The organism is Rhizobium sp. BR 362 (genome assembly GCF_036528765.1).
Taxonomy (GTDB): Bacteria; Pseudomonadota; Alphaproteobacteria; order Rhizobiales; family Rhizobiaceae; genus Rhizobium.
In genome coordinates this window covers 112,925-164,679 of sequence record NZ_JARWGH010000009.1, presented here as the reverse complement: position 1 = coordinate 164,679, position 51,755 = coordinate 112,925, and the positions used below count along the sequence as shown (strand labels likewise).

Below are 51,755 nucleotides of genomic sequence, written 5' to 3'. Positions count from 1 at the left end.
CGCTATGATACCACTCGGCCGCCGCCAGCCCGGTTTCGACGGCCTGCCGGCCGCTCGGCCCGAGCAGGCTGTAGTCGCGTTTGATGGTCTCGGTCATTCCTGCCTCCCGCGATGCGCAAGGGCGCGCCGCCTCTGATGAGCAAGAGGATAGGTCGAGTTTTCGCTTGCCTCAATGCGGCAATGATGGAATCTATCATATTCCATCAATCCTCCATCTCATTGATGATGAAATACCTCAGGACCCACCATGCGCCGCCCCACCATCTCCGACCTCGCCAAAGCCTCCGGCGTCAGCGTCGCCACTATTGATCGCGTATTGAACGGACGCCATCGCGTGCGGGAAGAAACGGCAAAGCGTGTCTATGAGGCAGCGCAATCGATCGGCTACCATGCGGTGGGTTTGCTGCGGCAGCGTGTTTTCGAGGATCTGCCGCAATACCGATTGGGGTTCCTGCTGCAGAAGCCGTCGCAACCCTTTTATCAGTCGTTTGCCAAGGAGATTGGCGCGGCTGCACAGACGGTCGCGACCGCGCGCGTCCATGCCCATATCGATTTCGTCGCCGCGTCGACACCGACCGCGATCGTCGAGAAGCTGAAAGCGATGGCCGCGCGGAGCCAAGCAATCGCCTTGGTGGCGCCCGATTATCCCGCGGTGACGACCGCAGTGGAGGAGCTGAAGGAAAAAGGCATACCGGTCTTTTCGCTCTTGTCAGACTTCGCGACGAGCGTGCGGGAAACCTATGTCGGCGTCGACAACCGCAAGGTCGGGCGAACCGCTGCGTGGACGATCGCCAGATCCGCCCACCGCAAAGGCAAGGTCGCCTGCTTCGTCGGAAGCCATCGCTTTCATGGCCATGAACTGCGCGAGATCGGCTTTCGCTCCTATTTTCGCGAGAACGCCCCTGATTTCGAGGTGCTGGACACGCTGATCAATCTGGACACGGCTGAGATCACTCACGAGGCGACGCTCAACCTTTTACAGAAACATCCCGATCTCATCGGCTTCTATGTCTGTGGCGGCGGCATGGAAGGCGCAATTTCCGCCATTCGCGAGGAAGGGCTTGCCGGCAAGCTGATCGTCGTCGTCAACGAACTGACACCGGAATCGAAGGCCGCACTTGCCGACGATGTCGTCACCATGGTCATCGGCACCCCTCTCTGTTCACTTTGCAAGGAGCTGCTTGGTTTGATGATCGGCGCTATCGAACGCGGCGAGGCGGCAATGCCGGGGCAATCCTTCCTGCCCTTCGACATTTTCGTCTCGGAGAACATCTAGCGGTGAGGGAATCCCATCATTTTGCGGGATATTTCTATCAAGGATGATGGAGGAAGCCGGCGCTTGCCTGTGGATCGGCTTCATGATTCTCGCTAGTCATTCGCACGGCCGACCGACGTCCTGTTGGGTCGGCCGCTAAGAGGAGGAATGCCCGCCATGAGTTCCATTCGTTTCGCGCTCAATCATATGTGCACCCCGGCCCTGAGCCTGGAATCGTTCTTCGCCGCCGCTAAAAGCCTTGGCATCGATAGCGTCGAAATCCGCAATGATTTGGCCGGCAATGCGATTCTGGACGGCACCCCGGCAGCAGCGGTCAAGGAGCTCGCGGCGCGCTATGGGCTGACGATCATCTCGATCAACGCGCTGCAGCGTTTCAATGAGTGGAGCGAGGCGCGCGCCAAGGAGGCGGCAGAACTCATCGGCTATGCGCGGGATTGCGGTGCAAAAGCGCTGGTGCTCGTTCCCGTCAATGATGGCAGCGGCCGAGAGCTGGAAGTGCGCAAGCAGAACCTCATAACGGCGTTGACGGCGCTGAAGCCGATGCTGGATGCTGCCGGGATCATCGGTCTCGTGGAACCGCTTGGCTTTGAGATCTGCTCCTTGCGCTCGAAGACCGAAGCCGCTGAGGCGATCGAAAAACTCGGCGCGCGATCGACCTTCCGTCTTGTTCACGACACCTTTCATCATCATCTCGCCGGCGAGGCAGCGATTTTCCCTGATCTCACCGGGTTGGTCCACATCTCTGGCGTCAGCGATCCCGCTGTTTCGGTCTCCGATATGCGTGATCCGCATCGCGTCCTAATCGATGCCAGCGACCGTCTCGACAATGCCGGTCAGATGCGGGCGCTGTTGTCAGCCGGCTATGCCGGCCCATTCTCCTTCGAGCCCTTTGCGCCGGAGGTGCACGAACTGAAGGAGCCCGTTGAGGCATTGAAGGAAAGCATGAACTTCCTGAGAAGCGAGGTTTGAGAATTGAAAGAGAGAGCCATATCCGGTAGAAATCCTGTGATCAGAGGCATAGGTATCCGCAATGGCTCTCAGCATCAAAGACCCCGTAACGGAAAAGCTCGCACATGAGCTCGCTGAAAAGACTGGCGAGAATGTTGCGACGGCAATGCGCCATGCGCTGGAGGAACGTCTGCTGCGTATTGGTAGTCGCAGGCGAAAAGATGACTTGCTGCGGAATATCGAGGCGATTCAGGCCCGTATTCAGTCTCTCCCCGTTTTAGACAATCGCAGCGCCGATGAAATTCTCGGCTATGATGAGAACGGGCTGCCGAATTAATGGTGATCGATACGTCTGCGATCCTTGCCATTTTGCTGAAGGAGGCGGAGGGAGATGAGTTCATCAATCGAATTGCTGCCGATTCAGTAAGACTGGTATCGGCCGCTAACGTATTTGAGGCTTCAATGGTCATCGAAGCGCGGTATGGCGATGCAGCCGGCGGCGAACTGGATATGTTTCTCCTTCAGATAGATGCCGATATTATACCGATCGATGCGGAACTCGCCGATATCGCAAGACGTGCTTGGCGCCGCTACGGCAAAGGACGCCACCCGGCCGCTTTAAATTTCGGCGATTGCCGTTCCTATGCGCTTGCCGTCGTCCGCAATGAGCCCTTGCTGTTTAAGGGCAACGATTTCTCTCAGACGGACATTCTTGCTGCCTAAACTATTCCCTGCCTCGAAAGCGCCGTTGATAGACGGGATCGTAGAGCGAGCTTTCGCGGAAATCGCTGGCGGCCAGCGACGGGCCGACGAAGATCAGCGCCGTGCGCTCGATTGGTTCGGCCGCCACTTTTGCCTCGATCGTGCCGAGCGTAGCCTGGAGAATGCGCTCATCCGGCCACGAGGCTTTGACGACGATCGCGACCGGGCAATCCTCACCATAAAGCGGCGTCAGTTCCTCGACCACTTGCCCGAGCGCGTGGATAGCGAGGTGAATTGCCAGCGTCGCGCCGGTAGCGCCAAATTTTTCCAGGCTTTCATTGTTCGGCATCGGCGAGGCGCGGCCGGAAACGCGGGTCAGCACAAGGCTTTGCGCGACGGCGGGGATGGTCAGCTCACGCCCAAGTGCAGACGCCGCCGCTGCAAAGGAAGGAACGCCGGGGGTCAGCGTATAGGCGATGCCGTGTTTTTCCAGGCGGCGGATCTGCTCGGCGACAGCGCTCCAGACGGAGAGGTCGCCGGAATGCAAGCGGGCGACATCCTCGCCGGATGCGGCGGCCTTTAAATATTCGGCCTCGATCTCATCAAGCGACATCGGCGCAGTATCGATGATTCGGGCGCCGGGTGGGCAATATTGCAGGAGTTCCGGCGAGACGATCGAGCCAGCATAGAGGCAGACCGTACATTTGCCGATCAGGTCCCTGCCACGCACGGTAATCAGGTCCGCAGCCCCCGGCCCCGCTCCGATGAAATGCACCGTCATTCCGCTACCTCGTTTTTCATTCTGATGGTTTGACCCAGGACCATTGCGTCACCGGCATCGCCGGCCGCCAGCCGGTCATGGTGCCGACGGGCGCTGCGCGGGTGATATCGATGCGGATCAGCGAACCGCCACGACGGGCATGTTCGGCAAGCAGGATCGCTTCCATTTCGGTCGTCACAGCATTGGCGACCAACCGCCCGCCTTTTTTCAACCCGGCAATGGCCGTCTCCATGACGCGGGCATCGCTGCCGCCGCCGCCGATGAAGATCGCGTCCGGTGCCGGCAGGCCGGCAAAAGCATGCGGCGCCAGCCCCTCAACGACGGCGAGGCCTGGGACACCGAAATTTGCGGCGTTACGACGGATGCGGGCAACGCGTTCGCTGGAGGATTCGATAGCGACGGCGCGCATCGAAGCGTCCGCCAGCATCCACTCGATGCCAATGGAGCCGGAGCCGGCCCCGATGTCCCAGAGCAACTCGCCGTGACGCGGCGCCAGCGCCGACAAGGTCAAGGCGCGGATTTCCCGTTTGGTGATCTGGCCGTCGTGCTCGAACAGACTGTCGTCCAAACCGGCGCTGCGCGGCAGAATACGTGCATCCGTTGCGGCCACCACGTCGACGCCACAAACATTCAAATCATTGATGCCGGAAAGCGTGAAATCGGCGGCTCGCTGCGTCGAAACGCGTTCAAACGGCCCGCCCAAGGCTTCGAGAACGGTCAGCGTCGATCGACCGAATCCCGTCTCCTGCAACAGACGCGCCAGATCGGCCGGACCCTGGGCATCCGAAGTCAGGGCCAAAATTTTCCGGCCCGGATGAAGATGCGGGCGGATCAGATCCAGCGGTCGGCCATGCAGGGAAAGAACGGTCACGTCCTGCAGCGGCCAGCCGAGCCGCGATGCGGCAAGGCTGAAGGACGATGGAGCCGGAATGACAGTCATTTCGGCCGCAGGAACATGCCGCGAAAGCGTTGCGCCGACCCCGTAGTAGAAGGGATCGCCGGAGGCCAGGACGACGGTCGGCATTCCGCGCCGCGTCAATACGGCTTCGATGGATTTCTCGAAGGGGCTCAGCCAGCTATGCGCCTCGCCTTTGATCAGAGTCTGCATCAGTTCGATATGCCGGGCGCCGCCGAAGACGACGGGCCCCGCAGCGATCAACCTTTTGGCATCGTCGCCAAGCCCGGCTGGACCGTCTTCGCCGATGCCGATAAGAATGAGCCAGCGTTGAGGGGAAGGCATTTCAGGCATGGGCAGGACCCGCATTCTGATCTTGGGCGGCACGGCGGAATCCCGTCGATTGGGGGAAGCGCTGGCGCCGCGCACCGATCTCGATATCGTGCTGTCGCTGGCGGGCAGAACCATCGATCCGGCGCCGCAGCCGGTTCCCATGCGGAGCGGTGGTTTCGGCGGTGCCGAAGGCCTTGCGCGCTATTTGAGGGACGAGGCGATCGATCTGCTGATCGACGCCACCCATCCCTTCGCCGCCCGCATTTCCGCCAACGCCGCGGAAGCGGCTGCCTTGAGCGGCATCGCCGCCTTCGCACTTCGCCGGCCATATTGGGTGCCCGCCGAGGGCGATCGTTGGCGCTCGGTGCAAAGTGTTTCGAAGGCGATCGCGGCGCTCGGTCCCTCGCCTCTTCAGGTCTTCCTGGCGATCGGCCGACAGGAGGCATATCAGGCCAATGCGGCGCCCATCCACCACTATTGGGTGCGCAGCGTCGATCCGGTCGAGCCGCCGCTGACCGTGCCAAACGTTACCTATATCCATGCCAAAGGTCCGTTCCGGCTGGAAGACGAACTCGCCATGCTGCGGCAACATAGTATCGACGTTATCGTCACGAAGAACAGCGGCGGCAGTGCGACCTACGCGAAGATCGAGGCGGCGCGGCAACTCGGCGTCGAAGTTATCATGATCGAGCGCGCAGCCGCCGACGATATGGCGGCGGTCGAGACTGTCGAGGATGCGCTGCGTCGCATCGATCATCTTGCCGCGTCCTTGATGAAGCGGGGCGTATAGACCAAATCGGGCTTTGTTTGCCGGCTAATGACGCGCGTCTCGGCGGAGCCGATGATGACGCAGGTCGCCATATCGGCGCTCGAAGCTTCCGCATCGGCCAGCCTTGCAACTGTCATGCGCTCATCCGGCCGGCCCGCCGCACGGCCGAAAATAACGGGAACCTCGGCCGGCAGGACGTCGCGCAGGATTTCGAAGGCTTTGCCGAGCTGCCAGGGGCGAGCCTTGCTAATAGGATTGTAGAGGGCGATCACAAGCCCAGCCTGCGCGACCAAACGCAGCCTGTTTCCTATGATATCCCAGGGCTTTAGATTGTCCGATAGCGAGATGGCACAGAAATCGTGCCCCAGGGGGGCGCCGATGCGAGCTGCGACGGCAAGCATGGCGGTGATACCCGGCGCGACGACGAGATCGACATCCCGCCACTCGCTCGGCCCATTGTCGATCGCCTCGCACACGGCTGCTGCCATCGCAAAAACGCCGGGATCGCCGCCTGAGACCACGCACACGTTGACGCCGGCGATCGCGCGCTCCAGCGCCGCCTTGGCGCGATCCAGCTCCTCGCGGTTGTCGGAGGCCTGGCGGATCTGATCCGGCCGCAGCGACAGGCGATCGAGATATGGGCCATAACCGAAAAATTCCGTCGCGTCGGCCACCGCCGCCAGCGCTTCCGGGGTCATCTGCGCCGGATTGCCGGGACCGGTGCCGATGACATAGAGACGGCCGCTCATGGCTTGTCTTTCCAGCCGGGAACGAGGATCAGCGAGAAGTAGGGCGCTTCGGCGTCCCCCCTCTCCTTGAGTGGCGTCATCGCGCCGTTCGCCATCGTGCCACGCTCGACATAGATCGCTTCGTCGAGGCGGCCAGCAGCTTCCAGCGCGCGGCGGATTTTCGGCAAGTTGCGACCGACCTTCATGATCACAGCCGCCTGTGTATCGCCAAGCCGGCGGGCGAGTTCGGCTTCCGCCATGGTGCCCGGGAGTACGGAAAGAACGTCGTCTCCCTGCACCATCGGCACACCGGCCAGCGACCAGCATCCGGACATCGCGGTCACGCCCGGAATGACTTCCGTCTGGTAGCGGTCGGCAAGCCGCACATGCAGATGCATATAGGAACCGTATAACAGCGGATCGCCTTCACTGAGCACGGCGACTGTCTTGCCGTCCTTGAGATAGGCGGCGACCATCTCGGCGGAGGCGTCATAGAAATTGGCAATCTGGCGCTTGTAATCGGCCTCGTTCTTGTCGATCTCCGTCGTCACAGGATAGTAGAGCGGCAACAGCGTCACATCGGTTCTGAGCACATCCCCGACGACGCCACGGCCATTGCCATTTTTCCCCTGCTTGGCGAAATAGGCGACGACTTCAGCCTTCTCCAGGGCTTTGACGGCCTTGATGGTCAGCAGTTCCGGATCGCCGGGGCCGGTGCCGACGCCGATCAGCCGGCCGGTAGACTGCGCGCTCATAGGCCAGACCTCGCCAGTGCGTTGATTGCCGCGGCGGTGATGGCGCTGCCGCCAAGACGGCCGCGAACGATGGCATAGGGCACGCCATAGGAATGCTCCGCCAGAGCGTCCTTGGATTCGGCGGCGCCCACGAAACCGACGGGCATGCCGATGATGGCAGCAGGCTTCGGAGCGCCGTCGCGCAGCATTTCGAGAAGATGGAACAATGCCGTCGGCGCATTGCCGATGGCGACGACAGCGCCCGCCAAACGATCGCCCCAGAGATGCATTGCTGCTGCCGAGCGGGTGTTGCCGGTCGTTTTCGCCAGTTCCGCCGTGCGCGGATCATGCAACGTGCAAATCACCTCGTTGCCGGCAGGCAGGCGTGTGCGCGTAACGCCATGGGCGACCATCTCGGCATCGCAGAAGATCGCCGCGCCGTTGGTAAGCGCGGTCCGGGCAGCCAAAACGAAATCGGGAGAGAAGACGAAATGCTCGGAGGCTTCGACGAGGCCGCAGGCATGGATCATGCGGACGGCAACGTCCGCCTCGGCATCCGAAAAGCGCGACAGATCGGCCTCGTTGCGGATGATTGCGAAGGAGCGCTCGTAGATCGCATTCCCCTCACGGATATAATCATAGTCAGGCATTCCTACCCCTGTCGTAGCGCTGTCACGATCGCGTCGGTGCCGAGCCGTGTAAGACACTCCTTCGTCGATTCGCCAGCAACTTTGTTATTCCGCACCAGCCTGTTCATTTCTGCCAATGCGGATTTTAGCTCTTCTTTTCCGATGTAGGCCACAGGCTCGCTCGATGCGGACCCATTTACGACAACCCCATAGCCCATTGGCGCACCGACGATGGTGAGGGCACTATTGCCCGGATGGGCGCAGCCCTTGCGGCAGCCGGAGAGGTGGATCGTGAGCGAGCCGTCGAGCAGCTCGGGAACCAGCTCGAGAAGATCAGCCGCTGCGGCTTTCGTTGGGTAGAAGGCGGAGGCGCAGGCCCCTGCCCCGGCGCAGACTTCCAAATGATTTGACGGATCATCGGGTCGCGTTCGAAAGCCGTAGTTGGCCGCGGCCAACTGGACGGCTTTTGCTGCCTTGGCATCCAGGCCGAGCACCAATATGGCGTGCTCCGGCGCGGCGCGGATTTCGCTTGCTCCGGCATCTTCCGCGACGGCGAGGAAACGGAGAAGGTCTCTCGCATGGATTTGCCCGAAAGATGGGCGGAGGCCGAGCGCGAGACGATCGCTGCCGAGAGGATGGATGCCGGTCGGCGAAACATACTGATCGGCCATGCTGAGGGCGCTGACATCCGGCGACTGATATTGCTTTCGCAGGCTGGCCACATCGAGATCACGGCCGCGTGCGCGTGGCCCGAGAAGAGCCAGCGCTTTCAGCAGCTCGATGATCGCCGGTATGGATTGTCCGGTAGATAAAGATGCGAGAGCCTTCGCCGTTTGTGCCGTGCCGCCAATGGCGAGAACCCACATCGTCGAATTCTCGGCGATTCTTGCCGCCCTCAACCGAATATCCGCTGTGATCGCATCGAGGTTCAGCCGCCCGCCGGCATCGATGATGATGGCGAGCTTGGGTGCCAGCTCCGGCTGAGGATCGAGCGCGGCGATCTGCTCGCGTAACAGAGCGGCTAACTCGCGGGCATCGGCGATCTCCAGCGGGTCCAATCCGCTAAGCGGCGGGACCTCGATCGTGACGCCCGTTTCAGGGATTATATCGGCATGAGCGATATCCTCTGCGAGACCGGCCATGTTTTCCGCCGTCATGCCGCGCAGTTGAAGATTGCCGCGTGCCGTGATTTCGATCAGTCCGTTGCCGTGCCTCTCAGCCGCCTGGGCGAGCGCTCGGAATTGCCCGATTGTCAGTCCCGGCGTCGTCGGACGCAGGCGCACGAGCAGGCCGTCACCGGTGATCATCGGGGCGCTAAGGGACGGGCAGGCGCCGCGTGTCATCGATGGCACGTTCGAAACGCAGGCAACCGCAGCGACATCCCCGCGCAAGGAAATATCGTGCTCTTCCATTATCTGCCTGTCGGCCATCGCCATAAGACCATCCTTCCCGAAGGACATGTCCTTACATAATCCTCACCGGCGGGCAAACAATTTGGCGGCGAAACATTGCCTCATGCCTGATCGTCGAAATCTGATCCTTTGCGCAGCAGATAGATATCCATGATCCAGCCATGTCTTGCCCGCGCCTCCGCCCGGGTTTCGACGATACGGTCGGACACATCGGCAAGCCGGCCGGCGATGGTGATCTCATCCTCGGTGCCGAGATAGGCGCCCCAATAAATATAGGCATCGGGATCATCGATCTTGCTGAAAGCCTGCTCGCCATCAAGCATGACGACAGCCGTCTCGACCACACCTGGAAAGCTCTCGGCCAGTCGGCGGCCCGTCGTGATCTGCACCGGCTTTCCGACAAGATTGAGTGGGATGCCGTGGCTCGCCGTCAAGGCCTGGATGCTGGTGATCCCCGGTATGACGCTGTAGCCGAGCGCAATGCGGTCCCCTGCCTTGACCCGCTCGATGATGCGGATCGTGCTGTCGTAGAGGCTGGGATCGCCCCAGACGAGAAAGGCAGCGCTTCCGTCTTCGCTCATATGATCCTGGAACAGCCGTTCGTAGGTCGACGAAATCTGGGCGTGCCAGTCATCGACGCTTTGGACGTAGCTGCGGTCTGCCGTCTGGCGCACCGGCACGGCATAGTCGACAAAGCGGATGGCATGGTTCGTAACGTAGCGCTGGCAGATGTCTTTCCGCACATCGGCAAGCTCGGCCTTGGCCGCGCCTTTGCTGGGAATGAAAATGACATCCACCTTGTTCAGCGCATTGATCGCCTGCACGGTCAGGTGCTCGGGATTGCCTGTTCCGATGCCGACAAGATAGATGTGTCTCATTTCCTCGCCCTCGTTCTTCCGGCTGTTTGCCGGAAGCGGAAGGGCATTTCAAGTGTGGTGCGCAATTCAGTTGGCCGCAGGAGGCCGCAACCAACGCATCTCTAGCTTAGCTTCTGCCGCCCATAGAGCAGGAGCATGCAGATGATGACGACGCCGTAGATGAGCTGCCGTCCGGCTTCTTCGATCTGCATGACGGATAGGATGGATTGCAGAAGCGTAATCAGGATGACGCCGGCGACGGTTCCGAGATATGATCCTTTGCCGCCGAGCACATGTGTACCCCCGAGGACGACAGCCGCAATCGAGGGCAAGAGATAGGCGTCTCCCATCGATTGCGACGCCTTGGAGGCATAGCCAGCCAGAAGTACGCCGCCCAGAGCACCGAGCCCGCCGGAAATGACGAATGCCAGCAGGGTGATGCGGCGTGTGTCGATCCCCGACATGTAGGCGGCTCTCTCCCGGTTTCCGATCGCATATAGCGAACGGCCGAATGTTGTCCTTACCAATAGGAAAACAGCGAGAACGCCGACAACCAGCCAGACGAGCACACCATTCGGGATCGGAGGTATGACATAGCCGGTCGCGAGAAAGCGCATCGCCGGCGATGCCGCATCCTGGGGCGCGAAACCGCCGGTATAGACGACCATAAGCCCCTGCACGACTGCATTCGTCGCAAGCGTGATGATCATCGACGGAATGCGCAGATAGGCAACCGCAAGGCCATTGACCGCCCCGATCACTGCACCGCACAGGATCCCGAACGGGATGGCAAAAAAAGATCCGACGGGGCCGTAGGCGGTTGCCGCGCAGGCCATCATCGCTCCGGCGGCGACCACCCAGGGGACCGAGAGGTCGATCTGACCGATGAGAATGACCATCATCATGCCGGTCGCAATGACGCCGAGAAACGATGCGACTTTCAATTGCTGCAGCAGATAATCCGGCGACAGGAAATTCGACGAGTAGATGGAGCCGCCGAGCAGCAGCAGCAGGATGCAACCGAAGGCGATCGCCACCGCCGGGTCGACGCGGCGCAGGCGCGCGGGTATCCCGGATCGTTGTATGAGGGATGCATCCTCGCTCATTGAAACCACTCCAGACGGTTGCGAACCCGCGCAAGACCCATACAGCCGATGCTGATGGCCAGCATCAGGACGACACCCTGGAACAGGGGCTGCCAAAGGGGGTCGAGGTCGAAGACGAACAGCAGATCGCCGATCGTCCGGAAAGCCAATGCCCCGAAGACGGCCCCGACCGCGCCACCTTTTCCACCTGCCAGCGAAACGCCGCCCAGCACGACCGCCGCGATCGAATAGAGCGTATAGGCATTGCCGCTCGCGAAGGCAGCTTCGCCGGTATAGGAAAAGAAGGTCAGGTAGAGCCCGCCGATAGCCGACATCAATCCCGCGAGCGCATAGGCGGCGAATTTCGCACGTTTGATCGGCATGCCCGACATATAGGCGGCGTTTTCGGCGGATCCCGCTGCGTAGGCGGCACGCCCGAGAATCGAACGGCTGAACGGGATCCAGAAGATCAGGAGGGTGGCGGCAAGTACGACCAGGCTTGCGGGGATGACCCCGAAAAGTTTGGAGGTAAAGGCATCCGCCAGCGTCTCGTTCACCGCACCGCCGGGCGTCGGACGCAGCACCAGGGCCAATCCGAAGAAGATCGCGCTCGTCGCGATCGTGGTCACGATCGGCTGCAGCCGTCCGAAGATGATGACCAGCCCGTTCAGCATGCCGCAGGCGAGCCCCGCCAGAAGAACGGCGACAACGCCCAAAGCGGTCTCAAACGGCGTTCCGACGACAAGCCAGGAGGCGAGACAATTGCAGAGAATGAGGATCATGCCGACCGAAAGATCGATGCCGGCCGTGATGACCACAAAACATTGCGCCATCGCGACGAAGGCGAGCAACGCTGCCTTGTTCGATGCGGTCTGCACGACATTGGGGGTAAATCCTGCCGGATGGTTCGAGACATAGATCACGAACATGATGATAAAGAGCGCCGCGGCGAGCAGCGTTCCCTTGTGTTGCGCATACCAGAAGCGCCATTCGCCGTGCGGTATCTCTTTCATTGGCCGACCTTCTGTTCCGTCAGGTGTGCACCGATGTTGAGCGCACTGCCAATCAGTTCCCGTTCATTGATATCAGAGCCTTCCAGCACCCGAACGATGCTGCCGTCGTACATCACCAGCACCCGATCGCAGCAGCCGATCAGCTCGTCATAGTCGGTCGAATAGAAGATGAGCGCGACGCCGGCTTCCGCGAGCTTGCGGAGCAAGACGTAGATCTCCTGTTTCGTACCGACATCGATCCCTCGCGTCGGATCATTCAACAAAACGATCTTCGGCCGGTTCATCAGCCACTTGGCAATAACGACCTTCTGCTGATTGCCGCCGGAGAGCGCTCCGACCGGCATATCGATTGTCGCGGCCTTGATCGCCAGCAGCTTGAGCAGTTCGTCAATCCGGTCGGCCTCGGCGGCGCGGTCGATCACGCCTCTGCTCGACACGCTGTCGAGTGCCGCAATCGACAGATTTTCGCGCACGGTCATGGGCAGCATCAGCCCTTCGGTCTTGCGGTCTTCCGGGATAAGCGCGATCGATGTCTCGGCGGATTTTGCCTGTTTCGGACTTTTCATCGTCACGCTTCGCCCTGCAATCTGCACATCGCCTCTGACGTCGCGCAGCACGCCGAACAGCGCCAGCAGCAGCTCCCGCTGCCCCTGCCCGTCCAGTCCACCGAGACCGACGATTTCGCCGGGCCGGACCTCGAAGCTTATGGCGGAGAGCCGATCGCCCCAGGAAAGATTTCGGCACGAAAGGATCGGCTCAAGTCCGTTCTCGGCTGCGTGTTTCGGCGGAAATACGCTGGTATATTCCCGCCCGATCATCAGCTCGATCACCTGTTGGTCGCTCTTCGTCCCGGCCGGATAGGATTCAATGCTGCGCCCGTTGCGAAAGACGGTGCACTCGTCCGCCAATTGGGCAATCTCGTGCATGCGATGCGAAATGTAGATGAGCGCCATGCCCTCGAAGCGCAGCCGCTTCAGCACGCTGAATACCTTTTCGACGTCGGGTTGGGTCAGCGCCGAGGTTGCTTCGTCGAGGATCATGATCCGCGGTTTGCGGGCAAGCGCCTTGGCGATCTCGACCATCTGCCGACGGGAGAGCGGAAGATCCTTGACGAGAGAGGACGGGTGGATATCGGAAGCGCCAGCTCGCGCCAGGGCTTCTTCAGCGATCCGCCTCTGCCTGCGACGGTCGATCATGCCGAAGCGTAACGGCGGATTGCTGATGACGACATTGTCAGCCACGGACAGATCCGGAACGAGCGACAGTTCCTGGAAGACGCAGACGATACCCGCATTATTGGCCGCGGCAGGCGTGGCAAAGGACACTTCTTTACCGTCGAACACCATGCGACCTTCGTCTGCGGCGACGACGCCTGCCATGATCTTGATGAGGGTCGATTTGCCTGCGCCATTCTCACCGAGAACGGCGTGTATGGTTCCCGGTCGAATGGCGATGTTGGCCTCTTTCAGCGCGACGACACCGCCATAGCGCTTGGATATGCCTTCCATCCGGAAAAACGGTTCGGATAAACTCACGCCCCAACCTCCCATCGGGTGCCGCAAGAACGAGGCTGCGGACACGATGGTCCGCAGCCAAGCGTCGGGATCAAAGGAAACTATTGATTTTCCTTTGTCTGCCCCATGATCTCCTGAGCGGTGAAATTGATGCCGCAGGTCGGGAAGGAATTGCCGACAAAGAAGTTATCGGACTGTTTGGGATAATAATCCTGGCCTTCCTTGAAATTCGGATCTTCGACGAGAGCTGTCGGGAGCTTTACGGCCTGGGGTATGACCTGACCTTCCAGAGCGGCGATCGCTGTCTTGATGGCAACGGCAACCTGAGCCGGTCCGGTACCCGCCGACGCACATTTCAGGCCATCGGCCGAATGCGCGGCACAAAGCTTGCGGAAGCCGTTTTCCGTCTCGCCGCCGAAGACCACGAATGGATGCTTGGCATCCATCATTGCCTGCACGACGCCGGTATCGCCACCCTGCGCGGTGATACCGTCGAAGGGACCGTTGGTCGCGATCGCGTCGGCAGTCGCCTTCTGCGCAACGGCGTCGTCCCATTTACCGACAACTTCCGTCACATTGAACTTCTTGCCGGACGCATCCAGCGTCTCCTTGATGCCATTGTGCCGATCGGTATCGACGGAGGTACCGGCTACCCCTCGCACCTCGAGGACCTTGCCGCCATTGGGCATGTGCTTCACAAGCCAATCGGCCCAGATGACACCAAGACCCTTTTGGTCGACATTGACGTTGATGGCATCCTTGGTATCGAGCGTATTATCGAAGGCGACCAGAATGACGCCGGCCTGCTTGGCGCGTTTGATGACGGGGCCGAATGCGGTCGGGTTCTGTGCATCCACGACGACCGCATCGTAGCCTGCATCAATGAAATTGTTGATTGCCGATATCTGAGCGGGAACATCTTCCCCCGTCGATACGACCTTGAATTCCTTCAGCTTGGCTGCAACATCGGGTTGCGCGGCATAGGCCTTGGCCGTCTGCACCATCTGAATGCGCCAGGTATTGGCGATATAGCCGTTGGCAAGTGCGATCCGGTAGGGACCTTCTTTTTTCGGGAATTGCAGAAACTGCGTATCGGCTGCCCAGGGAGTCATGCATTGCGGATCGCCGGCGGGGCCGGCTACGATTTTTGGTTCTGCATGGGCGGCGCCACTCAGCAGCGCAATGAACGGTACGGAAAACACGGCGATCCGAGCGGATCTTACTTTGGTAGCTTTCAGCATAGAAGTCCTCCTCCTCGGGCGAATTGCATCGCCCCTTCTTTTTTGATCGGCATGATTGAATCCGGAAAAGGCTCCATCCCATCCCTTCCGAATTTCTGGGAGCGTAACATGGTTGACAGCGCTGTCAAATTCTAATTGCTAGCGCTGTCAACTATGAAGTATTTATAGATATTCTTATTCTGCGGAATTCGAATTCAACAACATGTGAACGATACTTGATGCGCCGAATAACCTTAGATGATGTGGCAAACCTGGCTGGCGTCAGCCCCATCACCGTATCCCGCGTTCTGAGGAAGCCTGGGGCGGTGTCGGAGGGATTGCGCCTGCGCGTCCATGCTGCGGTAAACGAACTCGGTTATGTACCGAATGTCGCAGCGAGCAGGCTTGCCTCGTCGCGCACCCACACGATCGGCGTGATCGTTCCGACCCTCTATAACGTGATCTTCGCCGAATATCTTTTTGCCCTGCACGAAGTTCTGATCGATGCCGGTTTCCAGGTACTGGTCGTCAACAGCCGCTATTCCGAAATCGAGGAAGAAAACGCGATCAAAGCGCTGCTCGGACAAAGGGTCGAAGCGATCATCATCGCCGGTATTCACCACACGGCGCTTTCCAGACAGCTTCTTATTCAAGCAAACCTGCCGGTCGTCGAAACCTTCGAACTTTCCGACGACCCGATAAATCTCAACATCGGCATGTCCCAGGAACATGCCGGTTACACGGCAACCCGCCATCTCATCGCCCGCGGCTTTCGTCGGATTGCGTTCCTCACCGGCAATCTCGATCATCGCGCTCAGTCGCGCTTTGACGGCTATCACAAAGCCATGCGAGAAGCCGACATGCCAAACTTGGAAATCATTGCTCAGAAGCCGCGGCACAGTTCGGTGGCGTTGGGATCGGAACTCTTTGCCGCGGCGCATGAATGCGGCAATGTTCCCGAAGCCATATTCTGCACCGATGACAATTTGGCTCTCGGCGCGATGCAGGAATGCCGAAAGCGGGGCCTGCGGGTGCCGGATGACATATCGATCATCGGTTTTCACGATCTCGAATTCGCCGCTTGCGTTTCCCCGTCGCTCTCTTCCATCGCAACGCGCCGCTATGAAACCGGAAGGCTGGCCGCGGAGAAGGTTCTTGCGGCACTGGAAGCCGCCGCCAAGCCTAATACTGAGCAGACGGATCTTGGATTTGAACTTTTGGCCCGCGAGAGCACCAGCGCCTGAAGATCATTTTGCGCCATGGACAGCGCAGCAGTCATCGATCCGGAAATCCAGCGGCATAGCAGGAGACTATCGCCTCCGCCGAAGGACGCGGTCCACCGGGTTATCGGCGCCCCTTTATTGTGATCGTCAGACCCAAGAAGAACTCGCCCCAGGGCGTTGATCAGGTTCTCACCGTGAACAATCGGTCCGTTCATTTGACAGATATCCTACAAGTGGATATGTTGGGTTTATCTTGATCGCCATGGAAGACGCCGGAGATGGCCTTGAAATCGATGAAGCCCCTGACCCGCGCTCCCCTGCTGCACGTTTCGGTTCAGGAGAGTTTGCGCGCCTATATCGATGAAAACGGTTTGGCGCCGGGCACGCTTCTGCCCGCGGAAGGAGAGCTGGCGACGCAGCTCGGCGTCAGCCGGAATTCGCTGCGCGAGGGGATAAAGGCGCTGGAATCGCTTGGCGTGCTGGAAACGCGGCGCGGAGTCGGCATCTTCGTGAAGGCTTTTTCCTTCGAACCGCTGCTCGACAATCTCGCCTATGGACTCGGCGGCGCGCTGCGGCAGATCGAAGAGGTCCTTGAAATCCGCCGGACGCTGGAAGTCGGATTGATCGGCAAGACGATCGAGATGATCGGCGAGGATGACATCGCCGAACTGCGCAGCACGGTCAACAGGATGCGTGTCCACGCCGAGCGCGGAGAAACCTTCGCCGAAGACGATCAGCTCTTTCATCGGCTGCTCTTTCGCTGCCAGCACAATGAAACGCTGGTGCGGCTGATCGATGTCTTCTGGCTCGCTTTCTACAAGGCGTCCGATTTCGTCAACTTGGAGAACCTCGACCCGATGGCGACCTGGCGCGATCACGCCGCGATCGTGGATGCTGTGGAAACAAAAGATCTGGAGGAGGCGCGCAGGCGTCTGGATCGCCACTACGAGGGCATTGCCCGGGTGATTGCCAACAACAAAACAAGTTCAAATGTGGGAGGAACACATGAGAGGACCGTTTAGCTTATCCGTCATCGCGCTTGCCGCCATGCTGTCGACGACCGCAATTCCGGCCTTTGTCGGCCAGACGCAGGCGGCGACCCTCTCCGGCGGTTTCGATGTTGGCCCGGGCGGCTTCCAGGGCAATTTCAATCCGCTTGCCGCAACCGCCGGATTCACCTGGCTCAGCATCTATTACGAACCACTCGTCACCTATGACGAGAAGCTGCAGAAAGTCGTCGGCGAACTCGCGAGTTCCTACGAGGTGAGCACGGATCAGAAGACCTACACGTTCAAACTCACCGACGCCAAATGGCATGACGGCCAGGCATTCACGGCTAAGGACGCCAAGTTCACCATCGGCCTTGCAATGAACGTCAAGACCGGTTCGGTGCTCGCCGCCCGGCTGCAGAGCATCGCATCCGTCGAGACACCGGACGAGCACACGGTCGTCATTAAGCTCAGCGCGCCGACCGGCAGCTTTCTCGACACGATGACCAAGGTCATGATGTTGCCAGAGCATGCCCTGTCCTCGATACCGGCCGATCAGTTGGCGAAGAGCACATGGTGGTCGACCACGCCGATCGGCACCGGACCGTTCAAGTTCACGAAATACGTGTCAGATCAATATGTCGAGCTCGCCGCCAACACCGAATATCGCGGCGGCAAGCCTGCGCTCGAACGCGTCATCAACCGCTATTTTGCCAATCCGGCTGCGGCAATCGCGGCTCTAAGATCCGGTGAAATCCAGTTCACCTATGTCGATTCCAACGACGTGCCGACTTTCAAGGACGACAAGAACTTCAAGGTTATCGAAGGCGATTCCTTCGTCGTCAACTATCTCGGCTTCAACCACGAGTCTCCGATCTGGAAGGATGTGCGCGTCCGCAAGGCGGTGATGTACGCGATCAATCGCGATGCCATCATCAAGAGCCTCTATGGCGGCGCGGCCAAGTCTGCCAATTGCGCCTACGTGGCCGAGCAATTGGTACCGAAAGACGTTGATGACTACGCCTACGACCCCGCAAAGGCCAAGCAGTTGCTGACGGAGGCGGGATGGGATCAGATCAACGGCAGCAAGCCGATCACGCTGCTGACCTATTATACGACGCCGCTCGCCACCAATGTTCTGGCTGCCGTCCAAGCCATGCTCGCCCAGGTCGGCATCAACATCGTCCCCCGCGCAGTCGATGCGCCGACCTACAACAGCATCGTCCTCAATTCGAAACCGGACATCGCCCAATTCCAGATGGTCTATGCTGGACTTCAGAACGGACCCGATGCCGGAAGCATCAATGTCGGGCTGAACGAAAGCCAGATCCCGCCGGCCGGAGCGAACGTCGTTCGGGCGCGCATGCCGGATCTGAGCGCGGCACTCAACGCGGCACTTGCCGAGACAGACAGCTCCAAGCGCGACGGCCGCTATCAGGACGTCTGCAAGGTCATGAACACCAATCTGCCCTGGGCAACGCTCTGGGTGGCAAAGCGCTACGGCATCGTTTCGTCCAAGGTGAAGGACTTCGTCTGGACGCCGGCGCCGGGCGGCGGGCCTTATCAGGCCAATCCGCAGAAATGGTCGATCGCCGAATAAGGCGGTCCTTTCCAAGCTTGAGGGTGGCCCCGGCCGCCCTGACAAGACGGATTTACAATGCTTCGATACAGCCTTCGACGCCTGGTGATAGGGGTAGGCATGCTCATCGCCCTGAGCATGCTGATCTTCCTGCTCTTGCGTCTGGCGCCCGGCGATCCGATCGACGCCTATATCGATCCGAACGTCCCGATGTCGCCAGGCGACCTTGCCAATCTGCGCAGGAACCTGGGCCTCGACCAGCCCTTGCCGCTGCAATATCTCGGATGGCTGCAGAACGCGCTGACGGGGAATCTCGGTTATTCGATCAAGCGTCTCGACCAGCCGGTTCTCGGTCTCGTGCTGTCGCGGATCGGACCGACCGTGCTTCTGATGGGTTCGGCGCTGGTGATTGCCATTATTGCCGGCATTGCCGTGGGCGTTTTCAGCGCCGTTCGCCGCAATTCGCTCGCCGATCTGTCCTTCTCAGTCTTCGCGCTTGCCGGAATTTCCAGCCCCGCATTCCTCAGCGCCCTTATCGGACTCTATATCTTTTCCGTTCGCCTGCATTGGATGCCCTCCGGGGGCATGCTGACGCCGGGCGAGGAATTTTCGATCGGCGATCTCATTCATCACCTGATCCTGCCGGCCGCGCTGCTGTCCATCGCGCAGGCGGCATTGATCACGCGCTATATGCGCGCTTCGCTGCTCGAGGTTCTCAATCAGGATTATGTCCGCACAGCCCGCGCCAAAGGAGTGAAGGAGTTCTGGGTCATCACCAAGCATGCGCTCCGCAATGCCCTCCTCCCCATTGTCACCCTCATCGGTTCGACCATCGGGCTTGCGATCGGCGGCGCCATCTTCATCGAGAGCGTCTTCAACTGGCCGGGCATGGGTCTGCTTCTCGTCAATGCCGTGGAGACGCGCGATTATCCGGTCATCATGGGGGCGACGCTCATCATCGGCATCTGCGTCATCGTCGTCAATCTGCTGACCGACATCACCTATGCGGTCGTCGATCCGCGCATCAAGGTGGGCTGACGATGTTTGCTCGCTCGACGTCCCACCGCAGCCCTGGGCCACTTGCCCGCGCATTCGAGCGCTTTCTGCTCAACCGCGCCGCCGTCGCCGGCATTTGCATCGCCATTCCGATGCTGTTTCTGATCCTCTCCTATCCGCTGTGGTGGCGGTTCCAGCCGAACGATATCGATCTTCTGGCCATGAACAGCGAGCCGACGGCTACGCACTGGTTCGGAACTGACGGCGTCGGCCGCGACGTCTTCGCACGCGTTCTGGAAGGCGGACGGATTTCGCTCCTTGTCGCCGCTGCATCAACTGCCCTTTCAGCGATCATCGGCTTCCTCTTCGGCGCCATTTCCGCGCTGGCCGGCCGGTGGGCCGATGCCGTTTCGATGCGCTTCGTCGATCTGGTGATGACCCTGCCGCCCGTCATTTTCTTGCTTGTGCTCGCCTCGATCGCTGGCACAGGCATCTGGCCGACGGTGCTCGTCATTTCGCTGCTCTCCTGGCCGCTCCTTGCGCGCATGGTCCGCTCGCGGCTTCTTGAGCTGCGCGAGCGTGACTTCGTCACGGCATCGCGCGGCATGGGGGCCGGTATCGGGCACCTGCTGCTTGGCCACGGCCTGCCGAACGCGATCGACATCCTGGTCGTCTACGCAACGCTGCAGATCGCCAATGCCATCCTGCTGGAGGCCGGTCTGTCCTTCCTCGGTCTCGGCATTGCCCCGCCTGCCGCAAGCTGGGGCAACATGCTCAATGCCGCCCGCTCGACCGCCGTTCTCGAACAATATCCCTGGCAATGGCTCTTCCCCGGCGGAGCGTTGATCCTTGCCGTGCTTGCAATCAATTTCATCGGCGATGGCCTCAGAGATGCCTTCGACCCTCGTGCCGAACTGAACTGACAATCGAAAGAAAGCAAAATGACCAAATTCAAGGGCGTCGTTCCCCCCGTCGTAACCCCGCTCAATGCGGATTTCACTGTCGACTATCCGTCCTACACGCGTGTTCTCGAACATCTGATCGATGCCGGCTGCCATGGCGTGTTCGTGCTCGGCTCGACGAGCGAGGTGGTCTTCCACGACGAAAAGACGCGGCGCGAGATCATCGAACATTCGGCCAAGGTGGTGAACGGCCGCGTACCGCTCATCGTCGGCGCCATCGATCCGACGACCGATCGCGTCATCGCTCATTCGAAGGTCGCGAAAGCCGCGGGCGCCGATGCGGTGGTGGTTACGGCACCCTTTTACACGGTCACCAGCCAATCCGAGATCCTCGATCATTTCCGCTATATCAGGGATGCGGTGGACGTTCCGGTGGTCGCCTACGACATTCCCGTCTGCGTTCATGTGAAGCTGCAGCGGCAGACCGTCGTGACGCTGGCGAAGGAAGGCACCATCATCGGCCTCAAGGATTCAAGCGGCGATGACGGCAATTTCCGCTATGTGCTGCTCGATCTCGCCGAACATAAGGACGTCTTCCTGATGACCGGCTCCGAGATTGTCGTCGACAATGCACTATTGATGGGCGCGCACGGCGTCGTGCCGGGCATCGCCAATGTCGATCCGCACGGCTACGTGCGCCTTTGGGATGCGGCCCAGCGCGGCGATTGGTCGGCAGCGAAAAAGGAGCAGGAGCGCCTTTGCCGGCTCTTCGAAATCGTTTGGGTCGCCCAGGGCCGCGTCAGTGGCGGTGCATCGGGCATCGGCGCGTTCAAGGCGGCCATGCGCAGCCTCGGAATTATAGATACCGCCGTCATGCCGCGGCCGCGCTCGGCGCTGAACGAGGCCGAAACGGCGCGGATCGATGACATCCTGCGCGCAACCGGCCTGCTGAACTGAGGCACGCCATGGAGCCCGCCGCCGATCCCGTTCTCGATATAAAGGGGCTGCGAACGATCTTCCGCGTTCGCGGCAGCGAGATCACGGCCGTCAATGATATCGATCTGACCGTTGCCGGCGGCGAGACCCTGGCGCTCGTCGGCGAATCCGGGTCCGGCAAGTCGGTGACCAGCCTTTCCGTCATGCGTTTGCTCACCCGCAATATTGGAAAGATTGCGGCGGGCAGCATCCGTCTGAAGAGCAAGAACGGCGCCGTCCGTGATCTTGTCTCTCTCGATGATGAGGATATGCGCTGCATCAGGGGCGATGATATCGGCATGGTCTTTCAGGAGCCGATGTCGAGCCTCAATCCCGTCTTCACGATCGGCGACCAGATATCGGAACCGATCCGCATCCATCGCGAAGCGGATCGGAAAGCGGCTATGAATGCGGCGGTCCAGCTACTCGAAAGCGTCGGCATCCCGGATGCCAAGCGGCGCGCCGGTCAATATCCGCATGAGCTGTCGGGCGGCATGCGGCAGAGGGCAACGATCGCCATGGCTCTCGCCTGCAATCCGACGTTGCTGATTGCCGATGAGCCGACAACGGCGCTGGACGTGACAATCCAGGCACAGATTCTGGATCTGCTCCTCCGGCTGCAGTGCGAGCGCGGCATGGCGATGCTGTTTATCACGCACAATCTCGGCGTCGTCGCGGAGATCGCCCATCGTGTTGCGGTCATGTATGCCGGGCGGATCGTCGAAGAGGGGCCGGTCGGCGAGGTCTTCAGCAATCCGCGCCATCCCTATACGATCGGCTTGCTGGCCTCCATGCCGCGTCTCGGCGATGCGGCGCGCATGAAACAGGCCGGCGAGAAGCTCGCCGCCATTCCGGGCGTGGTCCCGAGCCTGATGAACATGCCGGCCGGTTGCGCATTTTCCCCGCGCTGCAAATTCGCGATCGATGCCTGCCGCGCAGCCGTTCCGGCGCTCGAAGAGGTCAATCCGCAGCACCGCAGCCGCTGCATAAGATGGCGGGAGATATAGATGAGTGCGCCATTGCTCTCCGTTCGCGATCTTGGGAAACACTATACGTCTCGAGGTACCAAGCTGAACGTTCTTCAGGGCATCTCCTTCGATATAGGCAGGGGTGAGGTCGTCGGGCTTGTCGGGGAATCCGGCAGCGGAAAAACCACGATCGGACGCTCGGTCCTTCGCCTTGTGGAGCCGTCGGCGGGCAGCGTGCGTTTCGATGGCGTGGAACTAACCGCGCTTTCCGCCTCTGCCCTGAGACGCACGCGACCGCGCATGCAGTATATTTTTCAGGATCCCTTCGCCAGCCTCTCGCCTCGCATGACGATCGGCGAGATCTTGACGGAGGGACTGAAGATCCAGCACATTGGAACCGGCAAGGAGAGGCTGGAGCGGGCACGTTCCGCCCTCGCCCAGGTTGATCTGCCTGCCGACGCGATCAATCGCTATGCGCACGAATTTTCAGGCGGCCAGCGCCAGCGCATCGGCATCGCCCGCGCCTTGACGTTGTCGCCCGAATTCATCGTGGCCGACGAGCCGGTCTCCGCACTTGACGTCTCGATCCAGGCGCAGATCATCAATCTGCTGCGCGAGTTGCAGCTACGCCTTGGCTTGACCATGCTCTTCATTTCCCATGATCTGGCTGTCGTCGAATATATCTGCGATCGGGTGATCGTGCTCTATCTCGGCCGCATCATGGAAATCGCGCCGAGTGCCGATCTCTACGCCAGGCCGCAGCACCCCTATACGCGTGCGCTGCTGTCGGCGATCCCGTCGACCGATCCCCATGTTCGGCGCAACCGCCAAATCCTCAAAGGCGACATACCGAGCCCGGCCAATCCGCCGAGCGGCTGCGTCTTCCGAACGCGCTGTCCGCATGCATTGGACGCCTGCGGGAAGGCGGTTCCGGAGCTGAGAGAGATCGAACCGGGCCGCTTCAAAGCCTGCATTCGCGATGATCTGAACTGAGAGACGTAAAGTGACAGCAAATAAGCGGCATGCCATCGCCGGCAATTGGGCAACTCTTCTCCTGCCGATCGGGGTGGACGACGATATCGAATTCGCAAAGCTTGGCGAGGAGATCGACATCCTGATCGCGGCTGATGTCGACGGCATCTATTCCAACGGCACGGCCGGTGAATTTCATAGCCAGACGGAAGCCGAGTTCGACCGTATTCAATCAATGTTGGCCGAACGGTGCATCGAAGCCGGCATGAACTTCGTCATCGGCGCATGCCAACCGGATGCCCGCATCATGCTGGAGCGGGTTCGCCGCTCGGCGCTCTTAGAACCGCTGGCGATCCAGGTCATCCTCCCCGACTGGTGGCCCGTGACGGACCAGGAAGTAATCGATTTTTTGAAACGCGCCACCGATGCCGCAAACGGCATCCCGCTGATCCTCTACAATCCGCCGCATGCCAAACGTGCCCTGACGCCGGAAGAACTGGGCAGAATCTGCACTGCGGCGCCAGGCGTCATCGGTGCGAAGGTGGCTGACGGCGACAAGCAATGGTATGCGGAAGCTCGCCAGCACCTTTCGGCGCTCTCAATCTTTGTCCCCGGTCATCACCTTGCAACCGGCATTGTCGAGGGCGTTGCAGCGGGTTCCTTTTCCAACGTTTGCTGTCTGAGCCCCCGAGGCGCGCAGATGTGGACCGCATCGATGCAGGAAGACATTCATGCCGCACTCGGTTTGGAGCGCCGCATTTGCAAATTCATGGAAACGCACATCGTTCCCTATCGCCAGCGGTTCGGATACTCGAACGCCGCGCTCGACAAACTCCTCTGCGCCATCGGCAACTGGGGACCTGTCGGCCCCCGCCTGCGCTGGCCGTACCGCTCGATCGACATGAGTGAGGCGGTCCGGCTCCGAGACATCGCGCGAGCGGAACTCAGCGAACTTTTTGCCTAATCGCGGCCATGCTCGGTCAAGCGCCCGCTGCCGCGAACCGACGGATTTCCCGGTCCGCGGACTGCAGCAGCTCGAAAGCGCGATAACGTCTCTCATGCAGCGACGCGACAGCTCCACCTGCGGGAGAGAATATCCTCGAGAGGCTCGACATAGCCTTCATTGCTTCCAGCAGCGAAGCATAGCGCCCGGCCGAAACAGCTCCCAGCATTGCCGCGCCCAACAATACCGGCTCCTCGGTATTGGCGATCGCGACCGGCGCATTCGTCGCGTCGGCCAGAAGCTGCCGCACGAGATTGCTTTGCGCGGCGCCACCGCTCGCAACGATCGTACCAATCTCGATGCCATCCTTTGACAGCGTCTCCAGAAGCTGTCTCAAGCCATAGCCGATACCGCAGAGACCGGCGATATAAAGCGAAATCAGATCAGCGATCTCCGCCTCAAGTCCGATGCCGGCGATGACCGCGCGGGCATCAGGATCGGCATGGGGTGACCGGTTTCCGAGAAATTCCGGAACGACATGAACCGACTTTGCAAGCTCGACGCCACGCGTCAAGTCGGGGCTCAATTCGATAGCCTGCCGGTCAAGCCATGCGACGAGGGAAAGACCTTCCATCTCCGCCTTCGCGCGGGCTTCGGCAGATGCGGGATGCATCGTGACCAGATGATCGATGGCGGCTCCAGCAGCCGACTGGCCGCCTTCCGTCAGCCAGAGCCCCGGTATCATCGCCGAGTAATATGGTCCCCATACGCCGCCGACAAAAATGGGATTGTCGCTCGAGGCCATCGAACAGGCCGATGTGCCGAAGACATAGGCGAGCCGGTTTTGCACTTTCGATCCGCCATCACCTCCAAGCGTACCGACGCCCCCCGCATGGGCATCGATCAGGGCCGCTCCGACTGCGGTTCCGATCGGCAACCCCAGATCGACGGCGGCCGCCTCGGTCAGCCCATTCGCCAGCGCCGTACCGGGTTCGACAATGTCCGTACCGATTCTCGAAAAGCCTTCCGCCGCCAGCTCTTCCAGGCCGACAGCCTTGAAATAGGCCGCATCCCAGCGTTTCTCATGGGCAAGATATGTCCACTTGCAGGTCACCGTACAAATCGATCGGCTCAAAGAGCCGGTCGCGCGCCAGGTCAGATAATCCGCGAGGTCGAAGAAGTGATCGGCAGCGGCAAAGGATTGCGGCAGGTTGCGCTTCAGCCACAGAAGCTTCGGCGTTTCCATCTCGGGCGAAATACTGCCTCCGACGTAACGCAGAACTCCGTGATTGCCGCTGTTGATTTCAGCCGCCTCGCCGGCAGCGCGATGATCCATCCAGACGATGATATTGCGATCCGGATCACCGGACGGACCCACGGCCACCGGCGCGCCGTCAGCTTTGACGGCAACGAGAGAACAGGTCGCGTCGAAACCCAGTCCGGCAATGGCCGTAGCCGGGATTCCAGCCGACGCCACAGCTTCCTTGACGCTGCCGCAAACCGCTTTCCAAATCTGTTCGCCGGATTGCTCGACGATGCTGCCGGCCTCGTGCCAGATCGTAATCGGGCGCTTTGCCGAAGCCAGCAGATTGCCATTCTCCATGAAGACACCCGCCCGGGCGCTGCCTGTCCCGACGTCGACACCGATAAAATATTGCATCATCTTCAGAGGTCCGTGCTGTTCGGCAGAATGACGAGATCGCGGATCGTGACATTGCGCGGTCTGGACAGCATGAACAACACCGCCTCCGCCACCTCCGTCGCCTCCATCAATCCGCCCGCCGCGATCGTTTCGTCAAGCTTTGCTTTCGGCCAGTCGCTGATTAGCGCCGTCACCACCGGGCCTGGCGCAACCGCGCCAACGCGAATGCCATGTTTTGAGACCTGCCGTCGCACCGTGTGGACGAAAGCCTGCACCGCATGCTTGGAGGCCGTGTAGATCGGCTCCCATACGACCGGAACTAGGCCGGCGATGGAACTGGTGACGATGATATCGCCGGTCTTCCTCTCCACCATGTGGGGCAACACCGCCCGGACCGATCTGAACGCCGCATTGATGTTCAGGTTCAGCATCCGGTCCCAGGCGTCTGGATCCCCGTCGACGACCTCACCGCCGATGTAAGAGCCGGCGTTGGCATGAAAGATGTCGAGCTTTCCGAACCTTTCCAATATCTGCGGCATCATTGTCGCGACGCTGGCGGGATCGGTCAAATCGATAACCAGCGGAAATGCCTCGGGACCAAGCTCGGAACACAGTTTCCTCAGGGAGTCCTCGGCTCTGTCGACGAGAGCGACGCTCACGCCCTCCTGCAATAGCGATTTGGCGCATTCAAGACCGATCCCCGAGGCGGCCCCGGTAATGGCTGCGACCTTTCCAGAAAGTTCCTGTCTCATATCATTCCTTACCTTGGTCGTTATATTAGGCCCGGCCGTGCGAAACTCGCGACCGGCGTGCCAGGGAGTCGACGATGACGGCAATGGCGAGAACTGCGCCGGTGATCATGTAACGAAGGGCCGAGGACAGATCGAGCATTGTCAGCCCGCTCGCGATCGACTGGATGACGATGATGCCGAGCAGCGCCGAATATGCGCTGCCGCGGCCACCGAAGAGGCTCGTTCCGCCGATGACGGCGGCGGCGATCGCATTCAGATTGACATCGCCCGTGCCAGCCTGTTGGCTCGCCGATGCGAGACGCGCCGCTGCGAGCACGCCGCCGAGTGCTGCAAACATTGCACAGAGAACAAAGGCGCTCGTGTAGATGCGCCGAACGTTGATGCCCGCACGGCGCGCCGCTTCACGGTTGCCGCCGACCGCTGCCATCGACCGGCCCCATTGGGTCCGCGTCAGCGCATAGTTCATCACGATGGCCAGTGCGACGAAGAGCGCGAACATCCACGGGATGCCGCGATCCTGGTTGAGATAAAAGGCGACGAATTCGAGCGCGACGGTGATCGCAACGGCGCGCGCCACGAGGCCGCCGATAGACCGCGAGGAGAGATTGGCCTCGCGGCGGCGGAGAGCCGCGCGATAGCCCGAAACCAGCATGACGATGCCGGGAAGCAGTGCAAAGACATAGGCGAGCGGCCGCGGAATGACCATGAGCTGGCCGAAATTCACGATGGCCGACCCATAGGGCAGATTGATCGAGCCCGTCGCGCCAAGCAGATAAAGCTGCATGCCGAGCACCGCCAGCAGGCCCGCCAGTGTCGAAACGAAGCTCGGCATTCCCAGCCGGTTGAAAAGCAATGCGTAAAGCGATCCGATCAATCCACCGACGAGGAGTGCGGCGATAACGGCAACGGCAACCGGCCAGCCCTCGTTGACCCAGAGCATCCCGACCATGGCAGAGGCAAAGCCGCTGATCGAGCCAACGGAAAGATCGATTTCGCCGACCATCAGCACGCAGACGATTCCGAGCGAGATGACGCCGACCGTCGATGCGTCGAACAGGAGGTTTGCAAGGTTGTTGCTCGAAAGGAACGTCGGGTTGAGGGTGCCGAAGACGGTCCAGATGATGATCAGGCCAACGACCACCGGCAGCGAACCAAGATCGCCGGAGCGTACCTTGTCGATCGACGAACGGATCGTGCCGCCGAGACCGGCATCGTGCTTGACGCGAATATCGCTGCGGTCAAGGAGCGTTCCCGCTTGTTTGATGTCGCTGGTCATATCTGACCCTCCTGCCCTATTTGCTGCTGCGCCTGACGGCGCCCGGCGCGGCGCGAAACTGCATTTTCGCTGGCACCGGTAATGGCGCTGACCAAGTCCTGATTGGACGCATCGGGATAAAAAATTCCGTTATTCCGGCCGAGCCGCAACACGACGATGCGATCCGCCACGGCCCGGACGTCTTCCATGTTGTGGCTGATCATGACGACCCCGAGCCCGCGGTCGCGGACGCGCTCGATGAGGTTCAGAACTTCGGCCGTCTGGGCGACACCAAGGGCTGCCGTGGGCTCATCGAGCAGGATGAGTTTCGGCTCAAGAAGCAGCGACCGCGCGATCGCCACCGTCTGTCGCTGCCCGCCGGAGAGCGATGCAATGGGAATGCGGACACTTGGAATGCGGGCCGAAAGCTCGTTCAGCAGCGTCCAGGCGCGGACCTCCATCGCTGTCTCGTCGAGTTTCAGCGGGCTGAGTTCCCGTCCAAGGAAGATATTGGCGACGACATCCAGGTTTTCACACAGCGCCAGATCCTGGAAAACCGTGGCGATGCCCAGATGCAGGGCGGTGCTCGGATCGCTCAGCGTCACCTTGGAGCCGCGAAAGGTGATCGTGCCTGCGCTCGGCTGGTGAACGCCGGCAAGGATCTTGACGAGCGTCGACTTGCCGGCGCCGTTGTCGCCCACGAGGGCAACGACCTCGCCCGCATGCACGTCGAGATCGATGTCGGTCAGCGCCGACACCGCGCCGAAATGTTTGGAGATGCCGCGAAGGCTGAGCACCAACTCGCCTGTCGCGGCTGTTTGGTCGGAAGCATCAGTCATATGTCGCGAGCCTTTCTAAATGAATGGGGAGGATAAGTTCCCGGCTCCCCGGCCGCCCTCGAGCGGCCGGGGCAATTGGCGGGAGGAGGTAGTCACTTCGTGATGCCGAGCTTCTTGCAGCCTTCCGCATAGCGATCGCCGCAGAGCTGGTCTGCAGTCTGGATCGGCTTGCCGTTGACCTGCTTGTCGATGATCTCGGCCTTCAGATTCTCCGAAGTAACGAGCGCCGGCACGAAGAGTTGCGTCGGCGTATCGAAGAGCTTCGTATCGGCCTTCGGCGTTTCGCCCGACAGCAACTGGATCGCGACATTTGCCGCTGCCGCGGCGACGATCTCACTCGGCTTGGAGATCGTGTTGTACTGGTCGCCGGCGATGATGAGCTGCAGGCCGGCGATCGTCGCATCGTTGCCGGTGACGGGCGGCACCGGATCGATACCGGCTGCCTTGAAGGCTGCGACGGCCGCGCCGCCGGTGCCGTCATTTGCCGCGACAACACCCAAAATCTTCTTGCCGAAGCGGGTAATCTGGCCACTTGCCCATTGCTGCGCCTTCGGCGGCGCCCATTCCGGCGTATCGAACTCGGCCAGCACCGGATAGCCGCCGTCGGCGAGACCGGCATGGATGCCCTTCTTGATCAGGCCGGCCGCCGCATCGGTCGGCGAACCGTTGATTTCCAGAAGGCCGCCGTCACCCGCCTTCACGTTCTTCGCCTTCAGATGATCGACCAGCGACTTGGCGATCATCTTGCCGATCTCCTCGTTGTTGAAGGAAACATAGTAGTCGGCGACCGCGGATGGGATCGGCCGGTCATAGGCAATGACCTTGACACCCTGGCTCTGCGCCATCTTGACGAGCGACGCCGCTGCCGTGGAGTCGACCGGATCGAGCACGATTGCCTTCGCGCCTTGGGAAATCGCGGAGTTGAATTGCTGCTGCTGACGAGAGGCGTCACCGTTTGCATTCTGATAGATCACCTTGCAGCCAGCGCAGAGCTTCTTCATCTCCGCCTGGAAACCCGGATAGTCATGCTCCTCGTAGCGCGTCGAGCTCTGGTCGGGCATCAGGAAAGCAACCGTCGCGTCCGTCACTTTCGCGGACTGTGCAAATGCGGACGTGCCGGCGAGAAGGCCGATGGCGAGTGTTGCAGCGCCTGCCAGTTTCAATGCGAATTCAGTCATTGGAATTCCTCCGCTCCAAATGATAGTTGTTTTGATGAAGCCTCAAGCTCATGTATTGAGCTCGACGCTTGTTCCGTTGTGCAGCCTTTAAAGCAGACCCTACGGCGATGCTTGTTGGGGCCGACACGCGGACAAGATTCTTCGTTCGGGCATTCTCATGCCGCTGCTTCTTGCCCCGATTGTCTGGTCTCTCCTCCCGGTCCTCCTTTTTTAGGCGGCCTCCACCGCTCTTACGTTCTGTGCCAGCAATGTTCTGAAGCGGGAGGGCGCCATGCCCTTCTGATCCAGAAAACGACGATTGAAGTTCGATATATTGTTGAAGCCGGCTGCAAAGCAGATGTCGGTTATCGACATTTCGGCTTTGCTCATCAGCAGATGGCAGGCGAAATTGATCCGCAACCGATTGACATATTGGACGAGCGCCATGCCGGTATGCCGGCGGAAGCTGCGGGAAAACGCACTCGGGCTCTGGCCGGTCAACTCCGCAAGATCGGCTTCGCTGAACGGCTCCGTCAGATGCGTGTTGATGTAGGCCAATGCCTGATTGACGCCGGCCGACATGAACCCTGAAGGATCGGGATGATAGCGGGCGCTGGCGAGCGTGCAAGCATTCTCGGCGCTGCTCAACGCATTCAGCACATTCATGAAAAGCTCGATACGGCGAATTCCCTTGGCTTCCACCAGTTCGCCGAGGATTGGCCCGACGAGTGCCGCCGTTTCCGGCGTGAATAGCACGCCGCGGCGGCTCATCTCCAGAATGTCGATGCATCCGGAAAGCTCGGGAAAAACCCTGTTTGCGTCGGCAAAAAAGGTTTCGGAGAACTGGAGGACCCGGCAGCGTAACGGCAGGCAAGTGCCCGGCGGCACGTCACTGACCCAGTTGTGCGGCAGGTTCGGGCCTGTCAGTACCAGGTTTCCGGGTTCGAATTCGCCAATGAAATCGCCGACGAAATATTGTCCCGTCGTTGCGACGACATGGTGGATTTCATATTCGGGATGGAAGTGCCAGCGTACCGTCCGGTAGGGATAGCCGTGTTCCCAGGCCTTGAAGGACTCGGCGCTGCCGATCGCGACCACTTCCAAATCTGGATTCATGTCGTCCTCCTGCCTGCCGCGGCTGGGTTATCCCGCACCGGCACCTCCTCCCAGAGGCCATTGTTCTTTTCCAATAATCCGACTGTACGCGCGGACACTCACCGCCGCTACTACGCCATCGACGCTGGGCTGATACTTTTTTGACATTTTTGCGGCGATTTGTTGTCCGATCGCATAGTAGCAGAGACCAGCCATCCGCAATGGATAGTTGCCGATCCGCAATTTTTGGCCGGCAAGTCCGGCTGAGGCGCTAAGCTGAACTCGAGGGAAAAGCGCACTTCTCGCGCCAGGCCACAGGCGTCATGTCGGTGACACGACGGAACTCGCGATTGAAATTCGATTTGGTCTGGAACCCGGCCTCCAGCATGATCTCGGTTACGGATCGGTCCGTTTCGGCCAGCAGACGGCACGCCTCGGCGATGCGATAATCGTTGACATATTGCGAGACGTTCTTGGCCGTGATCCGGTTGATCGCCGTCGAGATGCGTCGCGACGGTATTCCGGCCTTTCGGGCCAGGCGCTCAAGATTGAGGTTGGCGTCGCGGTACAGCTTTTTTTCCTGCATAAGCTCATGGATTTTGGCGATCGTATCCTTGTCTTCGGCCGGGTCGTAGGGCGGCGCGATCTCAGGGGTTTCGACGGGCGTGGAGTTCCGGCTGGCCGCGGCGGCTGCAATGCCGAGCATGAACAGGCCGAGAAGATTGGCGATGCTGATGATCATGCCGGCATGTGCGCCATGTGTCGATTCGAAATCGAGCAGCACGAGTGCGTCGACCGTTGCCGAAAAGCACAAGGCGGCGGCGGCAAAGACGAGAGCCCGATGCGCCGGCTGCGCCGCTTCGAACGGTGCAAGGCGCAGCACGTCCGGACCGGACCGAACAAGCCAGAGCAATGCGAGAGCGTAGGCGACATAAATCAGGATCATCGCCTTATCGATGCCCTGAGGCCAGACGACGACCAGCACGGCGATGACCACAGCGGGGAAGCTGTAGAATGTCAGAAGAACGGGCCAGCGTCGGCGGCTGTCTGCGCCCAGCCTGCGGACCCCCGCATAAACAAGGGGCGGCATGATCGTCGCAAAGGCGAGCGTCAGATGGCCGATCCACTGCAAACCGTAGCCCCAGCGCAGCCCGACGAAAACCGACTGCAGGGCGCAAACCAGAAGCAGGATGAGAAACGGGCGGTTTGCGGCAAGTTCGTCATCCCGCCGCACCACGGTCAGAAACAGCAGCAGAAGCAGGAGAGCAACGACGAACGGCAGCGGCACGAACAGCATGAGACCTTGTCTCCGGGCAACCATATTTGCCGCCACTATGGCCTGACTCGCGGCTCCCGGCGATCCAGATCGCGATCTGAGACGTGCTGAATCATGATCGAGGTCGCACCTGACGTCTCGGCAACGGACATTGACGCCGTAAACGTCTGGAGACTGCCATGAATGCTGAAGCGAATATCGCAACTCGGCTTCGGTCACTGTCGATCGATCGCGTCGAACCACCGCCCCGCGGCACGCCCGCTATCCGCCGCTTCCGGATGCTCGGCGTGACGCTGGCAGGCGCCGCCGCGGCACTTGCAGCAGCGGCCTACTTCATGCCTGCACCATCCGCCGATGCGCTTTGGCAAGCTCTTGCATCCGGAACCGTCTCCCAGCCAGCAAAGGAGAAGGTCGGTCCGTCCTCGCAAGGCAAAGCCCCGACGATCCAAGAGCCTGAAAAACCGTTGTCTCAGGCCATTATCGGTTCCGGCTATGTCGTTGCCGGGCGGACGATCACCCTGCGGCCGGAAATCGGCGGCAGGGTCGTCGACCTGCCGCTGGATGTCGGCGATCATTTCATGGCGGGACAGGTCGTTGCACGCCTTGATGCGACGATGGACGAGATTGAACTCAGGATTGCCAGATCCCAGGCCGCCGCTGCGGCGGCTGCTGTGCACCGGGTCGAGGTCTCGCTGGAACAAGCCCGCAAGACCCTCGAGCGCACCACACTCCTTATCGAGCGCGGTGCTGTCGCGACCAGCAGCCGCGATACGGATACCCTTGCTGTGGTGCAGTTGACCAGCGATCTCGATGCTGCGCGGCAGACGGCGGAAACCGCGCGGCTACAGGTGCAGAAGCAGGAAAGAACGCTATCACTCCACCAGATCATCGCGCCTTTCGACGGCGTGGTCGTCTCCCGGCTGGCCGGCCTCGGAGACACGGTCGCCTCGGGAACGGATGGCGGCGGGCCGCGAGACGGGATCGCGATCCTTCTCGACCCGACCTCAATGACCATCGACGCCGATATCGCGCAGTCCAATGCCGCTCGGCTCCAGCCCGGCCAGACGGCAATCGCCATTCTCGATGCCTTTCCGAACCGGCCGTTCAAAATGCGGGTGCGGACGATCGTGCCGGCGGCTTCGTTGCAGAAAGGCACCATAACCGCCCGGCTGGAATTTCTGACGCCGCCCTCCCGGGTGCTGCCGAACATGGCCGCAAAGGTCACTTTGGACGCTCCGGACCTTCAAGCGAATCTGAACGAATGAGGATATTGAGATGGATGAGAGTGTATCCAAGACCAAAGACGACTGCATTTCGATCGAGCATGTGCGCAAGGACTACCGGATCGGAAAGAGCACCGTGACGATCTTTTCGGATCTGACCATGACAATCAGCAGCGGCGATTTCGTTGCAATCGTCGGCCCTTCCGGCTCCGGCAAATCCACGCTTTTGAACGTCATCGGCGGTATCGATCGCCCCGATGCCGGCGATATCAATTTCGGACATGCGCGCATCAGCCGAATGAGCGAAAGCGCCCTGACAAAATGGCGAGGCGCCAATATCGGCTTCGTGTTCCAATTCTACAATCTGATGCCGATGCTGACGGCGGAGCAAAATATCGAGCTCCCGCTGCTGCTGACGAGCCTGACCCGACGCCAGCGGCGCGAACGGATCGAGACGATCCTGTCGCTCGTCGGCCTCACCGACCGGCGCAAACATCTGCCGTCGGAGCTTTCAGGTGGCCAACAGCAGCGGGTGGGCATCGCCAGGGCCTTGGCCAGCGACCCGAAACTGCTGCTTTGCGACGAACCGACCGGCGATCTCGATCGCGATTCCGCCGAAGATGTGCTGGCCATGCTGCGCATCCTCAACGCGGAGCTCGGCAAGACCGTCGTCATGGTCACCCATGACGATGCGGCGGCGCGTTCCGCCAGACGCGTGTTGCGTCTGGATAAGGGTCGCTTTGTCGAACCGGAGGCGGCGTGACCGTCATGGGCCGCTTTACTCTCATTCGCCGCACCATGGGGCGCAAACCGATACGCGGCGCCCTGCTGATCGCGAGCATCGCCATCGCCTTTTTCATCTACCTCGTCCTGACGAGTTTCGAACACGGCTTTCTCGGGGGAGAGGTGGACTCGGAGCGGTTGATCGTGACCAACAAGGTCGGCGATGCCTTGCCTTTGCCGATCAGCTATTACGACAAGATCCTCGCCCTGTCCGATGTCGCCGGAGCGACCTACATGGCGCGCAGCCGCGCGACCTACCAGACGCCAACGAATTTTCTCGGTCTGACGGCGGCGGAGCCTGCCAGCTTCGCCGCCTTCATCGGCGATCAATACGATATTCCCGCCGACGCCCTTGCCCGTTTCGGCCAGGTTCGAACCGGCGCCATCGTCGGCCGCAGCATCGCGACACAAGAGGGTTGGGTAGTCGGGCAGAACATTACCCTAAATACCTCAAGCTTCTTCAAGGCCGACGGTAGTTCGGATTTCGAATTCGAGATCGTCGGCATATTGGACGGCAGGAAATCCGCCGACACCCATTTCGTGATGGCGCGGTACGACTACATCAATTCGGAGCGCGGTAGCGATCGCGACACGGTCAGCAGCTTCGGCATCGTGCCGAAGAATGGCGTTCGCCCCGACGCTGTCATCAAAGCCGTCGACACCCTCTTTGCCAATTCCGCCTACGAGACCCGGACGCGGACGGAAGCCGAGTTCATGAGGGCCTTCATCGCGCAGTTTGCCGATATCACCACCATCGTGCGCGTGGTGGTCGGCGTGGCATTCGTGACCATCCTGATGATCGTCGCCAACACCATGTTCTTCGCTATCCGCGAGCGGACAAGGGAAATCGGCGTGCTGAAGGTTCTCGGCTTTTCCCGGCGCTTCATCCTCTGCAATATCCTCGCCGAGACGTTCGCCCTGTTTGCCGTGGGCCTCAGCCTCGGTCTCGGTTTTGCGTTTATGGCCGTGGTGTTCCTGCGCGAGCCGCTGCGCACGATCGTGCCGCACCTCGTGCTGACGCCTCCGATCATTCTCCAGGCAATCGGCCTCGCCGTCCTGCTCGCTCTGGCAACGGGCGCGGCGCCGGCCTTCAATGCCATTCGCGTGCCGCCCAACGCCGCTTTGAGAGAAAGATAAGCCGATGAGCACAATCATCAATCAGTCCCTAGCTTTGACCCTATCCAATCTAAAGTCGCTGCGCCGCCGGGTATGGATTTCCCTTTCTCTGGTCTTTTCCGTTGCGATGGTCGTCACGGTTTTGCTCGGCTTCCTGGCGATGTCGAACGGTTTCCGGACCTCCTTGCTGCAAGCCGGCTCGACGGATATCGCCATTGCGCTTGGCAAAGGTGCTGCGACGGAGCTTGGCAGCCGGATCGAAGCGTCTCAGCTTCACTATCTCGACGCTGCCGGCATCGCGACCGATGCGGGGACTCCTGTGATGTCGGCGGAAATGGTCGTACCGGTGGATGTGCCGCAAAAGACCGGCGGATTGCTTTCCGCGTTGTCTTTGCGTGGAATTGGACCCTTCGGGCTCAACCTGCGTCCAGATGTCAGGATTGTGCAAGGCCGGATGTTCAGCCCCGGCGCGAGCGAGCTCGTCGTCGGGCGCCGGCTAAGCCGTGACTACAAAGGATTGGAGATCGGCGAACAGCTCACGCTCGGCACATCGAATTGGACAGTGGTCGGCATTTTCGACGCCGGTGGCTCGGTCTTCGAATCCGAGATGCTGGCGGATATCGGCGTGGTGCAGACGCTGTTCAACCGCCCCAATCTGATCCAGAGCGTCAGGATCAAGCTCAAAACGCCGGAGGCCTTGCCGACGCTACAGTCCATGGTAGACAAGACGCCGCAGATCGGACTGACGCTGCGGTCGGAACGGGACTATTTCGCTGGCCTTGCAGAACGCACGTCGAAACTGATCCTTCTTTTCGGCTGGCCGCTGGCGGTGATCATGGCCGCGGGCGCGGTGGTCGGTGCAATGACGACCATGTTCACGTCCGTGTCGGATCGAAGTACTGAAATCGCCACCGTGCGGGCAATCGGCTTCAGCCGGTTTGCCGCCTTTACCGGAACCTGGATCGAAGCGATGATCCTGACTTGTTTCGGATGCCTGGTTGGCGTCTGCTTTTCCTATATTGTTCTCAACGGTTGGACCGCTTCAACGATGAACGCCGATCATACGCAGATCGGGTTTCAACTGGTCCTTTCTCCTTCTCTCGTGATGGACGCCGTTTGGCTGTCCTTAATCATCGGCGCCATCGGCGGCGCATTGCCGGCGCTGGCTGCGGCGCGCATTCCGCTGCGGCTGGCGATGAGCGGACGAACGGGGGTTGGTTGATCCATAAGTGAAGCGTAGCCAAATGCTACTTCTTCCCTTTCGACCGCCGCAATTTGCGCTCGGCCGCCAGAAGAAGGCCCTTGAGTTCCGGTTCGCGCACGCGGCTCGCGGCTTCAGTGAAGGAGACCCATTCGCTGCGGCGTTGACCTCTTTCCGGAAAATTCTCGTAGGTTTTGTCGACCTCGAGCAGATGCAATTGCACGATACAGGGAACGCGGTTCCCCTCGGCGAGCTGCTTCAGGTAGGTGAAATAGCCGAACGGCTTCTTCTTGATCTTGCCGCTGACGCCGGCTTCCTCGAAAGCCTCGATGGCGGCGACTTCGTATGGCTTTTTCCCTTTTATCGGCCAGCCCTTGGGAACAACCCAGCGCCCGCTTTCGCGGCTGGTGACAACCAGCACGTCCGCCGTGCCAAGCTCCCGATTTCGCCGATAGCAAATCGCCGCATATTGCTCATAGATGGCACCGTGGAACAGCGCATCCGCATAGGAGGCGAGATCGGATAGTAGTCTATCCGTTGTTCTGGAGGATTTCGTCTGGCCTGAGATCGAAGGTGCCATGCCGTCAGCCACCCCTGATCGAGCCGCGCCACACGAGATCGGCGTGAAGACGGATGGCGTGCGCTCGTCCTTCCGGTTTCGCGGCGTCGCTGCCTTCCAGCCATGCGACCGCCTCCCGCGCGATCGCAGCAAGCGGCTGGGCAAAGGTTGTCAGTTGATAGGAGGCCCAGGAGGCCTGTTCGATATCGTCGAAACCGGCAACACAAAGTTGGTCTGGAACACGGATAAAAAACTGGTGGCGGGCAGCATCTATGAAGCCGCAGGCAAGGAGGTCGGTAGCGCAGAAGACGGAATCAGGCCGCTCGGGAAGGGTGAGAAGCCGCTGCGCCAGAATCCTGCCGCTTTCATAGCTTGTCCAGCCATACCGCTCGACGACGACCTCCAGGCCATGGGTCCTGGCCGCGGCGACGAAGCCGTTTTCCCTTGCCATGAGGCTTGGCGTACCGGCCTGCGAATTGGCGAAGGCGAGCCTTCGGCGGCCGGCGCGAAGAAAGGCGGTGACAACGCGGCCGGCAGCCTCTTCGTCGTCGAAATTGATCCGCAGAGGCCCGTTCTGCTCGTCGTCCCGGTTGATCAATACCAGCCGCTGACCGTTCTTCAGACAGAGTTGCGTGATCGACTTGTCAGGCATTCCCGAAAGGATGATCGAGGCATCGGCGCGATAGCGGATCGCCTGGCGCAGCGCCAGGTCTACACTGCCGTCCAGAAGGTCGGTGTTGACGAGCATTGCAATCTTGCCGCTGTGCTGCAGTTCCTGCGTCAGCGCCTTGATCAGGCCGGAGCGATGTGGCGTGGCCATGTCGGAGACGATCAGGCAGACGATGCCGCTTTCGTTGCGCATCAGCCCGCGGGCAAGATGATTGACGTGATAGCCGAGTGCATCGGCTGCCTCGACCACTTTCCGGCGCGTCTCCGGCGATACGCTCGCTCCTGGTGTGAACGTGCGCGAAACGGCCGAGCGGGAGACACCCGCGCGGTCTGCCACCTCTTGGGCGCTCACGAACACTTTCTGCGACACGCTTCTCTCCTGCCGCCATGTAATTTGCTGAGTTTGCAATTGCGTGCATCATCCTGTGAGCCGCGGTCATGACAGTTTCATGAAAAAAGCTGTTGATGGATACATTGAGTTGTGCGGCATTTGCACGCGCTTGCAAAATGACCAAACACGCGCACGGGAATACTTACGTCACCGTAGAAACGACGTAATCCATTAGAAATCTTCAGTTCCGCCCCGCTCGCTGATCAGCGGCACGAAAATCACGGCACCCAGGGTGTGCGTGGTAAAATCCGCGGCGCCTTTCCGTACGATCTTCACCAGCGTTTGCCTGTGCCCTTCCGGCCCCACAGGAATGACCAGCCGGCCGCCCGTCACCAATTGCTCTTTCAAGGCCTGTGGCACCTCCGGCGCGGCGGCCGAGACAAGGATGGCGTTGAAGGGGGCGGTTTTCGGCCACCCTCTTGAACCGTCTCCGCAACGCAAATCGATATTGCCATAGCCGAGACGCTGCAGTCGTTCGGAAGCACCAGCCGCCAGCGAGGCGTGGCGCTCCACGGCAAAGACATGCCGCGCCATGCGGCTGAGGATAGCCGTCGCATAGCCAAGCCCCGCGCCAATTTCGAGAACCGTGTCGTCTGGTTTGACCTCGGCTGCCTCGATCATCAGCGCGACCATATAGGGCTGAGAGATCGTCTGCCCCTTGCCGATCGGCAGCGGGCAGTCGTTATAGGCAAACATTTCGAAGCCCTTCTCGACGAAGATTTCCCGCGGTATCAGCCGCATGGCATTGAGCAGCGCCGGATCGCGAATACCGCGCCCGGCGATCTGTTTTTCCACCATACGAAGACGCTCGTGCATGCCGGCTGTCTCCAGGTCGGCAACATGTCGTTGTTCACGCCGTCTGGCTATGTTCTCCGCCGTGGCGCGAGATGCCGCTCAACGCTTGGCCGGCACTGCCGGCGCTTTGCGCCAGGGCGATATCGCCGAGCGAAAGAATGCCAACCAGCCGCTTGCTTTGATCCAGCACCGGCAGGCGGCGGACCTTGATGTCGCCCATGTTACGGCAGACCTCATCGATCTCCTGATCATCGAAGCAATATTTGACCTCCGATGTCATGACATCGCGGACCTTCGTATCCGGTCCCTTGCCCTTGGCGATGCCGCGGATAGCGATGTCGCGATCGGTGATCATGCCGACCAGGCGGTCATGGTCGCCGACAGGCAGAACGCCGGCATCGAGATCCGCCATCGTCCGGGCGGCCTGCAGGATCGTCTCGTCAGGATTGGTGATGCGCACGTCGTGCGTCATGGCGTCTCGAACTTTCATTGGTTCCTCCATGAGCGGACGCCTCGTCCCGGCCGGTAGCCACAGGACAATCTTTCCAGCGACCTTGGACCGGGCGGCGCCCTGTTCCCGATGGTCGCGGTACCCTCCTCTGAGAGCACGTTACACCAACAGGCGAAGCGCCGATCTGTTCCCGTCCGCAGCGCGGAAAATCGAAATTACATCTCGAATTCGTCGTCTTCGCCGGCAGAGAGCAGATCGACAAGTTCGGCCACCTTGCCGCTCGGCAGCGTCCTGCCCTCGCCGATCAGAGCCTCGTCATTGTTGACCCAGGCCCAGGCCTCCGCAAGCTCCCCAAGCGTTGCGCCGGTCGCGGAGATATCGGCCATCAGGGTCTCATCGACAGGTCCAAGAACGGAGACAATGTCTTTTGCGGTCATGGTCATGTGCGTTCTCCTGACATTTCATGGGCGCGGAATCGCGGCGAAGCCCGTTCATCTCCTCGTGGGCGGAACGAAATCCCCCGCAGCTTTGTTCCGGCATTGGAGATCGGCGACGAAACGGATGTGAGGAGGGTACGATGCCGAGCACGATGATCGAGTTCATGCCATTGAATCCCACATGGATGGATATTGCGATGCGCCTCCTGCTGGTCATCGCCGCCGGCGCGCTGATTGGCTCCAATCGCGAGGCGGGCGGACATGCCGCCGGGTTCCGGACGACGATCCTGGTCGGGCTGGCCGCATGCCTGGCCATGATCCAGGCCAACTTGCTGCTCCCCATGACGGGCAAAACATTCCAGTCATTCGTCTCCATGGACATTCTGCGCTTTCCACTCGGCGTATTGACGGGCGTTGGATTTATCGGCGGCGGCGCGATCCTCAAGCGCGGCGATTTGGTAACCGGCGTAACGACGGCGGCAACGCTCTGGATCATGACGGCGATCGGGCTATGCATTGGTGGCGGTCAGTTGGTGGTCGGGTCTGCCGGGGCCATTGTGGCCTTTATCGTGCTCTCGCTCTTCAAATGGTTCGATGAGCTGATATCGCATCGGCAAAAGGCGCGCATGGTGATCGAGCTTGCCGGCAGCGCCTATGTCGAAAAGATCGAAACCGAGTTCGATCCGCTCGGATACTCCTTCTGTTTTACCGACAAATCGATAGATGATTCCGACGGTGCGGTTCATGCCACCTTTCAAGTGCGATGGAAGCACGCGGGTGCCGGCGGCGGCGCGTCGGAACTGCTGACTACTGTCGAGGAGCGCTACAAAGTCGTGTCTTTCGAGATGATGACAACGACCGCATGATCCCGAAAATACCAGGAATGCTCACAGGGAACATTCTTGCCCTGCGATGGTTTGCCCTTCAAACGAAAGGAGGATGTCATGGCCAAAATCAGACAGATGAAAACGAACGACGCCCCCTCCGCCGACGCCGATATCCGTACGCAGCAGGCTCTCGATCAAGCTGCGGGCGGTTCCGGAGACATCGATACCTTGGCGCCGGGTATCGAAACGCTGGACATCAATTTTACCTATTCCGAACCGGGCAGCGACGACTCGCGGTCAACTGACACTCCGGAATGCGACAGGCAGCGCCAGCAGGCTCTGGATGTGGCTGCCGGCCGGATTGCGGAGGCGGTCAGAGCTTCGCAACCGCGAAAGCACCATACAACGCGCAATGTTGCGATGCTCGCAATCGGCGGCCTCGCGGGCTTTTTGCTGCACGGGATTCTCCGGACCCGCTAGACTGCTCCCGAATGCAGACCGCCATATGGAACCTTATTGCGTTTTTCTTGTTGCGTTCATGAGCCCAACGAAGGGAGGGCATCATGCAACGTCATCACACGCTACATGCGTCGACAAGCTCTGAGAAAAACCCATTCAAGGCCTCCGAATCACAATGGCGGCCGGACGCGGAAATTCGCGCAGAAATCCAAAGAAGATTGAATGAAGACCCGCTGCTGGATATCAGCGGCATCTTCGTGACCGTCAGTAACGGCCGTGTTCTCCTTGAAGGATCAGTCGAAAACGACGAGGTAAAGCGACGCATCGAGACCCACTCGCGGCAGGTGAGCGGCATCAGCGGCCACGACAGTAACCTTTGTGTTCGTAAGCCGCGATAGAAAGCGTAGGCAAGCATGCGCGCATTATTGATCGTCATTCTCGGATTGATGGTGGCCTCGATCCTTAGCATCCTCGTCATCAAGCCGTTCGTCACCGGCAAGAACCAGGATTCGCAGATGGCGCAGAAGACCATCGAACAACCGGAACCGAAACCATAAAGGCGCCGTAGAGCCTTACTTCGCTTCCGGCGTCTGCTGCTCCTGCTGGCCCGGCACGGCGCTAGGCGGAATAACGGGTGTCTTGCCGCCCTTCGGTGCCGGCTTTTCCATTGCGCTGTCTCCAGTCGTTGGCGGTTTCAGCACACCGCCGCAGTCCGAAAGTTCGTTACTGGCGTTCTCATCAGAACGAGGTGGCAGGTTTTGGTGTTCACCTTCGCTCTGCTCGTTGGCGTCTGGAGCCCTGCAGTGGTCGCTGTTGGGCATCTGTGGCTGTTGCGCGGACGTGGCCACTGGCATCGCGAATGTCAGCGCGGCCGCTACGAGCAGAAACCGTCCAAGCGGCCGGCGCCGTGCGTCCGATGAGGGCGGAGGTGACGACATCGTCGCCGATCTTGCCGCCGAAGACACCATATTCGTGACGTATCCGGCGTCGGAATTGCCGGCTGTTGCGATCGGAACCGGCCGACAAAGCTTGAAGCTCTCGTCCATGCTGTTCTCCATCGATGAAAGAGCAGGGATGCAGACCGGATGGATAGGAAGCTCGCCTGCCTATTCGTCGGCCATGGAGAGAAAACGGAAAAATCTCCATGTTCTTCAGCACCATCACGTCCGTTTGGCACGGCCTGCAGTGTCAAGGGCTAACGTCTGATAGCGACCGATGTTCCGAGGCGCCCACCTCACATCAGCGGACGGTGAAATCGCGAAACCGGCTTGAGCCACTGGAATTGCGGAACTAAAAAACGGCCGCCTGCGGAAGGAGGCCGTTCTCGTATTTTTTCGAAATATCGATAGGGACTTTATTCGGCCGCTTGCAAAGCGGGCGTCTCGAAGTCGTCGGTCAATTGTCCGGCCATGGCGGCGGAGAATTTCGACTGATCGAGCTCGTTCTCCCAGCGTGCGACGACGACAGTCGCGACGGCGTTACCGACAAGATTGGTCAGCGCGCGGCATTCCGACATGAAGCGGTCAATACCAAGGATCAGCGCCATGCCGGCGATCGGAACCGAAGGAATGACGGAAAGCGTGGCGGCAAGCGTGATGAAGCCGGCGCCGGTGATGCCGGCAGCACCCTTGGAACTCAGCATTGCCACCAACAGCAACAGGATCTGATCGCCGAATGTCAGCGGCGTATCCGTCGCCTGGGCGATGAAGAGGGCCGCCAGCGTCATATAGATGTTGGTGCCGTCGAGATTGAAAGAATAGCCCGTCGGAATGACGAGGCCGACGACAGAACGTTTGCAGCCGGCGCGTTCCATCTTGTTCATCAGGCCGGGCAGTGCGGCTTCGGACGACGAGGTGCCGAGCACCAGCAACAGCTCTTCCTTGATGTAGCGGATCAGCGCCAAGATCGAGAAGCCGTTGTAACGGGCGACGGCGCCGAGCACGACGAGCACGAACAGCAGCGATGTCAGATAGAAGGTGCCGATCAGGAACGCCAGATTGGCGATCGTGCCGATGCCATATTTGCCGATGGTGAAGGCCATGGCGCCGAATGCACCGATCGGCGCGAACTTCATCAGGATCGAGACCATGCGGAAAATCGGCGAGGTCAGCACCTGCAGGAAATTCTGCACCGGACGCGCCCGCTCCCCGACGGCGCCGAGCGCGACGCCGAAGATCACCGAGAAGAACAGAACCTGGAGGATGTCGCCCTTGGCGAAAGCACCGACGATCGTGTCCGGAATGATGTTCATCAGGAAGCCGACGACCGAGGCGTCATGTGCCTGCGCCGCGTAGTTGTTGACGGCCTTCGTATCCAGCGTTGCCGGATTGATATGCATGCCGGCGCCCGGCTGCAGGACGTTCGAGACGACAAGGCCAACGACCAGAGCCAGCGTCGAGAAGACGAGGAAATAAAGAAGCGCCTTGCCGACGACACGGCCGAATTTCTTCAGGTCCGACATGCCGGCAATGCCGGTTGCCACTGTCAGGAAGATGACCGGCGCAATGACCATGCGCACGAGCTTGATGAAGGCATCGCCGAGCGGCTGCAAGGATGCGCCGGTTTGCGGATAGAAATGTCCAAGCAGGATACCGGCGGCGATCGCGGCGAGAACCTGCACATAAAGATGCCGGTAAAAGGGAAGTTTGCCGTGTGTCTCGGCAGCGACGGGTACAATCATGATATCCTCCGTTATGCCCAACCGATCCCTCGGCCCTCCGGGCTACGACCAATCCTCAACAGCCTCCGACTGTTTGGCGGATCGTTGCAATAGGCATGCCAGATGGATGATCTTCGTGTAATATATTGATATATAAGCGTATTTTTTGGAGGCTTGCGGCCGTGCATTTAGTTTTGTGCGACAATCCGCACAGATCGAATTGCGCTCCGCGCGAAATCATGCACAATGTAGCGATGCTGCAGCGGCCTGCCACGGACCGATTTTCGACGCCTGAGCAACTGGGCCGGCGCTCTCGCCGCGTCTGGCTAGTCTTTGCGATTTTCTGCGCGATCGTCATTGCCGCCGCGCTCTATGGTGCCGGCGTTTACGGCCGCGCGACCGCAATCGAGGCGCTGCAAGCCCAGGGGCGCACCGATGCGAACCTGAAGGTCGCGCTGCTGAGAGCCGTCCTCGAGCGCCCCCGTGCCTTGCCGCTCCTCTTGGCGGACGACCAGCAAGTACGCGACGCGCTCGCCGCGCCGAAGGGCGATGCGGTTACGACGCTCGACCGCAAGCTCGAAAGCCTCGTTTCCGGCACCAAGGCCTCGGTGCTCTATGTCACGGGCAAGGATGGTGTGGCGATCGCATCAAGCAACTGGCGTGAGCCGCTGAGCTTTGTCGGCAATGATTATTCCTTCCGTGATTATTTCCGCCGGGCGATGGAGGCAGGCACAGCGGAACATTTCGCGCTCGGCAATGTCAGCAATAGGCCCGGTCTTTACATTTCCCGCCGCGTCGGCGATGCGGCGGATGCGTTGGGTGTCGTGGTTGTCAAGATGGAATTCGACCAGCTCGAAGCCGATTGGCGGGAAGCCGGTCGTCCAGCCTATGTCACCGACGAGCACGGCGTCGTTCTGATCACCAGCATGCCCTCCTGGCGCTTCATGACCGCGTCACCACTATCGGCCGACAATCTCGCCGCCATCCGCAAGAGCCTGCAATTCGGCGATGCGCCATTGACGCCTCTGCCGATCGCCCACCCCGAAGCGATCGGTCCGGACGTCGCAATCGTGCGCGCGGTTCTGCCGGGCAGCAGCGCTGCGGAATATCTGCGGCTGACGACACCGATCCCTTCGACACCCTGGCAGTTGGACTATCTCGTACCGACGGACCAGGCAATTTCCTCCACCGTCCGCGAAACACGCTACCTCACGCTGACCGTGCTGGTGCCGATCCTGGCGATCGCCGCCTTCCTGCTGAGGCGCCGCCACGTCTCCGCAATGCAGATCGCTATCAGCCGGATCGCTCGCGAGGAGCTGGAACGGCGCGTATCGGAGCGCACCGAAGATCTCAGCCGCGCCCGTGACCGTCTCGAAGCGGAAATTGCCGATCACCGCACGACAGAGGCGAAGCTGCAGGTCGTGCAGCAGGAATTGGTACAAGCCAACCGTCTTGCGATCCTCGGGCAGGTCGCCGCCGGCGTCGCCCATGAGATCAACCAGCCGGTCGCGACCATTCGCGCCTATGCCGACAATGCCCATATCTTCCTGGAGCGGCAGCAGATCGCGCCGGCAAAAGAAAATCTCTCCTCCATCGCGGCCCTGACGGAACGGATCGGCACGATTACCGAGGAGTTGAAGGCATTTGCCCGCAAGGGGCGGACCGCGCCGGAACCTGTGGAATTGAGAAGCGTCATTGAAGGCGCTGTAGTCCTGCTCAGAAGCCGTTTTGCCGGCCGGTTGGATGCGCTGGCGATCGATCTTCCGCCTGCCGAGTTGACAGTGGTCGGCACACGCGTTCGGCTCGAACAGGTGCTGATCAATCTTTTTCAAAACGCGCTCGAAGCGCTGGAAGGCCGCGAGCAGGCGAAAGTCGAAGTTTGGACTAGGGAAACGACCGATGGCGTCGATGTCATCGTCTCCGACAATGGCCCAGGCATTCCGCCGGCGATCCTCCATTCGCTGTTCACGCCCTTCAACACGTCTAAGGAAAAAGGTCTCGGTCTCGGCCTTGTGATCTCCAAAGACATCGTCGCCGACTATGGCGGCCGCATTGATGTTGCAAGCAGCGGGAACGGCACCCGTTTTACCATTCACCTGCGCAAGGCAATTTCATGAACGATGTTTCCCCGGTCTTTCTGATCGACGACGACAAGGACCTGCTGAAAGCAACGAAACAGACGCTCGAACTCGCGGGCTTTTCGGTTTCCGCTTTCTCCACTGCAGCCGATGCGCTCGGCGCGCTCGATGGCGATTTTGGCGGCGTGGTCGTCTCCGATATCCGCATGCCGCAGATGGATGGGCAGCAGCTCTTCAGCCGCGTCAAGGAGCAGGATGCGGACCTGCCGGTCATCCTGGTCACCGGCCATGGCGATATCCCGATGGCGGTCAAGGCGATCCAGGACGGCGCCTATGACTTCATCACCAAACCCTTCGCTACCGACCGGCTGGTGCAAAGCGTGCGGCGGGCAGCGGAAAAGCGGCGGCTCGTTCTGGAAAACCGCGCACTCCGCATTGCGGCCGAACAGGCGCAGGGCGATCTGCCGTTGATCGGCCAGACCCCGGCGATGGAGCGGCTGCGCCATACGCTGCGGCAGATCGCCGATACAGACGTCGATGTGCTTGTCACCGGCGAGACCGGCAGCGGCAAGGAAGTGGCCGCAAGCCTCCTGCATCGCTGGAGCCGGCGCGCGAAGGGTAATTTCGTCGCGCTCAATTGCGGCGCGCTGCCCGAAACCGTCATCGAAAGTGAGCTTTTCGGCCACGAGCCTGGCGCCTTTACCGGCGCGCAGAAGAAGCGCATCGGCCGCATCGAACATGCAAGCGCCGGCACGCTGTTTCTCGATGAGATCGAGAGCATGCCGCCGGCAATACAGGTGCAAATGCTGCGTGTTCTGGAAATGCGCGAGGTAACGCCACTCGGCACCAACGAGGTGCGCCCTGTCGACCTCCGCGTGGTAGCCGCCGCGAAGGTCGATCTCGGCGATCCGCGCCAGCGCGGTGATTTCCGCGAAGATCTCTACTACCGCCTCAACGTCGTCACCATATCCATCCCGCCGCTCCGCGACCGGCGCGAGGATATTCCCCTGCTCTTTGGTTATTTCGCAGACCGCGCCGCCAGCCGCTTCAAGCGCGAAGTCCCCGCCATTTCCGCGGCTGTCCGTCATCATCTGCAGAGCCACGATTGGCCCGGCAATGTTCGCGAGCTTTCGCATTTCGCAGAACGTTTCGTCCTTGGCCTGGAAGGGGCGACGGCGCCGAAGGCCAACGAAACCCTCGCCGCCGATGCGACGCTGCCCCTACCCGCCCGCGTGGAACGCTATGAGGCCGAACTCATCCGCGAGTCTCTTGCCCAAAACGGCGGCGATGTCCGCCGTACGATCGAGGCCCTCGGCATCCCCCGGAAGACCTTTTACGACAAGCTTCAACGCCACGGCATTGTCAGAGGAGATTTTGCGGGCTTCGACGCAGACGACCGGCGAACGCGCACGGGCGATTGACGCGCGCTTCGACACAATCCCGATCGCCCCTTTCCGCCAAGCATCCGTCTTAAAGCTATGTATTCGGGCCTGCGACAAAACCGCCGCGCCAGATGGCGATAAAAGGCTATCAGGAACTGATCCTCCACCAAAACGTTACCGACGCTGTGGCCAACAAATGTGAGAGTTGTGCCGTGGTTGATGATCAGCATCTTGCTCAGAAAGACAAGCAGACTGAATCTCGGATTGACCGTATTCATCCGGAGGATGATCAGCAGATCGACCGGACGGAGAAAAAGCGTCCGTCATTCATCCGCAGGCATCCCGTGTGGATCCTGCTTGGCGTGGTCGTTCTCGCTGCCCTGGCTGCCGCCGCATGGTTGCTCTGGCAGATCTATTTCCATCCTTATGAGTCGACGGACGATGCCTTCATCGACGCTCGAAGCTTCTCGCTCGCCATGAAAGTTTCCGGTTACGTCACCGAGGTTCCGGTGACGGATAATCAGCACGTCCAGGCAGGCGACGTCATCTTGAAGATCGACCCGCGCGACTACCAGATCACCCTCGACCAGGCCAATGGACAGGTGAATGTTGCGGCCGCCGCACTCCAAAGCGCCAGTGCCCAGATCGACGCCGCAAGCGCCGCGATCGACGTCGCAAAAGCGCAGCAGAATTCGGCGGCGGCTGCGCTGCAATATGCGCAGCAGGAAGCCGCCCGCCAGCAGCAACTGGTCAAGAGCGGGTCGGGCAGCGTGCAGGCGGTGCAGCAGGCGACCTCGAATCTGCAGCAGAGCCAAGCGAGCACGGCACAGGCCGAAGCAAACATAACGTCTGCGCAGAAGAACAAGGCGGTTGCCGAAGCCCAGAAGGCGAGCGCCGCCGCCAGTTTGAGCCAGGCACAGGCACAGGCCGAAGAGGCGCAGCAGAACCTCAAATACACGACGATCGTCGCTGCCCAGCCGGGCCGTGTCGTCCGTCTCACTGGCGCCAAAGGCCAATATATCGAAGCCGGACAGGCAATCTCGATGTTCGTCCCCGACGAGATCTGGATCACCGCGAATTTCAAGGAAACGCAATTGACCGACATGCGGCCGGGTCAGCCGGTCGATGTGACGATCGATGCCTATCCGGATCACACGCTACACGGCCGGGTCGCGTCGATCCAACCAGGCTCCGGTACGGCCTTCTCGCTGCTTCCCGCCGAGAACGCGACCGGCAATTATGTGAAAGTCACGCAGCGCGTACCGGTGAAGATCGTCGTCGACAATTGGCCGGCCGATATCGCAATCGGCCCCGGCATGTCCGTGGTTCCCACCGTCACTGTCCGGCCGAGGCATTGACATGAGCGGCGCAGACACAACCGCCGGCGGAGCTGCCGCTCCCGCCGCGGGCGCCACCAATCCATGGCTGATCGCGGTCGTGGTCTCGCTTGCGACCTTCATGGAAGTGCTGGACACGACGATCGCCAACGTGGCGCTGCGCTATATTTCGGGCGGTCTTGCCGTTAGCGCGGATGAAGCTTCCTGGGTGGTTACGACCTACCTCGTTTCCAATGCAACCGTATTGGTCGCCAGCAGTTTCATTGCCGAACGATACGGCAGACGTCGTTTCTATCTCTTTTGCCTCGCGACCTTCACGATCGCCTCCGTTCTTTGCGGGCTGGCTTGGAATCTGCAATCGCTGCTCTTCTTTCGCATCATCCAGGGCTTTGCCGGCGGCGGCATGGTGCCGACATCGCAGGCGATCCTCGCCGATTCATTTCCGCCGGCAAAACGCGGTCAGGCATTCGCGATGTTCGGCGTCGCAGTCGTGGTAGCGCCCGTCGTCGGCCCCACACTCGGCGGCTATCTTTCGGATAATTATTCCTGGCACTGGTGTTTCCTGATCAACGGGCCGGTGGGTGTCCTTGCCTTCATCCTCGTCTATTTTCTGGTGGAGAGATCGCAGGAGATGCGCCGAAAGCGCGAGGAGTTTCGCAGACAAGGCGTCCGCTTCGATCTTGTCGGCTTCCTGCTTGTCGCAACATTTCTCGGCTCGCTCGAACTGGTTCTCGATCGCGGTCAGACGGAAGACTGGTTCGATTCAAATTTCATCATCGCCATGACGGCGCTTTGTGTTCTGGCCTTTGCACTGGCAATCCCTTGGGTGCTGACGAAATCGAACCCGATCATCGATGGCCGCCTGCTCGGAACCCGGCAATTCGGATCCTGCTTCATCGTCATGATGGCAACCGGCGCAATCCTTATCGCGACGACACAATTCCTTCCGCAGGTCCTGCAGCAGGATTACGGATACACCGCCACCTGGGCGGGCCTGGCACTGTCGCCAGGCGGTCTCGTCACCATGGTCATGATGTTCGTCGCGGGTCGCCTGACCACGGTGGTCCAGCCGAAATACATGATTGCCGCTGGTGCATTGATCATAGCAGGTTCGATGTGGTGGCTGACGCGGCTCAATCCCGACCTTAATTTCGCATTCTTCGTCTGGTCGCGCCTCTATATCGGCTTGGGCCTGCCACTGATCTTCATTGCGATCACCTCGGCCTCCTATTACGGCTTGAGGCCGGACCAGACCAATCAGGCCTCTGCCATGATCAACGCCGCGCGCAACATAGGTGGTTCGATCGGCGTCTGCATCGCCTTGAACGTTCTGGCGCATCGGCAGCAGTGGCATCAGAGCCGGCTCGTCGAGCACATAGTCCCGTCATCGCCTGCCTACCACGAAACGCTACAGACGATGACACGCTATTTTGCGCAGAAAGGCGCGACAATGGCCGACGCGCAATCGCAAGCGACGGCCTGGATCGGACAACAGGTGCAGACGCAATCGAGCTATCTTGCCTATATCGACGTCTTCTACGTGCTGACGATGATCGCGCTTTCGGCAATCCCGCTTGCCCTGATCCTCAGTAATGTCAAACTCGGAGAGGGCGGCGGTGGCATGCACTGAAGGGTTAAGACATCGTTGAGGCGGCTTAGCGCCGGCGACCTCTCGCGTTGAACCCGTTATGAATTGCCGTAGGCAGCAGCAGGTGTTCGCTTCGGGGCTGAGAATATGGGAGCGAACAAGTAGCTGAGCCTTTTCGAGGTCGCCGCCGTGATGTGATCGGCATCCTTATAGAGGGGCATGCCGTCTTGCGTGGCATCGCAATGCCCGTCGTGGCAGATCGCGGGCAGCGGATCGACGATATCAGCGCCGTATTTGGCGGCCAGACTAGTCAAAATTGCGCGCGACAGCGCCTGGCGTTTCGCAACGTAATCCCATGGCGGGGCGACTTCTGTCGATGTCTTGGTCATGACAGCCTTGGCGACGGCTTCCGGCATGTAGCGGCCCATTTCCGGCACGTCCATGACCAACACGACCTTGGTTCCCTGCCGCGTCAGCGCCGCCATCAGGCGATCAAGGGATGCCGTCACCGACGCCGACTTGTCCTGCAGCGGCGGCGGCACCGAGGGATCGAAGTAGACGCCCTCGCCAGGCAACTCGGCGTCATGCACATATTTTGGCCAATAGGCGATCAGGAATACCAGAGGGACATGCTTCGATGTAACGAGATCCCGGACCGCGGCATTGAAGTCGCCGCATCGCTTTACATCACCGCGGGCTGGGAGCTGTGCGTCGGGTAGCGGCGGACATGACGCGTGGCCCGCAAACAGACCGGAAACACCGGCCTGCTTTGCGGCCCCATCGATTGCCGGAGCCATGGCTCCGGAATGCGAATCTCCCCAAACGAGGAAAGAAGGAGCGATCGATCCTTCCGCGCCGAGCGGACAAAGCTTTCCGGCGCGTACGTTGGGTAGAGACGGCCCGGTCGTATCGGAGTCGGCAAAGCACGGCGGTTGGCCGAAGCGGCTGATGTCGTATGTTGCGGCATAGACCTTCTGCACATCGGCCGGGAGGCGGCTCGGCACGCCGCTGTCACGAATGACATAGCTGCCGAATCCGATCACGGCGATCATGACCGCCGCTGCTGCCGCGAACAAGGGCCGTCGGCCCAAGCGGCTGCGGCGGCCGCGAAACGGCTGTTCGATGAACCGCCACGAAAACGCTGCGAGAGCGAACGAGGCGAACACGATCAAGCCACCTTGAACCAGGGAAAGCTCGCGGCCGAAAATTTCGCGGCTGAATACGATGAGCGGCCAATGCCAGAGATAGAGGGAATAGGAAATCAGCCCGACGAACACCAAGGGCCTCGCCCGCAGCGCCCGTCCAGCCCACCCATGTTCGGCGCCCGCATAGATCACCAAG

At 60.5% G+C, this 51,755-nt stretch carries 52 protein-coding genes (1 of these 52 cut by a window edge); 26 read left to right on the top strand and 26 right to left on the bottom strand.

Translation table 11 applies throughout. The annotated features are described in order from the left end of the window. Window positions 1–247 precede the first annotated feature (247 nt). From QDY28_RS15360 to QDY28_RS15345, 4 genes are all read left to right on the top strand, one after another. On the top strand, window positions 248–1,276 hold the full coding sequence (locus QDY28_RS15360) for a LacI family DNA-binding transcriptional regulator (protein ID WP_331382546.1): 1,029 nt from the start codon (window positions 248–250) through the stop codon (window positions 1,274–1,276). Between the two features lie 156 nt (window positions 1,277–1,432). Continuing rightward, window positions 1,433–2,245 (top strand): TIM barrel protein, encoded by an 813-nt coding sequence (locus tag QDY28_RS15355; RefSeq protein ID WP_331382545.1) that lies wholly within the window; start codon window positions 1,433–1,435, stop codon window positions 2,243–2,245. A 61-nt stretch (window positions 2,246–2,306) separates the two neighbouring features. Then, a complete protein-coding gene (locus tag QDY28_RS15350; protein WP_331382544.1) occupies window positions 2,307–2,561 on the top strand; it encodes a type II toxin-antitoxin system VapB family antitoxin in 255 nt (84 codons plus the stop codon). Then, window positions 2,561–2,947 (top strand): type II toxin-antitoxin system VapC family toxin, encoded by a 387-nt coding sequence (locus QDY28_RS15345; RefSeq protein ID WP_331382543.1) that lies wholly within the window; start codon window positions 2,561–2,563, stop codon window positions 2,945–2,947. The genes QDY28_RS15350 and QDY28_RS15345 overlap by 1 nt, the downstream gene beginning before the upstream one ends. 1 nt (window position 2,948) lies before the next feature. Here the strand turns inward: QDY28_RS15345 and cobM are convergent, their stop codons facing one another. Together cobM and cbiE are read right to left on the bottom strand one after the other, a co-directional pair. After that, complete coding sequence (gene cobM, locus QDY28_RS15340; protein ID WP_331382542.1) at window positions 2,949–3,707, bottom strand: precorrin-4 C(11)-methyltransferase; 759 nt, start codon at window positions 3,705–3,707, stop codon at window positions 2,949–2,951. A 16-nt stretch (window positions 3,708–3,723) separates the two neighbouring features. After that, window positions 3,724–4,956 carry a precorrin-6y C5,15-methyltransferase (decarboxylating) subunit CbiE gene (gene cbiE, locus QDY28_RS15335; RefSeq protein WP_331382541.1) on the bottom strand — a complete coding sequence of 411 codons (1,233 nt, stop codon included), beginning with the start codon at window positions 4,954–4,956 and terminating at the stop codon, window positions 3,724–3,726. Here cbiE and QDY28_RS15330 point away from each other — a divergent pair. Beyond that, window positions 4,955–5,725 (top strand): cobalt-precorrin-6A reductase, encoded by a 771-nt coding sequence (locus QDY28_RS15330; protein ID WP_331382540.1) that lies wholly within the window; start codon window positions 4,955–4,957, stop codon window positions 5,723–5,725. The genes cbiE and QDY28_RS15330 overlap by 2 nt on opposite strands. On the opposite strand, the gene QDY28_RS15325 is transcribed toward QDY28_RS15330, so the two are convergent. From QDY28_RS15325 to QDY28_RS15285, 9 genes are all read right to left on the bottom strand, one after another. After that, window positions 5,689–6,453, bottom strand: a complete 765-nt coding sequence (locus QDY28_RS15325; RefSeq protein ID WP_331382539.1) for a precorrin-3B C(17)-methyltransferase — start codon at window positions 6,451–6,453, stop codon at window positions 5,689–5,691. The two genes, QDY28_RS15330 and QDY28_RS15325, sit on opposite strands and share 37 nt — an antisense overlap. Further along, window positions 6,450–7,187 carry a precorrin-2 C(20)-methyltransferase gene (locus QDY28_RS15320; protein ID WP_331382538.1) on the bottom strand — a complete coding sequence of 246 codons (738 nt, stop codon included), beginning with the start codon at window positions 7,185–7,187 and terminating at the stop codon, window positions 6,450–6,452. The genes QDY28_RS15325 and QDY28_RS15320 overlap by 4 nt, the downstream gene beginning before the upstream one ends. Then, window positions 7,184–7,816, bottom strand: a complete 633-nt coding sequence (locus QDY28_RS15315; protein ID WP_331382537.1) for a precorrin-8X methylmutase — start codon at window positions 7,814–7,816, stop codon at window positions 7,184–7,186. Before QDY28_RS15315 ends, QDY28_RS15320 begins: the two co-directional genes overlap by 4 nt. A 2-nt stretch (window positions 7,817–7,818) precedes the next feature. Then, window positions 7,819–9,255, bottom strand: a complete 1,437-nt coding sequence (gene cobG, locus QDY28_RS15310) for a precorrin-3B synthase (RefSeq protein WP_331382536.1) — start codon at window positions 9,253–9,255, stop codon at window positions 7,819–7,821. 53 nt (window positions 9,256–9,308) lie between these two features. After that, complete coding sequence (gene cobF / locus QDY28_RS15305; RefSeq protein ID WP_331382535.1) at window positions 9,309–10,085, bottom strand: precorrin-6A synthase (deacetylating); 777 nt, start codon at window positions 10,083–10,085, stop codon at window positions 9,309–9,311. 101 nt (window positions 10,086–10,186) lie between these two features. Then, window positions 10,187–11,170, bottom strand: coding sequence for an ABC transporter permease (locus QDY28_RS15300; RefSeq protein WP_331382534.1), 984 nt, complete (start codon window positions 11,168–11,170; stop codon window positions 10,187–10,189). After that, window positions 11,167–12,162, bottom strand: coding sequence for an ABC transporter permease (locus QDY28_RS15295; RefSeq protein ID WP_331382533.1), 996 nt, complete (start codon window positions 12,160–12,162; stop codon window positions 11,167–11,169). The genes QDY28_RS15300 and QDY28_RS15295 overlap by 4 nt, the downstream gene beginning before the upstream one ends. Further along, a complete protein-coding gene (locus QDY28_RS15290; protein ID WP_331382532.1) occupies window positions 12,159–13,697 on the bottom strand; it encodes a sugar ABC transporter ATP-binding protein in 1,539 nt (512 codons plus the stop codon). The genes QDY28_RS15295 and QDY28_RS15290 overlap by 4 nt, the downstream gene beginning before the upstream one ends. A gap of 80 nt (window positions 13,698–13,777) precedes the next feature. Further along, window positions 13,778–14,917, bottom strand: a complete 1,140-nt coding sequence (locus QDY28_RS15285; RefSeq protein WP_331382531.1) for a sugar ABC transporter substrate-binding protein — start codon at window positions 14,915–14,917, stop codon at window positions 13,778–13,780. Window positions 14,918–15,135: 218 nt separating this feature from the next. On the opposite strand from QDY28_RS15285, the gene QDY28_RS15280 reads away from it, so the two are divergent. The 9 genes from QDY28_RS15280 (at window position 15,136) to QDY28_RS15240 (ending at window position 24,464) form a co-directional block, all read left to right on the top strand. After that, window positions 15,136–16,140, top strand: a complete 1,005-nt coding sequence (locus tag QDY28_RS15280; RefSeq protein ID WP_331382530.1) for a LacI family DNA-binding transcriptional regulator — start codon at window positions 15,136–15,138, stop codon at window positions 16,138–16,140. Window positions 16,141–16,397: 257 nt separating this feature from the next. After that, window positions 16,398–17,141: a FadR/GntR family transcriptional regulator gene (locus QDY28_RS15275; protein WP_331382529.1), complete on the top strand. Its 744-nt coding sequence runs from the start codon at window positions 16,398–16,400 to the stop codon at window positions 17,139–17,141. After that, entirely contained in the window at window positions 17,125–18,708 is a 1,584-nt protein-coding gene (locus QDY28_RS15270) for an ABC transporter substrate-binding protein (RefSeq protein WP_442967525.1), read from the top strand. The genes QDY28_RS15275 and QDY28_RS15270 overlap by 17 nt, the downstream gene beginning before the upstream one ends. A gap of 57 nt (window positions 18,709–18,765) precedes the next feature. Beyond that, window positions 18,766–19,725: an ABC transporter permease gene (locus QDY28_RS15265; RefSeq protein WP_331382528.1), complete on the top strand. Its 960-nt coding sequence runs from the start codon at window positions 18,766–18,768 to the stop codon at window positions 19,723–19,725. A gap of 2 nt (window positions 19,726–19,727) precedes the next feature. After that, on the top strand, window positions 19,728–20,606 hold the full coding sequence (locus QDY28_RS15260; protein WP_331382527.1) for an ABC transporter permease: 879 nt from the start codon (window positions 19,728–19,730) through the stop codon (window positions 20,604–20,606). Window positions 20,607–20,624: 18 nt separating this feature from the next. Continuing rightward, entirely contained in the window at window positions 20,625–21,542 is a 918-nt protein-coding gene (locus tag QDY28_RS15255) for a dihydrodipicolinate synthase family protein (RefSeq protein WP_331382526.1), read from the top strand. A gap of 8 nt (window positions 21,543–21,550) precedes the next feature. Continuing rightward, complete coding sequence (locus tag QDY28_RS15250; protein WP_331382525.1) at window positions 21,551–22,567, top strand: ABC transporter ATP-binding protein; 1,017 nt, start codon at window positions 21,551–21,553, stop codon at window positions 22,565–22,567. Next, window positions 22,568–23,521 carry an ABC transporter ATP-binding protein gene (locus QDY28_RS15245; RefSeq protein ID WP_331382524.1) on the top strand — a complete coding sequence of 318 codons (954 nt, stop codon included), beginning with the start codon at window positions 22,568–22,570 and terminating at the stop codon, window positions 23,519–23,521. It begins immediately after the preceding gene. A 10-nt stretch (window positions 23,522–23,531) separates the two neighbouring features. Continuing rightward, a complete protein-coding gene (locus tag QDY28_RS15240; RefSeq protein WP_331382523.1) occupies window positions 23,532–24,464 on the top strand; it encodes a dihydrodipicolinate synthase family protein in 933 nt (310 codons plus the stop codon). Window positions 24,465–24,480: 16 nt separating this feature from the next. Here the strand turns inward: QDY28_RS15240 and QDY28_RS15235 are convergent, their stop codons facing one another. The 7 genes from QDY28_RS15235 to QDY28_RS15205 form a co-directional block, all read right to left on the bottom strand. Next, window positions 24,481–26,106 carry an FGGY-family carbohydrate kinase gene (locus QDY28_RS15235; RefSeq protein WP_331382522.1) on the bottom strand — a complete coding sequence of 542 codons (1,626 nt, stop codon included), beginning with the start codon at window positions 26,104–26,106 and terminating at the stop codon, window positions 24,481–24,483. 2 nt (window positions 26,107–26,108) lie between these two features. Further along, entirely contained in the window at window positions 26,109–26,837 is a 729-nt protein-coding gene (locus QDY28_RS15230) for an SDR family oxidoreductase (protein ID WP_331382521.1), read from the bottom strand. Between the two features lie 25 nt (window positions 26,838–26,862). Then, complete coding sequence (locus QDY28_RS15225; RefSeq protein ID WP_331382520.1) at window positions 26,863–28,113, bottom strand: sugar ABC transporter permease; 1,251 nt, start codon at window positions 28,111–28,113, stop codon at window positions 26,863–26,865. Further along, complete coding sequence (locus QDY28_RS15220; RefSeq protein WP_331382519.1) at window positions 28,110–28,931, bottom strand: ATP-binding cassette domain-containing protein; 822 nt, start codon at window positions 28,929–28,931, stop codon at window positions 28,110–28,112. The genes QDY28_RS15225 and QDY28_RS15220 overlap by 4 nt, the downstream gene beginning before the upstream one ends. A 92-nt stretch (window positions 28,932–29,023) precedes the next feature. After that, window positions 29,024–30,109, bottom strand: coding sequence for an ABC transporter substrate-binding protein (locus QDY28_RS15215; protein ID WP_331382518.1), 1,086 nt, complete (start codon window positions 30,107–30,109; stop codon window positions 29,024–29,026). A gap of 210 nt (window positions 30,110–30,319) precedes the next feature. Then, window positions 30,320–31,204, bottom strand: coding sequence for an AraC family transcriptional regulator (locus QDY28_RS15210; RefSeq protein WP_331382517.1), 885 nt, complete (start codon window positions 31,202–31,204; stop codon window positions 30,320–30,322). A 250-nt stretch (window positions 31,205–31,454) separates the two neighbouring features. Then, window positions 31,455–32,480 (bottom strand): helix-turn-helix domain-containing protein, encoded by a 1,026-nt coding sequence (locus QDY28_RS15205; protein WP_331382516.1) that lies wholly within the window; start codon window positions 32,478–32,480, stop codon window positions 31,455–31,457. A gap of 158 nt (window positions 32,481–32,638) precedes the next feature. Here QDY28_RS15205 and QDY28_RS15200 point away from each other — a divergent pair, with 158 nt between their 5' ends. From QDY28_RS15200 to QDY28_RS15185, 4 genes are read left to right on the top strand one after another with little or no spacing between them, the layout of a single operon-like run. Beyond that, window positions 32,639–33,724: an efflux RND transporter periplasmic adaptor subunit gene (locus tag QDY28_RS15200; RefSeq protein ID WP_331382515.1), complete on the top strand. Its 1,086-nt coding sequence runs from the start codon at window positions 32,639–32,641 to the stop codon at window positions 33,722–33,724. Window positions 33,725–33,734: 10 nt separating this feature from the next. Then, complete coding sequence (locus QDY28_RS15195) at window positions 33,735–34,445, top strand: ABC transporter ATP-binding protein (RefSeq protein ID WP_331382514.1); 711 nt, start codon at window positions 33,735–33,737, stop codon at window positions 34,443–34,445. A gap of 5 nt (window positions 34,446–34,450) precedes the next feature. After that, window positions 34,451–35,602: an ABC transporter permease gene (locus QDY28_RS15190; protein WP_331382551.1), complete on the top strand. Its 1,152-nt coding sequence runs from the start codon at window positions 34,451–34,453 to the stop codon at window positions 35,600–35,602. A gap of 4 nt (window positions 35,603–35,606) precedes the next feature. Beyond that, on the top strand, window positions 35,607–36,803 hold the full coding sequence (locus tag QDY28_RS15185; RefSeq protein WP_331382513.1) for an ABC transporter permease: 1,197 nt from the start codon (window positions 35,607–35,609) through the stop codon (window positions 36,801–36,803). 25 nt (window positions 36,804–36,828) lie between these two features. Here the strand turns inward: QDY28_RS15185 and QDY28_RS15180 are convergent, their stop codons facing one another. The 5 genes from QDY28_RS15180 to QDY28_RS15160 form a co-directional block, all read right to left on the bottom strand. Continuing rightward, window positions 36,829–37,362 carry an NUDIX hydrolase gene (locus QDY28_RS15180; RefSeq protein ID WP_331382512.1) on the bottom strand — a complete coding sequence of 178 codons (534 nt, stop codon included), beginning with the start codon at window positions 37,360–37,362 and terminating at the stop codon, window positions 36,829–36,831. Window positions 37,363–37,366: 4 nt separating this feature from the next. Next, the gene (locus QDY28_RS15175) at window positions 37,367–38,380 is read right to left on the bottom strand and encodes a LacI family DNA-binding transcriptional regulator (protein ID WP_331382511.1); all 1,014 of its coding nucleotides are present in this window, start codon (window positions 38,378–38,380) and stop codon (window positions 37,367–37,369) included. A 192-nt stretch (window positions 38,381–38,572) separates the two neighbouring features. Continuing rightward, window positions 38,573–39,217 carry a protein-L-isoaspartate(D-aspartate) O-methyltransferase gene (locus QDY28_RS15170; protein WP_331382510.1) on the bottom strand — a complete coding sequence of 215 codons (645 nt, stop codon included), beginning with the start codon at window positions 39,215–39,217 and terminating at the stop codon, window positions 38,573–38,575. 34 nt (window positions 39,218–39,251) lie between these two features. Beyond that, the gene (locus QDY28_RS15165) at window positions 39,252–39,686 is read right to left on the bottom strand and encodes a CBS domain-containing protein (RefSeq protein ID WP_331382509.1); all 435 of its coding nucleotides are present in this window, start codon (window positions 39,684–39,686) and stop codon (window positions 39,252–39,254) included. 176 nt (window positions 39,687–39,862) lie between these two features. Continuing rightward, on the bottom strand, window positions 39,863–40,090 hold the full coding sequence (locus tag QDY28_RS15160; RefSeq protein WP_183938243.1) for a hypothetical protein: 228 nt from the start codon (window positions 40,088–40,090) through the stop codon (window positions 39,863–39,865). Between the two features lie 134 nt (window positions 40,091–40,224). On the opposite strand from QDY28_RS15160, the gene QDY28_RS15155 reads away from it, so the two are divergent. From QDY28_RS15155 to QDY28_RS15140, 4 genes are all read left to right on the top strand, one after another. After that, window positions 40,225–40,950, top strand: coding sequence for an MgtC/SapB family protein (locus QDY28_RS15155; protein ID WP_331382508.1), 726 nt, complete (start codon window positions 40,225–40,227; stop codon window positions 40,948–40,950). Window positions 40,951–41,028: 78 nt separating this feature from the next. Continuing rightward, window positions 41,029–41,391, top strand: a complete 363-nt coding sequence (locus QDY28_RS15150; protein WP_331382507.1) for a hypothetical protein — start codon at window positions 41,029–41,031, stop codon at window positions 41,389–41,391. Window positions 41,392–41,474: 83 nt separating this feature from the next. Then, entirely contained in the window at window positions 41,475–41,768 is a 294-nt protein-coding gene (locus tag QDY28_RS15145; protein ID WP_331382506.1) for a BON domain-containing protein, read from the top strand. 15 nt (window positions 41,769–41,783) lie between these two features. Next, complete coding sequence (locus tag QDY28_RS15140) at window positions 41,784–41,927, top strand: hypothetical protein (protein ID WP_331382505.1); 144 nt, start codon at window positions 41,784–41,786, stop codon at window positions 41,925–41,927. A gap of 15 nt (window positions 41,928–41,942) precedes the next feature. Here QDY28_RS15140 and QDY28_RS15135 read toward each other — a convergent pair whose 3' ends face one another. Next, window positions 41,943–42,416, bottom strand: a complete 474-nt coding sequence (locus QDY28_RS15135) for a hypothetical protein (protein WP_331382504.1) — start codon at window positions 42,414–42,416, stop codon at window positions 41,943–41,945. A gap of 308 nt (window positions 42,417–42,724) precedes the next feature. Next, the gene (locus tag QDY28_RS15130) at window positions 42,725–44,050 is read right to left on the bottom strand and encodes a dicarboxylate/amino acid:cation symporter (protein ID WP_331382503.1); all 1,326 of its coding nucleotides are present in this window, start codon (window positions 44,048–44,050) and stop codon (window positions 42,725–42,727) included. Window positions 44,051–44,268: 218 nt separating this feature from the next. Here QDY28_RS15130 and QDY28_RS15125 point away from each other — a divergent pair, with 218 nt between their 5' ends. The 4 genes from QDY28_RS15125 to QDY28_RS15110 all read left to right on the top strand — a co-directional run bounded on the left by QDY28_RS15125 (window position 44,269) and on the right by QDY28_RS15110 (window position 50,456). Then, window positions 44,269–46,146: a sensor histidine kinase gene (locus tag QDY28_RS15125; protein WP_331382502.1), complete on the top strand. Its 1,878-nt coding sequence runs from the start codon at window positions 44,269–44,271 to the stop codon at window positions 46,144–46,146. After that, window positions 46,143–47,528, top strand: coding sequence for a sigma-54-dependent transcriptional regulator (locus QDY28_RS15120; RefSeq protein WP_331382501.1), 1,386 nt, complete (start codon window positions 46,143–46,145; stop codon window positions 47,526–47,528). The genes QDY28_RS15125 and QDY28_RS15120 overlap by 4 nt, the downstream gene beginning before the upstream one ends. 173 nt (window positions 47,529–47,701) lie before the next feature. Continuing rightward, window positions 47,702–48,847, top strand: coding sequence for an HlyD family secretion protein (locus QDY28_RS15115; protein ID WP_442967524.1), 1,146 nt, complete (start codon window positions 47,702–47,704; stop codon window positions 48,845–48,847). 1 nt (window position 48,848) lies between these two features. Next, a complete protein-coding gene (locus tag QDY28_RS15110; protein WP_331382500.1) occupies window positions 48,849–50,456 on the top strand; it encodes a DHA2 family efflux MFS transporter permease subunit in 1,608 nt (535 codons plus the stop codon). Between the two features lie 56 nt (window positions 50,457–50,512). Here QDY28_RS15110 and QDY28_RS15105 read toward each other — a convergent pair whose 3' ends face one another. Then, window positions 50,513–51,755 carry the 3' portion of an acyltransferase family protein gene (locus QDY28_RS15105; RefSeq protein ID WP_442967523.1) on the bottom strand. Its footprint extends 830 nt past the window's final position, so only the last 1,243 of its 2,073 coding nucleotides appear in the window; the start codon falls outside the window, past its right edge; its stop codon occupies window positions 50,513–50,515.

Excerpts from the sequence above, each read along its gene's own strand:
- QDY28_RS15285 (WP_331382531.1), bottom strand. The coding sequence starts at position 14,917 with ATGCTGAAAGCTACCAAAGTAAGATCCGCTCGGATCGCCGTGTTTTCC.
- QDY28_RS15165 (WP_331382509.1), bottom strand. The coding sequence starts at position 39,686 with ATGAAAGTTCGAGACGCCATGACGCACGACGTGCGCATCACCAATCCT.
- QDY28_RS15315 (WP_331382537.1), bottom strand. The coding sequence starts at position 7,816 with ATGCCTGACTATGATTATATCCGTGAGGGGAATGCGATCTACGAGCGC.
- QDY28_RS15235 (WP_331382522.1), bottom strand. The coding sequence starts at position 26,106 with ATGATGCAATATTTTATCGGTGTCGACGTCGGGACAGGCAGCGCCCGG.
- QDY28_RS15250 (WP_331382525.1), top strand. The coding sequence starts at position 21,551 with ATGGAGCCCGCCGCCGATCCCGTTCTCGATATAAAGGGGCTGCGAACG.
- QDY28_RS15320 (WP_331382538.1), bottom strand. The coding sequence starts at position 7,187 with ATGAGCGCGCAGTCTACCGGCCGGCTGATCGGCGTCGGCACCGGCCCC.
- QDY28_RS15120 (WP_331382501.1), top strand. The coding sequence starts at position 46,143 with ATGAACGATGTTTCCCCGGTCTTTCTGATCGACGACGACAAGGACCTG.
- QDY28_RS15160 (WP_183938243.1), bottom strand. The coding sequence starts at position 40,090 with ATGACCATGACCGCAAAAGACATTGTCTCCGTTCTTGGACCTGTCGAT.
- cobF (WP_331382535.1), bottom strand. The coding sequence starts at position 10,085 with ATGAGACACATCTATCTTGTCGGCATCGGAACAGGCAATCCCGAGCAC.
- QDY28_RS15145 (WP_331382506.1), top strand. The coding sequence starts at position 41,475 with ATGCAACGTCATCACACGCTACATGCGTCGACAAGCTCTGAGAAAAAC.
- QDY28_RS15195 (WP_331382514.1), top strand. The coding sequence starts at position 33,735 with ATGGATGAGAGTGTATCCAAGACCAAAGACGACTGCATTTCGATCGAG.
- QDY28_RS15140 (WP_331382505.1), top strand. The coding sequence starts at position 41,784 with ATGCGCGCATTATTGATCGTCATTCTCGGATTGATGGTGGCCTCGATC.
- QDY28_RS15355 (WP_331382545.1), top strand. The coding sequence starts at position 1,433 with ATGAGTTCCATTCGTTTCGCGCTCAATCATATGTGCACCCCGGCCCTG.
- QDY28_RS15200 (WP_331382515.1), top strand. The coding sequence starts at position 32,639 with ATGAATGCTGAAGCGAATATCGCAACTCGGCTTCGGTCACTGTCGATC.
- cbiE (WP_331382541.1), bottom strand. The coding sequence starts at position 4,956 with ATGCCTGAAATGCCTTCCCCTCAACGCTGGCTCATTCTTATCGGCATC.
- QDY28_RS15170 (WP_331382510.1), bottom strand. The coding sequence starts at position 39,217 with ATGCACGAGCGTCTTCGTATGGTGGAAAAACAGATCGCCGGGCGCGGT.
- QDY28_RS15280 (WP_331382530.1), top strand. The coding sequence starts at position 15,136 with ATGCGCCGAATAACCTTAGATGATGTGGCAAACCTGGCTGGCGTCAGC.
- QDY28_RS15265 (WP_331382528.1), top strand. The coding sequence starts at position 18,766 with ATGCTTCGATACAGCCTTCGACGCCTGGTGATAGGGGTAGGCATGCTC.
- QDY28_RS15260 (WP_331382527.1), top strand. The coding sequence starts at position 19,728 with ATGTTTGCTCGCTCGACGTCCCACCGCAGCCCTGGGCCACTTGCCCGC.
- QDY28_RS15345 (WP_331382543.1), top strand. The coding sequence starts at position 2,561 with ATGGTGATCGATACGTCTGCGATCCTTGCCATTTTGCTGAAGGAGGCG.
- QDY28_RS15215 (WP_331382518.1), bottom strand. The coding sequence starts at position 30,109 with ATGACTGAATTCGCATTGAAACTGGCAGGCGCTGCAACACTCGCCATC.
- QDY28_RS15350 (WP_331382544.1), top strand. The coding sequence starts at position 2,307 with ATGGCTCTCAGCATCAAAGACCCCGTAACGGAAAAGCTCGCACATGAG.
- QDY28_RS15270 (WP_442967525.1), top strand. The coding sequence starts at position 17,125 with ATGAGAGGACCGTTTAGCTTATCCGTCATCGCGCTTGCCGCCATGCTG.
- QDY28_RS15130 (WP_331382503.1), bottom strand. The coding sequence starts at position 44,050 with ATGATTGTACCCGTCGCTGCCGAGACACACGGCAAACTTCCCTTTTAC.
- QDY28_RS15110 (WP_331382500.1), top strand. The coding sequence starts at position 48,849 with ATGAGCGGCGCAGACACAACCGCCGGCGGAGCTGCCGCTCCCGCCGCG.
- cobM (WP_331382542.1), bottom strand. The coding sequence starts at position 3,707 with ATGACGGTGCATTTCATCGGAGCGGGGCCGGGGGCTGCGGACCTGATT.
- QDY28_RS15205 (WP_331382516.1), bottom strand. The coding sequence starts at position 32,480 with ATGCTGTTCGTGCCGCTGCCGTTCGTCGTTGCTCTCCTGCTTCTGCTG.
- QDY28_RS15135 (WP_331382504.1), bottom strand. The coding sequence starts at position 42,416 with ATGGACGAGAGCTTCAAGCTTTGTCGGCCGGTTCCGATCGCAACAGCC.
- QDY28_RS15190 (WP_331382551.1), top strand. The coding sequence starts at position 34,451 with ATGGGCCGCTTTACTCTCATTCGCCGCACCATGGGGCGCAAACCGATA.
- QDY28_RS15255 (WP_331382526.1), top strand. The coding sequence starts at position 20,625 with ATGACCAAATTCAAGGGCGTCGTTCCCCCCGTCGTAACCCCGCTCAAT.
- QDY28_RS15330 (WP_331382540.1), top strand. The coding sequence starts at position 4,955 with ATGGGCAGGACCCGCATTCTGATCTTGGGCGGCACGGCGGAATCCCGT.
- QDY28_RS15230 (WP_331382521.1), bottom strand. The coding sequence starts at position 26,837 with ATGAGACAGGAACTTTCTGGAAAGGTCGCAGCCATTACCGGGGCCGCC.
- QDY28_RS15185 (WP_331382513.1), top strand. The coding sequence starts at position 35,607 with ATGAGCACAATCATCAATCAGTCCCTAGCTTTGACCCTATCCAATCTA.
- QDY28_RS15150 (WP_331382507.1), top strand. The coding sequence starts at position 41,029 with ATGGCCAAAATCAGACAGATGAAAACGAACGACGCCCCCTCCGCCGAC.
- QDY28_RS15275 (WP_331382529.1), top strand. The coding sequence starts at position 16,398 with ATGGCCTTGAAATCGATGAAGCCCCTGACCCGCGCTCCCCTGCTGCAC.
- QDY28_RS15245 (WP_331382524.1), top strand. The coding sequence starts at position 22,568 with ATGAGTGCGCCATTGCTCTCCGTTCGCGATCTTGGGAAACACTATACG.
- QDY28_RS15210 (WP_331382517.1), bottom strand. The coding sequence starts at position 31,204 with ATGAATCCAGATTTGGAAGTGGTCGCGATCGGCAGCGCCGAGTCCTTC.
- QDY28_RS15295 (WP_331382533.1), bottom strand. The coding sequence starts at position 12,162 with ATGAAAGAGATACCGCACGGCGAATGGCGCTTCTGGTATGCGCAACAC.
- QDY28_RS15300 (WP_331382534.1), bottom strand. The coding sequence starts at position 11,170 with ATGAGCGAGGATGCATCCCTCATACAACGATCCGGGATACCCGCGCGC.
- QDY28_RS15220 (WP_331382519.1), bottom strand. The coding sequence starts at position 28,931 with ATGACTGATGCTTCCGACCAAACAGCCGCGACAGGCGAGTTGGTGCTC.
- QDY28_RS15225 (WP_331382520.1), bottom strand. The coding sequence starts at position 28,113 with ATGACCAGCGACATCAAACAAGCGGGAACGCTCCTTGACCGCAGCGAT.
- QDY28_RS15360 (WP_331382546.1), top strand. The coding sequence starts at position 248 with ATGCGCCGCCCCACCATCTCCGACCTCGCCAAAGCCTCCGGCGTCAGC.
- cobG (WP_331382536.1), bottom strand. The coding sequence starts at position 9,255 with ATGTCCTTCGGGAAGGATGGTCTTATGGCGATGGCCGACAGGCAGATA.
- QDY28_RS15325 (WP_331382539.1), bottom strand. The coding sequence starts at position 6,453 with ATGAGCGGCCGTCTCTATGTCATCGGCACCGGTCCCGGCAATCCGGCG.
- QDY28_RS15155 (WP_331382508.1), top strand. The coding sequence starts at position 40,225 with ATGCCGAGCACGATGATCGAGTTCATGCCATTGAATCCCACATGGATG.
- QDY28_RS15125 (WP_331382502.1), top strand. The coding sequence starts at position 44,269 with ATGCACAATGTAGCGATGCTGCAGCGGCCTGCCACGGACCGATTTTCG.
- QDY28_RS15180 (WP_331382512.1), bottom strand. The coding sequence starts at position 37,362 with ATGGCACCTTCGATCTCAGGCCAGACGAAATCCTCCAGAACAACGGAT.